This is a genomic window from Janthinobacterium sp. EB271-G4-3-2 (assembly GCF_020858035.1).
Classification (GTDB): domain Bacteria; phylum Pseudomonadota; class Gammaproteobacteria; order Burkholderiales; family Burkholderiaceae_D; genus Janthinobacterium; species Janthinobacterium aestuarii.
Map to the genome: position 1 here is coordinate 1 of NZ_JACYMG010000001.1, position 57,671 is coordinate 57,671.

The window sequence follows — 57,671 nt, forward strand, 5'->3', positions numbered from 1 at the left end:
TGGAACGATGCGGCCACCGCCTCGGTCAATGCGTCGAACAACGGCGGCCCGATCTACAACAACAATACCAGCGGCACCTCGTACGGCTTCCAAGTCGAAACCTGGTTCTAAACACCGAACCAAACGGTTTTGTTCAGTGTTGACGTTTGTAAGTGCAGATCAACCTGGCGCATCCTTCGCGGATGCGTTTTTGGCGCCGTCCCGTGATATAAATACGCAGTAAGCATGTCATGGATCACGGCGCCGTCTTTACACCAAGATGATGCCCGTTTGCAAGCGGGTCTGAGCACAAGAGCGCCGGCACAGGCGCAGATTTCACCTTTTTCGGCCCCCGTATGCCGAAGCCCCCTAAAAGCTTGATCAAAAAAGGAATGTGGAGATGAAACTGAAATTCAAGATTACCCAACTGGCCGCATTGACCACCCTGGCATTCGCCGGCAGCGCCTTTGCGACCGACGTGGAAGTGTTGCACTACTGGACTTCCGGCGGCGAAGCGAAGTCCGTGGGCCAGTTGCAGCAAATCGTGAAGGAAAGCGGCTTCGGCTGGAAAGACTTCGCCGTGGCTGGCGGCGCTGGCGAAAATGCCGCGACCGCACTGAAAACCCGCGTCATTTCCGGCAATCCGCCGACGGCCGCCCAGATCAAGGGCCCATCGATCCAGGAATGGGGCGCTGAAGGCGTGCTGGCCAATATCGATGATGCCGCCATTCCAGGCAAATGGGATGCCGTGCTGCCGAAAGTCGTCGCCGACATCATGAAATACAAGGGCCACTACGTTGCCGCTCCCGTCAACGTCCACCGCGTCAACTGGATGTGGGTCAATCCGGAAGTGCTGAAAAAAGCCGGCGTGGCCACCACCCCGACGACCTGGGATGCGTTCTTCGACGCGGCCGAGAAAATCAAGAAGTCGGGCGGCATCGCGATCGCCCACGGCGGCCAGCCTTGGCAGGACGCCACCGTGTTTGAATCCGTCGCGCTGGGCGTGGGCGGCACGGAGTTCTACAAGAAAGCCATCCTCAAGCTGGATCAGAAGGAATTGACCGGCCCGACGATGCTCAAGGTGTTCGACACTCTGGGCAAGGTGAAGACCTACATCGACAAGGATGCGGCAGGCCGCGACTGGAACCTGGCGACCGCCATGGTCATCAACAACAAGGCCGGCTTCCAGTTCATGGGCGACTGGGCCAAGGGCGAGTTCACGGCCGCCGGCAAGGTGCCGGGCAAGGACTACCTGTGCGTGGCAGCGCCTGGCACGGACAAGGCCTACACCTTCAACATCGATTCGTTTGCCATGTTCACGCAAAAGGATGCGAATGCGAAGAAAGGGCAGATCGCGCTGGCCAACGCCATCATGAATCCGAAGTTCCAGTCGATCTTCAACCTGAACAAGGGTTCCATCCCCGTGCGTTCCGGCGTTTCCAAGGACAAGTTTGACGCTTGCGCCCTGAAATCGATGGAAGACATGGACGCCACCAACAAGTCCGGCGGCCTGGTGCCGTCGTTTGCCCACGGCATGGCGCTGCCATCGGCCACGCAAGGCGCCGTGACCGACGTCATCGCCAAGTTCATGAATACCAACATGAGCTCGAAAGACGCGGTTGCCGCCCTGGCCAAAGCGGCAAAAGTGAAGTAATCACGACGGCGCCGGCACTCCCGCCGGCGCCCGCTGCATCGCATGCATCGCAGGCGTCCGCCCTGGCTTCGGCCAGGCCGGCGCCACACGCAGTTTTTACTTCTACGGCTGTCCTATGTCCATACGCAAGCAATTCGACCGGTGGATACCGCAGATGGTGCTGGGCCCCACGCTCATCGCCAGCCTGGTATTCGTCTATGGTTTTATCTTTTTGACCGGTTGGCTGTCGCTGACCGAATCGCGGCTGATGCCGAACTACGAGTTCGCCGGCCTGGTGCAATACGTCGAGCTGTTCGACAACGAGCGCTGGTGGACCTCGCTCAAGAACCTCGGCATCTTCGGTGTCCTGTTCATCGGTTGCAGCATCGCCATCGGCCTGTTCCTGGCTATCCTGCTGGACCAGAAAATCCGCGCCGAAGGCGCGCTGCGCGCCATCTACCTGTATCCGATGGCGCTGTCCTTCATCGTCACCGGCACGGCGTGGAAATGGATGCTCAATCCGAGCCTGGGCCTGGAAAAGGTCATGCACGACTGGGGCTGGACGTCGTTCACCTTCGACTGGCTGGTGAACTCCGACATGGCCATCTACACGGTGGTGATCGCCGGCGTATGGCAGTCGTCGGGTTTTGTCATGGCCCTGTTCCTGGCCGGCCTGCGCGGCATCGACGATGAAATCATCAAGGCGGCGCAAGTCGATGGCGCATCCTTGCCGACGATCTACTGGCGCATCGTGATTCCCGCCATGCGTCCCGTGTTCTTCAGCGTGCTGCTGATCCTCGCGCATATCGCCATCAAGAGCTTCGACCTGGTCATCGCACTGACGGCTGGCGGACCTGGCAACTCGTCGTCCGTGCCGGCCATCTTCATGTACCAGTTTTCCTTCACCCGCGGCCAGCTGGGCCTGGGCTCGGCATCGGCAATGATGATGCTGGCCACCATCGTGGCCGTGCTGGTGCCGCTGATGTATCTGGAAACGCGCAGCGCAAAGGCGATGAGATGACACACACTCCTACACGTAACAACAAACTCACCCTGGGACGGGTGGTGTTATACCTGCTGCTGATCCTGTTCGCGGTGTACTACATCGTGCCCCTGTACGTGACCCTGTCGACGTCGTTCAAGTCGCTCGACGAGATCCGCAGCGGCAACCTGCTGGCCTTGCCGCACGTATGGCAGTTCGATTCCTGGTCCAAGGCCTGGTCTTCGGCCTGCACGGGCGTCACCTGCGACGGCATGCAGCCGTTCTTCTGGAACTCGATCAAGATGGTGATTCCCGCCGTGCTGATCTCGACCTTCCTGGGCGCCTTCAACGGCTATGTGTTCGCGCACTGGCGCTTCCGCGGCTCGGAAATCCTGTTTGCCGCCTTGCTGGTGGGCTGCTTCATTCCGTTCCAGGTCGTGATCCTGCCGATGGCGCGCTTGCTGGGCGAATTCGGCCTGGCCAATACCACCACGGGCCTCGTCTTCGTGCACGTGGTGTATGGCACGGCGTTCACGACCCTGTTCTTCCGTAACTACTACATCGGCGTGCCGGAAGAACTGATCAAGGCGGCCCGCATCGACGGCGCCGGCTTCTTCCTGATCTTCCGCAAGATCGTGCTGCCGATTTCGGGTCCGATTTTCGTCGTCTGCATCATCTGGCAATTCACGCAGATCTGGAACGACTTCCTGTTCGGTATCGTCTTCGCCAGCGGCGATTCGCAGCCGATCACGGTGGGCTTGAACAACCTGGTCAACACGTCCACGGGCGTGAAGGAATACAACGTCAACATGGCCGCCGCGGTGATTGCCGCGCTGCCGACCCTGCTGGTCTATCTGGTCGCAGGCCGTTATTTTGTGCGCGGTCTGACCGCAGGCGCAGTCAAAGGTTAAGGAAAGAATATGTCCAGTTTATCGATACGCAGCATCCGCAAGGTGTACACGAATGGCGTCGAAGTCCTCAAGGGCATCGACATCGAGATCAAGGACGGCCAGTTCCTGATCCTCGTCGGCGGCTCCGGCTCCGGCAAGTCGACCTTGCTCAATATGGTGGCCGGCCTGGAAAGCGTCACCTCGGGCGAAATCCTCATCGACGGCAAGGTCGTCAACGACCTGCCGCCGAAGGACCGCGACATCGCCATGGTGTTCCAGTCGTACGCGCTGTATCCGTCGATGACGGTGCGCGAAAACATCGCGTTCGGCTTGAACGTGAAAAAAGTGCCGAAGGCGGAGCAGGAAGAAATCGTCGCCCGCGTCGCCGAAACCCTGCAGATCACGCATTTGCTGGATCGCCGTCCGGCGCAGCTGTCTGGCGGCCAGCGCCAGCGCGTGGCCATGGGCCGCGCCATTTCGCGCAAGCCGTCGCTGTTCCTGTTCGACGAACCGCTGTCGAACCTGGACGCCAAGCTGCGCGTGGAAATGCGCGCCGAGATCAAGCTGCTGCACCAGCGCCTGAAGGCCACCATCGTCTACGTCACGCATGACCAGATCGAGGCGATGACCATGGGCGACCTGATCGCCGTCATGAAGGATGGGGTGGTGCAGCAACTGGGCACGCCGCAGGAAATCTACGACAACCCGGCCAACCTGTTCGTGGCCGGTTTCATCGGCTCGCCATCGATGAACTTCATTACCGTCAAGCCTGTCATCGAGGGGAGCGAGGTGTTTGTCGCCATCGAGAACGCGGGCAAGAGCTTGCGCCTGGCCTTGCCGTTCGCCGCCGACAAGCTGCGCAGCTATGCGGGCCGCGACGTGATCCTGGGCGTGCGTCCGGAACAGATCACGGACATGAGCAGCGCGCACGGCGACGTGGGCCAGGAACTCGGTTGCCTGATCGACCTGGTCGAGCCGACCGGCCCCGACACCTTGCTGACGACGCGTTTGAACGGCGCGGCCGTGACTTGCCGCACGCATCCGCGCGAAGCCGTGCTGCCGGGACAGACCATGCAGCTGTCGTTCAACCTGTCGAAAGCGGCCCTGTTCGATCCGGCCAACGGCGAACGCATCGCCTAAGCGTTGTATCCAGAAACGGCCCGCTTGTCGCATGACAGGCGGGCCGTTGTCGTTTACGCAGCCGCTTATTGCGCCAGCGATTTTTTATAGGCGATGGCGTGGCGCAGCTTGCCCTTGTCGTCGATCAGCTCATCGAACGCTTCCCGGTTGACTTCCCGCAGGGCGCCCAGTTCGCGCGCGCTCTTGCCGCCGCTGACGATATCGTCCGGTTGCAGCGCCACCATCGCCTGCGCGGCCAGCAGGACCGCATTCGCATACGCGGCGGGATCGCGCAGGTCGACCCGTACCAGGTCCAGCGCCGGCATGCCGCGCAGCCAGTCGGCCCAGTAAAACTCGAGAAATTCCGTGGCGTGCTCCGGCGGCTCGTAGCCGATCCCGCGCGTAAAGTAGACGAGCGAGCGGTATGGGTCGTCGCCCAGGGACTGCAGGCCGATGGCGGACGGCAGCTGCCGCGGCGTGATGGCCTGATTGCGGCCATTTTTCAGCCGCACCTTGTTTTCCTCGCGCATGCGCGTCCAGAACGCCGCTTCGCCCAGCGCGCTGAAATTGTCGCTGACCTTGACCCAGACTTTCATTTGCCGATTGCGCCCGCCGTCGGCCTCCCAAAATGTGGAAAACGTGTGGTGGCCATCGGTCAGGTACACGATGCCGCGCGGGCCGATGACGACGGTCTTCATGTCGCCCGGACGGCTGCCCACGGCCGCCTTGCAGCGGTAGCCGGCCGGTGGCGCGGCCAGGGTGGCGCCAGGCACATTGGCCGTGTTGGGCAAGACGTCGCCCTGGCCATTGGCTTCGCACAGGTCGGCGAATCTCTTCGGCTTGGCGATGTCGGCGAGGTGCTTTTCCTCGGCCGCATAGCGTCCCAGCTTGTAATACACCTGGTCGTAGCCGATGGCCGGCTGGGTCGGATGCAGTTCATCGAGGCGTACCTGCAGGATGCGCGGATGGGCGGCGCTGCCCACGACGGTCGCCATCAGCGCCTGCTGGCGCGCGCTCAGGACCGGTGCCGGCGCGACGGCGGCGTCGCGGGCCCAGGCCATGCTGGTGAAAACGAGGGCCAGCGCGGCGGCGGCCCGGGGGAATGCGGCGTGCATGCGGCCTCCGAAGTGAGCGGTATGGCGTGCAGCATAGCGCGGCACGCGATTTCGCGCAGTCCGATAGGCGCGTGCACTGCGCCATATCAAGACAGCTTCCTAAAACCACGTCTCCACTTGCAGGCCGAACGAGGTACCGCTGGTGGCGTTGCCATACACGGGGCCCGATTCATTGGCCTTGTTGACGGCGGCCGTGGCGGCGTCGTTCCATTTGCCGTAGGTGACAAAGGCGCGCAGCTCGGGACGCGACCAGTAACCCTTGCCCGCCGTCAGGGTGGGCGCGAAGGTCAGCTTGGTCAGGCGCTGCGCGGCGCCGCCCGTGGGCGAGGTCACGCGGTCCGTGCCCAGTTCGAACTGCAGCTTGAAGTTGTCGTTGACGGCATATACGGGGCGCACGCCCAGGGTGGTCCAGGTCGAGCTGCCGCCCGTGGCGTCGGATTTGTCGCGCTGCACGATGGCGATCATTTCCGCGCTCCATTCCGGCGTCGGCTGTATCCACAGCGAATTGAAGATGCGCAAGCGCGTGACGTCGCTGCCGTTGCGGATCGAGCCCGTCGTGCCCATGCGGTTGCAGCACTGGCCGCCGGCGCCCGTGCCCGGCCCGACGCCGTACTGGATGCCGAAGGTGTTGGCGCCGCCCCACACTTTATCCTGCTTGTGCAGCACGGTGGCTTGCCAGCCGCTGTGCGAGGTGCTGTCCTTCTTGTCGGGCGTGATCAGGGTGGTCAGCACTTCCAGCGTGCCATCCTGATTGATGGGGATGCCCTGGTAGACGAGGTTTTGCCGGATGGCCGAGTTGCCGGGCTTGTCGTTATCCTTGAAGAAACCATAGCTGATGCGGCCCGGTCCCAGCTTGTACTGGTCGATGCCGCCGCCAGTGCCGTTCATATTGATGTATTGCAAGTCCAGCATGTGGATGTCGGGACGCATGTAGTAGCGCTTGCCGATCCAGGCCGTGCCGCCGTTGAGGATTTCGATGTTTTTCGCTTCCACGTACATCTTCGACATGCTCAGGTCCGAATCGCTGACGGCGGAGCTGGGCGTATAGGCGGCCACCATGATATGGCCGACGAAGCTGACGCCGTTGGCCGACTTGGCCATTTCCTTCTGGTATTCGAATTCGCCATAGGTGTCGCATTCGTTGCCGAGCCGGTAGCGCATGGTGTTGCCGCCCAGGCCGTAGCAGCTTTGCGGGCCGCGGCTGTCCGTACTCGAGCCGAGGCCGGCGCGGAAGTAGCCGTGGTATTCGCCTTCGGCATCGCTGGCGTGGGCGGCGCCGCAGGCCAGCAGCATGGCGCAGGCCAGGGCCAGCGAGGTCTTCATCGGGTGTTGCATACAATCTCCTTGTCGTTATCAAAATGCGTGCTTGGGCACGTCGTACCGGATCGCTGCCGATCCAATCGGGGAGCTGTCTGGGCGGAAAGGCTCAGGCGGCCAATATCTGTTTCGATGAAATCAGGTTGCCGGGCTGGCGCCGCGTGCGCGCCACGCCTTGCGCATCGAACAAATGGAAGGCGCTGCTGGCGGCCGAGACTGTGAAAAGCTGGCCCAGCGGCACGCGGTTGTTGCCGTCGCCGCGTATCACCAGTTCCTGGCCGTTGTCCAGCGCCAGGTAGATAAAATTGGCTTCGCCCAGGTGTTCCACCAGGCTGACGACGCCCTGGAAGCGGGCGCTGCCGTCGCCGTTTTCCAGGATGTGTTCGGCCCGCAGGCCCACCGTGACGGCGTCGTCCGGCAGCAGGTCGGCCGGATCGACGAGGGCCGTGATTTCCTGGCCGCTGGCCAGGGCCACGCGCACGCCATCGTCCTGCGCGGCGACGACCTTGCCCTCGAAGAAATTCATCATCGGCGCGCCGATGAAGCCGGCCACGAAGCGGTTCGCCGGCTGCTGGTACAGTTCCAAAGGCGTGCCCGCCTGCTGGATATGGCCGCCATGCATGACGACGATCTTGTCGCCCAGGGTCATCGCCTCGACCTGGTCGTGCGTGACGTAGACGATGGTGGCGTTCAACTGGCGGTGCAGTTTGGCAATTTCCAGGCGCGTCTGCACGCGCAGGGCCGCGTCGAGGTTCGACAGCGGCTCGTCGAACAGGAACAGCTGCGGTTCGCGCACGATGGCGCGGCCGATGGCCACCCTCTGGCGCTGGCCGCCCGACAGTTCGCGCGGCAGGCGTTCCAGCAGGTGGTCGATCTTCAGGATGGCGGCCGCGTGGCGCACGCGCTGGGCGATGGCTTCCTTGCTGGCGCCGGCGATCTTCAGGCCGAACGCCATGTTGCGGTACACGCTCATGTGCGGATACAGCGCATAGCTCTGGAAGACCATGGCGATGCCCCGTTCGGCCGGCGGCAAGTCGTTGACAACCTTGCCGCCGATGGACAAGGTGCCTTGCGAAATGCTTTCCAGGCCGCACAGCATGCGCAGCAAGGTCGATTTGCCGCAGCCGGAAGGGCCCACCAGCACGACGAATTCACCGTCGCGGATGTCGAGGTCGATGCCGGCCAGCACATTGTGGCGGCCGTCGTAGGATTTGGTCAGTTGTTGCAGGCTTACATGGGCCATGGCGCACCTATTATTTGACCGCGCCGGACGTCAGGCCGCGGATCAGTTGACGAGAGAAAATGACGTACATGACGAGCACGGGAATGACGGCCAGCGATAGCGCCGCCAGTACCGAGTTCCAGTCCGTCACGTATTGCCCGATGAATTGCTGCACGCCCAAGGTGACGGTCTTGGTGCGGTCCGATGGCGCCAGAATCAGCGGGAACCACAGGTCGTTCCAGGCGGGAATCATGGTGAATACGGCCACCGTGGCGATGGCGGGGCGGATCAGGGGCAGGATCACCTGGAAGAAGATGGCGAATTCGCCCACGCCGTCGCAGCGCGCCGCATCCTTCAATTCGCGCGGCACCTGGCGCACGAATTCGGACAGAATCATCACGGCCAGCGGCAGGCCCTGCGCCGTGTACACGAGCACCAGCGCCGTCAAGGTGTTGATCAGGTCGAGCCGCACCACCAGTTCCAGGATGGAGACCGTGCCCAGGCGGATGGGGATCATGATGCCCAGCGCCAGGTACAGGGTCAGCAGGCGGTTGCCCGTAAACGTGTATTCGGACAAGGCCCAGGCCGCCATGGCGCCGAACAGCACGATCAGCAGCAGCGACAGCAGGGTGACGAACAGGCTGTTGCCGAAGTACAGCAGGAAGTCGGAATTGGCCAGCACCTTGTGAAAGCCCACGAGCGAAAAGGTGGAGGGCGTGGGCAAGGCCAGCGGATTGTCGAAGATGGCGGCCCGCGTCTTGACTGAGTTGATCAGGATCAAGACGATGGGAAACAGGGCGATGATGGTGTAGCCGGCCAGGATCGCATGCACGGCGGCGCGGCCCAGGGGGCGGATGGAAACATTGCGCATGGCGGCCCTTACAGTTCGTAGCGTGTCAGCTTGCGCTGCACGAAAAAGAAATACACGCCCACGCCCACGAGGATCACGAGGAACATCATGGTGGCCACGGCAGCGCCCATGGTGGGGCTGCCCAGCTGGGCCTGGTAACCGAAGAAGGTGCGGTAAAAGAAGGTGCCGAGGATGTCGGTGGCGTAGTTCGGTCCCGCCAGCGCGCCTTTCACGGAATACACGAGGTCGAAGGCATTGAAGTTGGCGACAAAGGTGAGGATGGTCACCAGCCCCAGGGTGGGCCAGATCAGCGGCAGCTTGATTTGCCAGAAGATGCGCATGGCGCCGGCGCCTTCCGCGTGGGCCGCCTCGATGATTTCCTCGGGCACGGCCAGCAGGGCCGCATAGATCAGCATCATGGGGATGCCGATGTATTGCCAAACGGAAATGAGGGCGATGGTCAGCAGGGCCGTCGATTCCTGGCCCAGCCACGGCGCGAAGTAACTGCCGATGCCCACGCCATCCATCAGCGACTGGCCCACACCCCACAGCGGCGACAAGATCAGCTGCCAGATGAAGCCGATGATGACGACGGACAGCAGGGTGGGCAGGAAGATCAGGGTGCGGTAGCTGCGCTCGCCCTTCAAACCCTTGAGGCTGAAGAGGGTGGCCAGCAGCAGGCCGATGGGATTTTGCAGCAGCATGTGGATGAGGAAAAACTTGCAGTTGTTCCACATCGCATTCCAGAAACTTTGCGACCATTGCGGGTCGAACAGGATGGTGGCGTAGTTGGCCAGGCCGGCAAAATGGTGCTGGCCGCTCTCATCGGTCGTGTACAGGCCCAGGCGCAGGGTATCGGCCAGGGGCAGGGCGCTGAACAGCGAGTAAATGACCAGCGCCGGGGCCAGGAACACGAGCACGTGCCATGGGAAAGTTTTTTTCACGGCGAAACTCCAGACGAAGAAAAGCACCGGCGGCGAGGCCGCCGGCAAAACCGTGCCACCGGCTGCCGCATCGCACTGCTCAGGCCGGTTGCTCGGGGAGGGTAGACGTGGTGATTACTGTTGCGGCTTGTACCACTTGGCAAAGCCGGACTGGATCTGGCGCGCCGCGTCTTTCGGCGCCAGCTTGCCGTTCAGGACCTGGGCATTGACGTTCCACAGCTCGTTTTCCATGCTCGGCTCGCCACGGTTGAGGATTTGCGCGTTCAGGCGGATGGTCGAGGCGCAACTGGCGCGCCAGCCGTTCATTTGCTTGGCCAGCGGGTCCTTGATGGAGATCAGGTGGTTCGACAGCGAAAAGAAGCCCGTCACCTTGTTGGTGTAGATGTCGGCGAATTCCTGCGAACCGAGCCAGGCGAGGAATTTGTAGGCGTCTTCCTTGTTCTTCGACTTCTTGTTGACGCTCATGCCGATGTCCGTGTGGTCCGAGATATAGCACTTGTCGCCGGCCTTGCGCACGGGCGGGTTGAAGGCGCCCAGTTCCAGTTCCGGGTCTTGCTTGAAGTAGGCGATGTCCCAGGAGCCGGATGGGTAGATGGCGGCCTTGCCCAGCGCAAACTGGTTCTGGCTGTCGCCATAGGTTTGCGCGCTGGCGCCCTTGGACAGGTAGCCGCCCAGGCGGGCCTCATATTCCCAGGCGGCGACGAATTGCGGATCGGTAAATTTGGCCTTGCCGGCGATCAGCGCCTTGCGGCCCTCTTCACCCTTCCAGTAATTGGCGCCGATGCTGGTAAACACCACCTGGTTCGCTTCCCACTGGTCGGCCGTGCCCAGGGCCAAGGGCGCATATTTGCCGCTCTTTCTGACCGTTTCCAGCACCTTGAAGAATTCCTCTTCCGTGGCGGGCGGCTGCAGTTTCAGTTCGCGGAAGATTTTCTTGTTGTACAGGAAGCCATGCATGACGGACGCGATCGGCATGCAGAAGGTGTCTTTGCCATCGTCCGTCTGCCACGCCACCTTGGCCGAGGCGGGGAAGTTGTCCATGCCGGCCTTGCCGTCGAGCTTTTCCAGCTGGCCCCGCTTGTACAGGGCCAGCGAGACGTCGAACGGGCGGCAGGCCAGCAAGTCGCCGGCCGTGCCGCCGCTCAGGCGCGCGTTCAGGGTGGAATCGTATTCGGTCGGGGCCGTGGGCGAGAACTTGATCTCGATGCCCGGATGTTTTTTCTGGAAGGCGGGAATGAGCACCGTTTCCCACAGGGTCTTGTCATCCACGCGCCAGCTTTCGATGGTGAGCGTGCCCGCCTGTGCGGTGCCGCTGACCAGCAGCAGGGCCAGCAATGTATTGCGCGCGGCCACGCCGCCTTTTGCATGCAGTTGCATGTCGTCTCCTTGTTGGTGTTGGTCTTGTTTGGCTGCCTGTTACGCTGCAGTTGGCGGACAGTAGCATCGGGGGAAATGTGACGCCAGCGTCCGGCATTGCACCGGCGACTCTCGCCTATCCTGTTGATTTAAAAGCATAAATTCATACTTCGCACATCTGCCTGCTTACCTTTCCTTACCGATGTCCGCTGCCGTGGCGCACCGCGCGGGGCGTCGGGCGCATGGGGCTCCTTGTGCGGTGCGCAAGGTAGCGCAACAAAAGCTCACGTTTCTTTACAAATCAGGGGACTAAATTACCAACCTGCTGTTTTGTAGTTGGGCTATAGTTTGTCGCGACAAGAACAAGGGGACAGGATTGAAGACGCCGCCGCACAGCACCGCCGACCGCCACGCCGGGGCCGCCCGCCGTCGCGGCGTGGCGGCGCTGGCGCTGCTTGCCTTCATGTGCAGCGGCGTGCCCGCGCGGGCCGAAGCGCTGCAGGTGCTGCACTGGTGGACCTCCGCCGGCGAACGCCGCGCCGCCGACGTGCTGGTGGCGCGCCTGGCGCAGGAAGGCGTCGAATGGCGTGACGCGGCCATCGCGGGCGGCGCCGGGGTCGGCGCGGGCAAGGTCTTGAAGAGCCGCGTGCTGGCCGGCAAATCGCCGGAAGTCATGCAGCTGATCGGCTATACCTTGGGCGAGTGGAGCGACCTGGGCTTGCTGCTGCAACTCGACAGCGTCGCCGCCAGCAACAACTGGCGCGCAACCATGTATCCCACCGTGTGGGGCTTGTTGCAAAACCGCGGCCATACGATGGGCGTGCCGGCCGGCATCCACCGCATCAATACCCTGTTTTACAACCGCAAGATCTTCCAGCGCCTGGGCCTGGCCGTGCCGCGCAGCTGGAGCGACTTCGAGCGCGTGGCCGGCAAGCTGCGCCAGGCCGGCATCACGCCGCTGGCGCAAAGCAGCGAAGCGTGGCAGGTGGCGACCTTGTTTGAAACGCTGGTGCTGGCTGAATCGGGGCCCGCGTATTACCGCGCCCTGTTTGTCGACAAGAAAGCCGAGGCGTATGCGGATCCGCGCCTGCGGCACGCCTTGCAGCGCTTGAGGTCGCTGAAACAATGGATGGGCACGCCGCTGCGCGAACAGGGCTGGCCCGAGATGGCGCGCCAGGTGGGCGATGGCGAGGCGGCCATGTATATCATGGGCGACTGGGTCAAGGGCGAGCTGAACGCCTGGGGCCGCGCCACGGACGAGGTATTCGGCTGCGCCGCCGCGCCCGACACGGGCGACTACCACCTGTACAGCATCGATACCCTGGCCATGTTCGCGTCCGACTACACGCACCAGGGCGCGCAGGAAAAGCTGGCGCAGGTGGTCGCTTCGCCGCCCGTGCAGCTCGAGTACAGCCAGGTGAAGGGGTCGATTCCCGCCTTGCGCCAGGCCGACCTGTCTCGCCTGGACAGCTGCGCGCGCGCCTCGGCGCAGGCATTCGCGCGCGGCGCCGCGTTCCAGGCGCCCAGCCTCGTGCACCGCATGGCCACCGATGAAACCAGCAAGGATGCCATCATCGCCGAAGTGCACCGCTATTTCCTGAACGAGACGATCAGCGCGGCCGACGCCCAGCGCCGCATCGGCAGCATGTTGCAGGCGCTGAATAAAAAAGGACGAGACCATGTCACGCAAAATCCTCGTCGTTGACGACGATCAAAAGACCCGCATGCTGTTGAAGGCCTACCTGGAAAAGAACCAGTACGAGGTGGGCCTGGCGCATGATGGCGCCACCTTCCTGGCCGAATTCCACCGCCACGTCGACAGCCTGTCGCTGGTGATCCTCGACGTGATGCTGCCGGACACGGATGGCTTTGCCCTGTGCAAGGTGGTGCGCGCCCGCTCGAACGTGCCCATCATCATGCTGACGGCCAGCTCCGACGAGACGGACCGGGTGGTGGGGCTGGAACTGGGTGCCGACGACTACATCGCCAAGCCCTACAGCCCGCGCGAATTGCTGGCGCGCATCAAAGCCATCCACCGCCGCACGGGCATCGACGCGGCCGCGCCGCCCCGCTATTACCGCTTCGTCGGCTTCACCCTGGACACGCTGGAGCGCACGGTGACGGATGCCGATGGCGAAGCGCTGCAGCTGACGGGCCTCGATTTCCAGCTGCTGCGCTACTTTGTCGAGCATCCGGGCGATATCCTCGACCGCAGCGTGCTGTGCGAACAGACGCGGGGGCGCGACGCGGGGCCGCTCGACCGCTCGCTCGATGTGCAGGTGAGCCGGCTGCGGCTGCGCCTGAAGGACGATGGCAAGCAGCCCATGCTGATCAAGACGGTGCGCGGCGCCGGTTATGTGTTCTCGGCCGACGTGAGCAGTGGGCATGCCTGAGCGGGGCGTGCGCCGTCTGCTCGAGCGTCTGCTGCCGCCATCGCTGCTGGGCCGCCTGTCCGTGGTGATGGTGGCCGGCGTGCTGGCCACGCAACTGGTGGGCAACCTGATCTGGGCCACGCAGTTGCGCCGCGATTCGGCCGTGGAGGCGCGCATGGCGTCGCAGCACCTGGCCCGCAGCGCCGCCAGCACCATCCGTTTCTTCCTCAGCCTGCCGGCCAACTACCGCCCCATCCTGATCCAGCAATTTCGCGAGATGGGCGGCACCCGCTTCTTTGTCAACGTCAACCAGAGGCCGCTGGCCATCCGCGAAATCGCCCCGCACGCGCTGGCCGATACGGTGGTGGCCACGGTGGGCGCGGCGCTGAAGAGCGACTTGCCGCAGCTGGCCGGCTACCGCGTGGGCTTCGCCTGGCCGAGCGACCTGGTGGTGGCCGACAGCGGCGCGCACATCGGCGACTTGCCGGAAAACTGGGTCCAGCACATCTTGCTGCTGAAACCGAATCCCGCGCCCGTCCTCGTGATCCAGGCCGAGCTGGAGCCGGGCAACTGGCTGTACCTGGCGGCACTGATGCCCAACCCGTATTTCTTGCAAAGCAGTAATCCGTGGACACTCGACCGGGTATTGCTGCAAGCGTTGTCGCTGGCGGCCGTGCTGCTGCTGTCGATTCTCGTCGTACGCTGGACAACACGGCCGCTGGCGGCCCTGTCGGACGCGGCCGAAGCGTTTGGCCGTGGCGAGACGCCGCCGCCCCTGCCGCAGACGGGCAGCCGCGAGTTCGTGCAGACGGCGCGCGCCTTCAGCGGCATGCGCGAACGCATCCAGCGTTATCTGGAAGACCGCGAACGGCTGTTCGTCTCGATTTCGCATGATTTGCGCACGCCCATCACGCGCCTGAAATTGCGCACGGAATTGCTCGACGACGATGTGCAGCGCAACGAATTCCACGATGACCTCGATGAGCTGGACATGATGGTCAAGGGTGCGCTGCAATGCGTGAAGGATAGCGATATCCATGAAAACGCCACCGAGGTGCGCCTGGACCCCTTGCTGCGGCGCATGGTGCGCGGGACACAGCTGGCCGGCCATGTCGTGCATTACGTGGAGACGGACCTGAGCGTGAAGGCCAAGCCCCTGGCCCTGAAGCGCGCCATCGGCAACTTGCTCGACAATGCCCTGTTTTACGGCAAGACGGCCCACCTGTCGGCGTGCCGCGAGGGCGCCGACGTGGTCATCCGCATCCGCGATGACGGCCCCGGCGTGGCCGAAGAGGCGTTCGCCAGCCTGTTCCAGCCCTATGTGCGCCTGGAGCATGGCCGCGAGCAAAACGCGCATGGCATGGGATTGGGGCTCGGTATCGCGCGCAGCATCGTCCAGGCCCACGGCGGCGAGCTGACCCTGGCCAACCACCGCGACGGCGGCCTGGAAGCGACCATCCGCCTGCCGGCCCAGTAAGCGACGTCAGCTTTACCCGGCCAGCAGTGCGCTGGGCACGCGCGGCGAGGACATCAGGTCGCGGAAGGCGGCCCAGTGCTCGGCGCGCGTGGCGCCCTGGCGCTCGACATAGGCTTTCGCCATGTCCTGGCCCAGGTTGTAATTGATGACGTACGCGCCCATGGCGTCGTAGAACTGCAGGCGCTGCGCGGATTTCTCGGCCGGGTACAGGCGCACGTTGACCAGCCATTCCAGCGCTTCTTCGCGGCTCAGGCTGCCTTCGAGGTAGTGGCGCGCGATGTCGTTGTCGGCATAGCCGAGTTTGGCCAGCAGCGCGTTGAGTTGCGCATAGCGGGGCGCCAGCGCCGGGTCGAGGCCGGCCAGCGGGTACAGCACCTGTTGTTCGAAAGCCAGCCGTTCTTCATCCGTAAAACTCAGTTCGATGCCGTAATTGGCCGTGCCTTCGGCGATCAACGATTGCGGCGAATACAGCGGATAGATGCAGTATTCCATCCAGCCCTTGCCGCGCACCAGGTCGCGCTCGAGCAGCACGTTGTAGACGTGGTGGCCCGGATAGGCTTCGTGGCAGCCGAGATCGACGGCGCGGTCGATGTACACGGGCAAGTCCGTATTGATCTGGATCACGCTCTGGTAGTTACCCTTGTACCAGTTGTAGCCGCTCCATGGCTTGTCGGTGACAAATTCCAATATGAAATCTTCGCCTTCGGGCAGGGCGATGTAGCGCAAAGTGCGCTCGCGTCCCGCGCGGATGGCCGCATCCATGACGGCGTGCAGCTTGCCGGCGGGAATGATGAGCTGTGCGCGCAAGGCGTTGACCCTGTCGCTGACCGTGCCGTCGCCAGGCAGCAGGGCGTCGATCTGCGCCACCAGTGCTGCATAGTATGCGCGGCTGTGATGGGGCGAGACGGCGTCGTACAGGCGCGCGCTTTCCGTATCGAAATCGAGGCGCGATCCCTGCAGCATCTCCGCGCGCGCCATGACGGCTTGCAGCTGCTTGCGCAGGTTGGCGGCGCGCAGGCAGGGGGCGTCGGCCAGCAGGGCCAGCGCCTTGTCCGTCGCGGCCTTGATGTCGCTCAAACTCAGTTGCTGGTCTAGCGCCTCCTGTTGCCATGCGGGCGGGCCGTAATAGGCGTCCACATACGAGGCATCGTGCTGGCCCATGGCCAGGACCAGCTTGACGTAGTGTTCGGCCACGCCGGCGAGAGTAGGGGAGTTGCTGTCGTTGTTTGTCATGGCGGCAGGGTTTTTCGCGGTTGGGCAGCGCTTATTGTATAGCGCAATCGGATGCGCGTGAGGCGTGTACGCGCCACATCATTTCTCTACAGTAACCGGGGAAACGCATCTTGATATACATCAGTGATTCCGGCATTCGGCACCTGCGTCACGCGGTTTCGCCGCAAGATGACGTGGTCTTCTTTTTTCGCATACACGTGATTTTCCCCTTGATTTTTCTTCGTTTATGGACGAATATGATGTACGAGATCCGGCACTATCTGACGTCATCGGGCAGGGATTTGTATACGGAATGGCTGAAGCGCCAGCGCGACAATACGGCCAGAGTGGCCATCGTACGACGCGTGCTGCGCATGATTCCCGGTAATTTTGGCGACCATAAATTTTGCCACGACGGCGTGTGGGAATTGCGCATCGATGTGGGCGCCGGTTATCGTATTTACTATGCCATCGACGAGGGCCAGATTATTTTATTGCTGTGTGGTGGCGACAAGCGCACGCAGTCGAAAGATATCGAATACGCCTGTGCCTGCTGGCACGACTGGAAGGAGAGAGGACATGAAAGAGGACGTGAAAGAGGTCATGAGCAAACCACCAAGAGACCGCTCGCATGACGAAGCGATGGCTGAACTGTACCGCGACGATCCCGCCTTCGCACTTGAACTGATCAACAATATCCTCGTCGATGGCGACCACGGCGAACTCCTGAGCGTGCTGCGCCAGCTGACGCGCGCCTTTGGCGGCGTGCCCGCCGTGGCGCAGGCGGCCAAGCTCAATCCTACCCAGCTGTACCGCACCCTGTCGCCCGATGGCAATCCATCCCTGAGCACCTTGACGGCCATCCTCGATGCCATGGGCTTGCGGCTGGCCGTCGAACCCAAGCAGCCATTTCCCGCACCGGCTGCCTGAGTCCCTGCCTTGGGTTTAAAACTCCACGGGCCGTGCCTCGCGCATCGCTTGCGTCATGGCCAGGCCGATGCGCGTCGCTGCCGTCGCGTCGTGCAAGGTCAATGACAGGGTGCGCCGGCCCAGCGCCGCGTCCGTGAACTCCTGCGCCTCGATCAAAAAGGCGTCGGCGAAGCGGGCATAGAAGTCCGGCGTGCATTCATTGCGCACGCCGTGCGCATCCGAAATTTCCACCCGGTTCAGGCGCGGATTGCTGCCGACGGCCAGGCGGCCGCCCGTGCCGAACACTTCCGTCAGGGTTTCATGGCCATGCGCCATGGTGCGCGAGGCCATGAAGCTGGCCATGCTGCCATCGCTGAACTCGACTGTCGCCAGGCCATTGTCGACGTCGCCGAACGCCTGCAAGCCCGTGTGGATGGCGTTGGTGCCGCTCGCATACACGCGCTTGGGTGCGGGGTTGCCCAGCAGCCAGCGCGCCAGGTCGATATCGTGCACGCTGCAATCGAGGAAGATGCCGCCGCTGGTGGGGGCGAAGCGCATGAAGGCGCCGCTGGGGTCGTTCTGGTCGCAGGTTTGCGAACGCACCAGATACGGCTTGCCGATGAGTCCCTGGGCGATCTTTTGCTGCGCGTCATGGTAGCTGGCGTCGAAACGCCGCACGAAGCCGATCATGATGGTCAGCTGCGGGTGGCGCGCCGCTTCCGCTTCCACCTTCAGGCAGTCGGCCAGGTCCAGCGACAGCGGTTTTTCGCAAAACACGTGCTTGCCGGCGCGCAGGGCGGCGATGATCTGGTCCGCGTGCAGCGAGGTGGGCGTGACGAGGAAGACGGCGTCCAGGCCCGGGTGGGCCAGCAGGGCCTCGTAATCGGCATAGCCGGTAGTGATGCCGAGCTGGCTGGCGGCCCAGTCCAGTTCGGCTGGCACGGGACTGCAGGCGGCCACGACTTCGGCATTCGGCACGCGCTGCGCCAGGTTGATGGCGTGGCGCTGGCCCAGCCGGCCCAGGCCGACGATGCCGACTTTTAATGTTGGGGATGACATGGTGTCTCCAGATATTTTTATTATTGGTTTATAAAGTGACCACGCGCTGTTCACGCCACGACAGCGTCGCCGCTTCGGCCAGTTCCAGCGCCTTCAAGCCATCGTGGACGGTCGTGCGCAGCGGCGTGCCGTGGGTGAGGGCGTCAAAGAAGTGCGCCATTTCCTGCGCGTAGGCCACGCGGTAGCGTTCCAGGAAAAAATCTTCCGGCTTGTCGATGCTGACGTTCACCGAACCATAGGCCGTCACTTCCGTCGGCTTGTGGTTGCCCGCCTGCAGCATGCCGGCGCTGCCCAGCACTTCGAAGCGCTGGTCGTAGCCGTAGGCGGCGCGGCGCGAGGCATTGATCTGGCACAAGCGTCCCTTGGCCGTGCGGATGGTGACGACGGCCGTGTCCAGGTCGCCCGCTTCGCCGATGGCCGGGTCGACGAGGCAACTGCCCGTGGCGTGCACGCTGACGGCTTCATCGTCGAGTATCCAGCGGAAGATGTCGAAATCGTGGATCAGCATATCCTTGAAGATGCCGCCCGAGACCTTGATGTAGCTGACCGGTGGCGGACCCGGGTCGCGGCTGGTGACGACCAGCAATTCCGGCGTGCCGATCTCGCCCGCTTCAATGCGTGTCTTGACGGCATTGAAAGTGGGATCGTAGCGGCGCTGGAAACCCAGCATGCACAGTACCTTGGCTTCCTTGACGGCGGCGGCGCAGGCGCGCGCCCGGTCGATGGTCAGGTCGACGGGTTTTTCGCAAAAGATGGCCTTGCCGGCGGCGGCCGAGCGCAGGATCAGGTCCGCGTGCGTGTCCGTGCTCGAGGCGATGACGACGGCCTTGATGGCCGGGTCTGCCAATGCCGCCTCGACAGTCGCGCTGCTGCCGCCATGCAGGCCGGCCAGCGCGGCGGCCGCTTCCTGGTTGACGTCGACCACGTACTTGAACTGCACGCCGGGTTGGGCAGCCAGGTTGGCCGCGTGGATTTTGCCGATGCGTCCGGCGCCGAACAACGCTACTTCAATCATCATGTTCTCCTGGGGTGTGGATTTCTTCGATGTCGAGCTCTAATTTGTAGGCCAGCGCGATGAACAGCGCCTGGCACAGGCAGATGGTGCTGGTCAGCGAGCGGAAGGCGAAGGCGCTGCCCTCGGTGACGGTGAGCAGCGCGTCGGCGGCCCGCGCGAGCGGGGCCAGCTTGCTGTCGGTAATCACGAGGACCTTGGCGCCCTTGTCTTGCGCCGCCTTGATGCACTGCTGGGTTTCCTTGCCGTAAGGCGAGAAACTGATGGCGATCGCCACATCGCGTTCGCGCACGCTGCGCATCTGTTCGCGGTGCATGCCGCCCAGTCCGCTAATCAGGTGCACGCGCTTGTCCGTGTGTTCGAGCGCATAGGCGATGTAGGAGGCGATCGGGAAGGATCGGCGCACGCCGATCACGTAGATATTTTCCGCTTTCAGCAGCAGGTTGACGGCCGCTTCCAGCTGCGCGTCGTCGAGTCCGGCCGCCAGGTCGTCGAGACCGGCGCGGCTGGCGCCGACGAATTCGCGCGTCAGGTCGCCCGCGCTCAGGGCCGCGTCGCGTGTGGAAATGAGCTTGCGGATGCGCTGCTGGTAGTCGGGCGTGGCGCCGGCCTGGTCCGTATAAGCCTGGCGGAACACGTCTTGCATTTCGGAAAAGCCCGTGTAGCCGAAGCGCTGCGCGAAACGCACGATGGCGGACGGCTGCACGTCGCAGGCGGCGGCGATGTCGCTGATGCGCTCAAGCATCAGGCTGGCCCGGTGCTTTTCAATGTACTGCGCGATGACTTTCAACTGGCGCGACAGGTTGTCGTACTCGGCGGCAATGTGCTGCATCAGTTGTTCGATGGGGGCGGTGGCTGCCATGATTTTTTCCTTGGTGTACTTGCTGGGCCGCTGTCTCCGTGCGGCTGGTTCTGGCGAGAATTATAGGAGGGAATCTCGAAAATAGAAATGAATTTCTATTTATATTTATTTTGAAAATTTTATTGCATTTGTCTTTTTTGTGGCCTAAGCTGTGCGCAGTGCATCGGTTCGTGTGCCGCAAGGCCAGGCCGGTGACACCCTTCATAAAAGCTCGCAACTATAAAAATTAATCCGTCTAGGAGACATTCATGCATAGCAATAAAAGCAAGGGTTTGATGAAGTGCCTGGCCATCGCCAGCCTGGGCCTGAGCCTGGGTTTGAGCACGGGCGCCAGCCATGCTGCCGGCGAGAAATTCGTCATGGTCAGCCACGCGCCGGACTCCGATTCCTGGTGGAACACCATCAAGAACGCCATCAAGCAAGCCGGTGAAGACTTCAACGTGTCCGTCGACTACCGCAATCCGCCGAATGGCGACCTGGCCGACATGGCGCGCCTGATCGAGCAGTCGGCCGCGCGCAACTATGATGGCTTGATCGCCGACATCGCCGACTTCAGCGTGCTGCAAAAACCGCTGGGCACGGTAGTGGCCAAGAAAATCATGCTCGTGACCATCAATTCGGGCACCATCGCGCAAAGCGAACAGTTGAAAGCCATCATGCACGTGGGCCAGCCCGAGTATGACGCGGGCCTGGGCGCCGGCAAGCGGGCCAAGGAAGCGGGCATCAAATCGTTCGTGTGCGTGAATCACTATGCGATGAATGCGTCGTCGTTCGAACGCTGCCGCGGTTTTGCCGATGCGCTCGGCGTCGACTTCAAATCGTCCACGCTCGACACCAATGGCGTCGACCCTGGCGTGATCGAAAGCAAGGTCAGCGCCTATCTGCGCAGCAATCCGAAGACCCAGGCCGTGCTGGCGCTGGGACCGGATTCGGCGCCGGCCGCCATGCGCGCCGTCGAGAAGCTGGGCCTGAAAGGCAAGATGTACTTCGCCAGCTTCGACTTGTCGGAAGAAATCGCCAAGGGCATCAAGGATGGCAGCATCCAGTTCGCCATCGATCAGCAGCCCTACCTGCAAGGCTACATTCCGGTCGCCGTGATGGCCATCATGAAACAGCAAAAGATCACTGACCTGGCCAAGGTCAAGGAAATCCTGATCGCCAATCCGAAATACCAGGCGCGCCTGGCGGAATACGGCCTGACCCCGATCTACGGCCCACGCCACATCAGCTCCGGCCCTGGTTTCGTGACCAAGGAAAACATTTCCAAGGTCGAAAAATACGCCGGCCAATACCGCTAATCCACACAGTCGCCCCCGGGTTTGCCCAGCGCCGCACCGCCTCTTGCGGGCGGCGCATGGGAAGAACACGCCTGGCGCCAGCGATGCTGGCAGGAAAGTAATTGGAATTGGTAACAAGTATCACTGAAAGGACATCGTATGACTGCGCTCAAAACCAGCCTGGCCAGCCCCGGCATGAATCCTCCTCCGCCTCCCGGCGCCTCCCGCAAGCCAGTTGCCGCCGCCGACGAGCGCGTGGGCACGACCAGCTGGGTCAAACGGTTTTTTGGCCGCCCCGAGTTCGCCTCGATTTCCGGCGCGGTGCTCGTGTTTGCCTTCTTCGTCATCACGGCCGGCGACTCCGGCATGTTCAACCTCGATGGCGTCGTCAACTGGATGCAAGTGGCGTCCTACCTGGGCATCATCGCCATCGGCGCCTGCCTGCTGATGATCGCCGGTGAATTCGACCTGTCGATCGGTTCCATGATCGGCTTTGCCGGCATGATGATCGCCATCCCGACCATCTATTTCCACTGGCCGCTGTGGGCCGCCATCCTGTTCGCCTTCGCCGGTTCCATGGCGCTGGGCTGGCTCAACGGCTACATCGTCATCAAGACGCGCTTGCCATCGTTCATCGTTACCCTGGCATTCCTGTTCATCCTGCGCGGCCTGACCCTGGCCCTGTCGATCATGTTCGCCAACCGCACCATCGTCAGCGGCGTGGGCGACCTGGCGGCGCAGGACTGGCTGGCCAGCCTGCTGTTCCACGGCAATGTGGCCACCGGCCTGTTCCAATGGATGGGCGCGCATGGCTGGATCGCCGTGCTCGACGACGGCTCGCCGCTGGTCAAGGGCATTCCGAAAGTCATCGCCTGGTGGCTGGTGTTGGCCGCCGGCGCCGCGTTCGTGTTGTCGCGTACCCGCTTCGGCAACTGGATGTTCGCCGTGGGCGGCGACGCCAACGCGGCCAAGAACGTGGGCGTGCCGGTGCGCAAAGTGAAAATTTCGCTGTTCGTCTTCACGGCCTTCTGCGCCTGCTTGTTTGCGACTTTGCAAGTATGCGACGTGGGTTCAGCCGCCGCCGACCGCGGCATGCAAAAGGAATTCGAAGCCATCATCGCGGCCGTCATCGGCGGCGCCTTGCTGACGGGCGGCTACGGTTCCGTCGTCGGCGCCTGCTTCGGCGCGCTGATCTTCGGCGTGGTACAGATCGGCATCACTTATACCAACATCAATTCGGACTGGTTCCGCGTGTTCCTCGGCGTCATGCTGCTGATCGCGGTGCTGTTCAATAACTTTGTACGCTCACGCGTCACGGAAGCGAGATAAATCATGAGCGAGCATATTCTTGCCCTGGAAAATGTCAGCAAGCGTTTCGGCTCCGTGCTGGCCCTGCAAAACATCACCATGCGCCTAAAGGAAGGCGAAGTGCACTGTTTGCTGGGCGATAACGGCGCCGGCAAGTCGACGTTGATCAAGACCCTGGCCGGCGTGCACAAGCCCACCGATGGCCAATACCTGGTCGATGGCAAGCCCGTCGTCTTCAATTCGCCCAGCGAAGCGCTGGACATGGGCGTGGCCACCGTCTACCAGGATCTGGCGCTGGTGCCGTTGCTGTCCGTGGCGCGCAATTTCTTCATGGGCCGCGAGCCGATGAAAAAGCTGCTGGGCCTGGTGCCCGTGATGGATATCGACTATGCGGCCGAGACGGCGCGCGACAAGCTGGCCGAGATGGGCATCATGGTGCGCGACCCGCACCAGGCCATCGGCACCATGTCGGGCGGCGAAAAGCAGTGCCTGGCCATTGCCCGCGCCATCCACTTCGGCGCCCGCGTGCTGATCCTCGACGAGCCGACGGCGGCCCTGGGCGTGAAGCAATCGTTCAATGTGCTGAAACTGATTTACAAGGCGCGCGAGCGGGGCATTTCCGTGATCTTTATTACGCATAATGTGCACCATGCGTATCCGGTCGGCGACTCGTTCACGTTGTTGAATCGGGGCAAGTCGCTGGGCACCTTCACCAAGGATACGGTGAGCAAGGATGCCTTGCTGGACATGATGGCGGGCGGTGCGGAAATGCAAACGCTGATGAGTGAACTCGACGGTGTCACGATTTAAGGATAGCCATGAATAATTCCACACAATTTGCCCAGGGCCGCGCGCTGGACGTGATCTGCCTGGGCCGCCTGGCGGTGGACCTGTACGCGCAGCAGATCGGCAGCCCCCTGGAAGACGCGACCAGTTTCGCCAAGTACCTGGGCGGCTCGTCGGCGAATATCGCCTTCGGCACGGCCCGCTTGGGCTTGAAGTCGGCCATGCTGTCGAAAGTGGGCGACGACCACATGGGTCGTTTCCTCACCGACACCCTGTCGAAAGAGGGCTGCGACGTCAGCCACGTGGGCATCGACCGCGACCGCCTCACGGCTTTAGTCATGCTGGGCATCAAGGACAAGAACACGTTTCCCCTGATTTTCTACCGTGAAAATTGCGCCGACATGGCCATCGACGCATCGTCGGTGGATGCGGCTTTCATTGCCTCGAGCAAGGCGCTGTTGATCACCGGCACGCATTTCTCCACGGCTGCCATGCACGCCGTCAGCACGCAGGCGCTGCAGCTGGCCCGTGCCAACAACGTGCGCACCGTGCTCGACATCGATTACCGGCCCGTGCTGTGGGGCCTGTCGGGCAAGGCCGATGGCGAAACGCGTTTCGTTTCGAACGAAGGGGTGACCAAGCATCTGCAAAGCATCCTGCCGCAGTTCGACCTGATCGTCGGCACGGAAGAGGAATTCATGATCGCCGGCGGCGGCGCCGACATCATGGCGTCCTTGCGCGCCGTGCGGGCCGCCACCCTGGCCACCCTGGTCGTCAAGCGCGGGCCGCTGGGCAGCGCCGTCATCGACAATGTGGTGCCGCACAGCCTCGACGATGCATATAATTACCGCGGCGTGCGCGTGGAAGTACTCAATGTGCTGGGCGCGGGCGACGCGTTTCTCTCCGGCTTTTTGAAAGGCTGGCTGCGCGGCGAGGATTACGAGGCGTGCTGCCGCTACGCGAACGGCTGCGGCGCCCTCGTCGTGTCGCGCCATGGCTGCGCGCCGGCCATGCCGTCGCCCGTCGAGCTCGACTATTTCCTCGCCAATGCGGCCAAGCTCACGCAGCCGGACCAGGACGCGACCTTGTCCCGCTTGCACCGCACGACGGTGGCGCGCAAGCAATGGGATGAGTTGTGCGTATTTGCCTTTGACCACCGCACGCAATTCTTTGAACTGGCGCAACAGACAGGTGCGCCCGAGTCCGCCATTGCGGCCCTGAAGCAATTGATGGTGCAAGCCGTGGCGCAGACGGAAACGGCCTTGCAGCTGGCCGGCAAGACGGGCGTGCTGATCGACGGCCGCTATGGCGTCGACGCCCTCAACGATGCGACGGGGCGCGGCTGGTGGATAGGCCGTCCCGTGGAATTGCCGGGATCGAACCCGCTGCAATTCGACTGGGGCCGTTCCATCGGTTCGCACCTGCTGAGCTGGCCCAAGGAACACGTGATCAAGTGCCTGGTGCAGCTGCACCCGGACGACGCCGTGGAAAACCGGCTGGAACAGGAAGCGCAAATCAAGGCCCTGTACGACGCGGCGCAAGTGAGCGGTCACGAACTGTTGCTGGAAGTCATACCGTCGGAAGCCTTGCCGCACGGTGACGACACGGTCTTGCGCGCCGTCAAACGTCTGTACAACCTCGGTATTTATCCCGAATGGTGGAAGCTGGAAAGCATGTCGGCCCAGCAATGGCAAGCCATCGATGCCCTCGTGCACGAGCGCGACCCGTATTGCCGTGGCGTCGTATTACTTGGCTTGAACGCACCGATCGCCGCCCTGGCCGACAGTTTCCAGCAAGCCAGCGCCAGCACGACATGCCGCGGCTTCATGGTGGGCCGCACCATCTTCCAGGAACCGAGCCGCCGCTGGCTGGCGGGCGAACTCGACGATGCCGGCCTGATCGCCGCCGTGCGCGCCAACTTCGAACAGCTCATTGCCCTGTGGCAGCGTACACGCAACCGTCTGGAGCGTGCGGCATGAGTACGATTCGTTTAACCATGGCCCAGGCGCTGGTACGCTATCTGGCCGCCTTACGGGTGGAGGGGGGCGAACCTTTATTTGGCGGCGCCTTCGCCATCTTTGGCCACGGCAACGTGGCGGGACTGGGCGAAGCGCTGTACCAGTACCGCGACAGCTTCCCGACTTACCGCGCGCATAACGAACAGGCGATGGCGCACTCGGCCATCGCCTATGCCAAAGCGCATATGCGCCGGCGCATGATGGCCGTGACCAGTTCCATCGGCCCGGGCGCGACCAACTTGCTGACGGCCGCCGCGCTGGCGCACGTGAACCGCCTGCCCGTGCTCTTGCTGCCCGGCGACGTCTTCGTCTCGCGCGCGCCCGACCCGGTGCTGCAGCAACTGGAAGACGGCACGGATGGCAGCGTGTCGGTCAACGATGCGTTCAAGCCTTTATCGCGCTATTTCGACCGCATCGTCTATCCGGAACAGCTACTGACGGCCTTGCCGCGCGCCATTGCCGCCTTGACGGACCCGGCCGCTTGCGGTCCCGTCACCTTGTCCCTGCCGCAAGACGTGCAGACGATGGCGCATGACTATCCCGTGGATTTCTTTGAACCGAGAGTCGTGCGTTTCCGCGCCGTGCCGCCTGTTGAACAGGAACTGGAAGAGGCGGCAGCGTTGTTGAAGCACGCGAAGCAGCCGCTGATACTGGCCGGTGGCGGCGTGCTGTATGGCCAGGCCAGCGCCGCCTTGCGGGCGTTTGCCGAGCGCCATGGCATACCCGTGGCGGAAACCCAGGCGGGCAAAAGTGCCTTGCCGTGGGACCATCCGCTGCAGCTGGGCGCCATCGGCGTGACGGGCTCGCCTGCGGCCAACAGTCTGGCGGCGGACGCGGACGTGGTGCTGGCCGTCGGCACGCGCCTGCAGGATTTCACGACCGGTTCCAACTCCCTGTTTGCGCAGGCGCAACTGGTCAGCCTGAACGTCAACAGTTTTGATGCGCTGAAACGCCGCGGCCTGGGCCTGCAGGCGGACGCGACACTCGGCTTGCAAGGCCTGTCGCGGCTGCTGGGCAGCTGGAATAGCGCGGGCCAGTGGATGGACCGGGCGCAGCAGGCAGGGGACGCGTGGCGCGAGACGGTCAAAAGCATCACGGGCCGGCGCGACGTGGCCGGCTTGCCGTACGACGGCGAAGTCATCGGCGCCGTGCAACGTTCTTCAGCGGACTCGACCACCAACGATATCGTCGTCTGCGCGGCGGGCACCTTGCCGACCGAGTTGCATAAACTGTGGCGCACGTCGGCGCCGGGCGGCTACCACATGGAGTACGGCTACTCGTGCATGGGTTACGAGATCGCCGGCGGCCTCGGCGTCAAGATGGCCAAACCGGAATCGGAAGTCATCGTCATGGTGGGCGACGGCAGCTATCTGATGATGAATTCGGAAATCGCCACGTCCGTCATGCTGGACAAAAAACTCATCATCGTCGTGCTCGACAACCGGGGCTATGGCTGCATCAACCGCCTGCAGCAGGCCTGCGGCAACCCTTCGTTCAACAATATGTTGCCCGACAGCGCACCGCACATCGACTTTGCCCTGCATGCGCAATCGCTGGGCGCGCTGTCCGAGCACGTGGCCTCGATTGCCGAGCTGGAGCAAGCCATGCTGCGCGCCCGCGCCGCACCGCGTACCTATCTGATTTGCATCGACACGGACGACACGCGCACGACCGAAGACGGCGGTTGCTGGTGGGAAGTGGCCGTGCCCGAGGTCTCCACGCAGCCAGCCGTGCAAGCTGCGCGCGCCCGTTATGAACTTGACCGCCAAGGACAACAACAATGAACGCACCGACATGGAATGTGAAGATCGGCATCAATCCGATCTCGTGGATGAACGACGATTTGCCGAGCCTGGGTGGCGAAACCCCGCTGGAAACGGCCCTCAAGGAAGGCGCCGAGATTGGCTATGTGGGTTTTGAGCTGGGCAACAAGTTTCCGAAAGATGCCCCGTCCCTGAACGCCGTGCTGGGAAAATACAATCTGGCGTGTGTCTCGGGCTGGTATTCGGGCCGGCTGGCGCAGCGGTCTGTGGAAGAAGAGATTGCCTCCGTCGGTCCGCATTTGCGCTTGCTTGCCGACAGCGGCGCCACCGTCATGGTGTACGGCGAAGTGGCCGACGCCATCCAGGGCGAAGCCCGGCCGCTGTACAAACGCCCGCGCTTCCAGACGCAGCAGCAGTGGCAGAACTACGCCGACAAATTGACGGCCTTTGCCGCCCATCTGCTCGCGCACGGCGTGCGCCTGGCCTACCACCACCACATGGGTGCCTACGTGGAAACGCCGGCCGATGTGGACCAGTTGATGGCTTTGACGGGAGCCGAGGTCGGCTTGCTGTTCGACACGGGCCACATCACGTTTGCCGGCGGCGATGCGCTGGCGGTGTTAAATAAGCACATCGATCGCATCTGCCACGTGCATTGCAAGGACGTGCGCCCCAACGTGGTGAAACTGGCGCGCAATGGCCACTGGAGTTTCTTGCAGGCCGTGATCAATGGCGCCTTCAGCGTACCGGGCGACGGCAGCATCGACTTTCCGGCCATCCTCACCCGCTTGTATCTGCACGGCTATGAAGGCTGGCTGGTGGTGGAGGCGGAGCAGGATCCGGCCGTGGCCCCCAGCTACGAATACGCGAAGATGGGCCATGACTACCTGGCCAAGCTCGTCGCGGCCATTCCGCGCCTGGGCCGGGAGGCGGCATGAGCCCGCTGCTGGTGAAAGCGGACAAGGCCGGCGGCAAGATCGTTGAAGTCACGCCCGCGTCCGCTGGCTGGACGCATGTCGGTTTCGCCGCGCACCGGCTTCAGGCGGGCGAGTCCTTGCAGCTGGACACGGGCAAGCGCGAGCTGTGCATCGTCGTGCTGACGGGCACGGTCACCGTACAGGCCGGCGGTCAAGTCTGGGAAGCTATTGGCGAACGTGCCAGCGTGTTTGAGGACCGTTCGCCGTACGCCGTGTATGTCCCGCTGGATACAACGGTCGGCATCACGGCAGTGAACAACGCGGAAGTGGCGCTGTGCAGCGCGCCGGCCGCGACCCACCGTCCGGCACGCCTGATCGAGCCATCGAGCATGACGCGCTCCGTGCGCGGCAAGGGCGCCAATACCCGCTATGTGTGCGACATCCTGCCGCAGACGGCCGAGGCCGATGGCTTGCTGGTGGTCGAGGTGGTCACGCCGTCCGGCCATTCCTCGAGCTATCCGCCGCACAAGCACGACAGCGACAACGTGCCGCTGGAAAGCTCGCTCGAAGAAACCTATTACCACCGCCTCAATCCCGAGCAGGGCTTTGCCTACCAGCGGGTCTACACGGACGACCGCTCCATCGATGAAGCCATGGCCGTGGAAAACCACGACGTGGTAATGGTGCCCAGGGGCTACCACCCCGTGACCGTGCCGTATGGCTACGACGGCTATTACCTGAACGTGATGGCGGGCCCCAAGCGGGTCTGGCATTTCAAGAACGACCCGGCCCATGACTGGCTGATGACGAAATAACCTAGGATAAGATAATGACAACCCCGATGATTGGCCACTTTATTGGTGGCAACCCGATGGCTTCGCGCTCAGAGCGCACGAGCGATGTGTTCAATCCCGCCACCGGCGCCGTGACGGCCAAGGTGGCGCTGGCCACGCCTTCCGAACTGAACGCGGCCGTGGCCGCCGCCCATGCGGCGTTTCCCGCCTGGTCGCAAACCTCGCCGCTGCGCCGCGCCCGGGTCATGTTCAAGTTCAAGGAATTGCTGGAAGAGCACTCGGATCAATTGGCCGCGCTGATCACGGCGGAGCACGGCAAAGTCTTCACGGATGCCAAAGGGGAAGTCACGCGCGGCATCGAAGTGGTGGAGTTTGCCTGCGGCATCCCGCAAATGATGAAGGGAGAATACTCGGAACAGGTGGCCGGCGGCATCGATGCCTGGTCGATTCGCCAGGCGCTCGGTGTGTGCGTCGGCATCACGCCATTCAACTTCCCCGTTATGGTGCCCATGTGGATGTTCCCGATGGCCATTGCCTGCGGCAATACGTTTGTCTTGAAACCGTCCGAGCGCGATCCGTCGGCCAGCCTGCTGCTGGCGCAATTGCTGACGGACGCGGGCTTGCCCGATGGCGTCTTCAATGTGGTGCAGGGTGACAAGGAAGCCGTGGACGGCTTGCTGCACCACCCGGACGTGCGTGCCGTCAGTTTCGTCGGTTCCACGCCGATTGCCGAATACATCTATGCGACCGGCTGTGCGCAGGGCAAGCGCGTGCAAGCGCTCGGTGGCGCCAAGAATCACATGGTCGTCATGCCCGACGCGGACATTGCCCAGACGGTCGACGCGCTGATGGGCGCCGCGTTTGGCTCGGCCGGCGAGCGCTGCATGGCCATATCCGTCGTCGTGGCGGTGGGCCATGTGGCGGACCAGCTGGTGGAAGCCTTGGTGCCGCGCATTGCCGCCCTGAAAATCACGCAAGGCATGGATTTGTCGGCCGAGATGGGGCCGGTCGTCACGCAAGTGCACAAGGACAAGATCGCCGGCTACATCGCCAAGGGTGTGGAAGAGGGCGCCAAGCTGGTGGCCGACGGGCGCGGTTTCGTGCTGCCCGGCCATGAGCACGGCTTTTTCCTCGGCGGCAGCCTGTTCGACCACGTCACGCCGGACATGACGATCTATAAAGAAGAAATCTTCGGCCCCGTGCTATGCATCGTGCGCGTACCCGATTTCGCCACCGCACTGGACTTGGTCAATGCCCACGAATATGGCAACGGCACGGCCATCTACACGCGCGACGGCAATACCGCGCGCGAATACACGCACAGGGTGCAGGTGGGCATGGTTGGCGTGAACGTGCCGATCCCCGTGCCGATGGCGTTCCACAGTTTCGGCGGCTGGAAGCGCAGCCTGTTTGGCGACCACCACGCGCATGGCCCCGAATCCGTACGCTTCTACACGAAACAGAAGGCCGTCACGCAGCGCTGGCCCGCATCGACGGCTGCCGGCGCCGAGTTTGCGATGCCGACCCTGAAGTAAAGTACCGTGTAAACCCGGCTGGTTCGCTTCTTGCTTACTGCAATGGTTGTGTTTAGCCATTGCAGATCGCTCCCATGACGTCCAGCCGTACCCAGCCTTTGCGCATCGTTGTCGTCAACACTATTGTCGAGCACGGCGTGCACGAGAATGCGGCCTTGGCTGCCCAGGTGCAGCGCGGCAATGCCTTGCGCATCGGCTTGCTGGAATCGGGCTTCGACATCGTCGCCTCGCTGCCAGCCGACCTCTACCTTCCCGAGCGCATCGCGCAACTGCAGCCTGATCTCATTATCATCGATGCCGAATCGGACGCGCGCGACGTGCTCGAGCACATCGTCATCGCCACGCGCGACGAGCGCCGCCCCATCGTGCTGTTTACCGAAGACGGCGCCACGGCCAGCATCGATGCGGCCATGGCGGCCGGCGTGTCCGCGTATATCGTGGCCGGCCTGCATGCCGAGCGCATCTTGCCCGTGCTGAACGTGGCCCTCGCGCGCTTTCGCCAGGAAGAAAAACTGCGCGCCGAATTGCTCGACACGCGGCACAAGCTGCTTGAGCGCAAGGTGATCGAACGGGCCAAGGGCCTGTTGATGACGCATCACGGTTTGACGGAAGAGCAGGCTTACCAGCGCTTGCGCAGCATGGCCATGAACAAGAAACTCAGACTGGCGGAAATTGCCCAGCGCATCCTCGACGTGGAGGACTTGCTGGGATGAAACGCGCATTTCCTGACACATGCTGGTGCAGTGCACCATTCCAGTGCATTTCTGGCTGCCTGGGACGGGCCATGCACAGGCACGGTCCTTGCTGCTGGATGGCTATGGCCCTGCCCATGTCGGCGCGGCAAAACAGTACTTATCAGCAAGGAATGGTATGACACAGCAAGCGGGCACGAGTGCCCACGCGATGCGCTCCATGCATCCGGAAAAACAGACGATACGCATCGGCTACCTGCCGCTGACCGATTGCGCCTCGCTGGTGATGGCGTCAAAACTGGGTCTCGATGAAAAATACGGCATCAAGATCGAACTGAGCCGGGAGATGTCGTGGGCCGGCGTGCGCGACAAATTGAACAGCGGCGAACTCGACGCTGCCCACGTGTTGTATGGTCTCGTGTATGGCGTGCAGATGGGCATTGGCGGGCAACAGCACGACATGGCCGTGCTGATGAACCTCAATCACAGCGGCCAGGCCGTGACCTTGTCGGCGGCGCTGGCGCGCGAGGGCGCTCACGATGGACCATCGCTGGCGCGGCACATGCGCGCTGCGGCGCGGCCATTTGCGTTTGCGCATACTTTCCCGACCGGCAACCACGCGATGCTGCTGCAATACTGGCTGGCCGCGCATGGCATCGATCCGCTGCGCGACGCGCGCGTGATGACGGTGCCGCCGTCGCAGATGGTGGCCGCCTTGCGCGCGGGCCAAATGGATGGCTTTTGCGCCGGCGAACCGTGGGGCTACAAGGCCATCGTCGATGGCGTGGGCGTGACGGCCACCACCAGCGGCGACATCTGGCCCGACCATCCGGGCAAGGTGCTGGGCACCAGCGCCGCGTTTGCGCAGCGGTATCCGAACAGCTGCCGCGCCCTGATCGCCGCCGTGCTCGAGGCGGGGCGCTGGATCGACGCCAGCGACACCAACCGGCTGGCCATGGCGGCCACCCTGGCCGAGCCCGCTTACCTGCATACGCCGCAGGAAACCCTGGCGCCGCGCATCCTCGGCCATTACCAGGATGGTCTGGGCAAGACCTGGGACGAGGCGCACGGCTTGAAGTTTTACGCCGATGGCGCCGTTAATTTCCCGTATTTGTCCGATGGCATGTGGTTCATGACCCAGCACCGGCGCTGGGGCTTGCTGCGCGACGAACCCGATTATCTGGCGGTGGCGCGCCAGGTCAACCGCATCGACCTGTACCGCCAGGCGGCGGAAATGACGGCTACGCCCGTACCAAAATCCCCCATGCGCAGCTCGACCCTGTGCGACGGCGTCGTGTGGGACGGCAGTGCGCCGGAAGCGTACGCGGCATCGTTTGCCATCGGCCATTTTTTCTGATTGGAGAGTGCATCATGGCGCAATGTGGTAGCGTGACCCTGGTCGGCGCCGGTCCCGGCGACCCGGACCTCCTGACCCTCAAGGCGGTGAAAGCCATCGCACGGGCCGACGTGGTGCTGATTGACGACCTCGTCAATCCGGCCATCCTCGCGCATGCGGCACACGGCGCGCGCGTGGTCGAGGTGGGCAAGCGGGGCGGCTGCGCGTCTACGCCGCAAGCGTTCATCGAGCGCCTGATGCTGTCCGAGGCGCGCGCCGGCCTGCACGTGGTGCGCCTGAAAGGGGGCGACCCGTATTTGTTCGGGCGTGGCGGCGAAGAGCGCGCCTACCTGCGCAGCCACGGCGTGGCCGTCGAGGTGATACCGGGCATCAGCAGCGGCCTGGCCGCGCCATCGTCCATCGGTGTGCCGCTCACGCACCGCGGCTGGAGCCAGGGTGCCATCTTCGTCACGGGCCACGGCAAGGATGCCGCGTCCGAGCCGAACTGGTCGGCCCTGGCGCAGAGCAAGCTCACCCTCGTCATCTACATGGGCGTGGCCCGTGTGGCGGCCATCCAGGCCGGCTTGCTGGCCGGCGGCATGGCGCCCGGCACGCCCGTGGCCGTGGTGCAATCGGCCAGCCTGGCCGCCCAGCGCCAGTTGCTGAGTACCTTGCAGCGCTTGCCGGACGACCTGCTGGCCAGCGGCCTGGGCAGTCCCAGCATCATCGTCGTCGGCGACGTGGTGCGCTGCGCCGATGCCTGGGACGACCATGGCGCAAGTACATTGCAGGCTGGGGCGCTGCGGGAGGCTTAAACACCCGGTGTTTTCCAATGCAAGCACCGTGCGCGCTTTTTTTCTTCCACAAGCGCGTCGGGCATGAGCTTTGATAGTATCCTCGTACTTGCTGGGCGGCTGCAGCGCCGCCCATTCGAGGAAACCGGAATAAGCGATCGACAATGCACACTTTGAGCAAGGGCGGGGCGGGATCAGGTATCAGGATATGGGCGGGCGGCCTGTTGCTGGCCCTGGCGGTGGGCGGCGCCCTGTATGCGGGCGCGGCGCGCACGGTCAATGACGATGCCGAACAGCGTTTCGACAATCTCACGCATAGTGCCCAGCACAGCCTGATCACGCGCGTAAAAAGCTATTCCGACCTGCTGCGCGGCCTTGAAGCCCTGTTTCGCACCAGCGAGCATCTGACGCGCCGCCAGTTCCACGATTACGTGGCCGGCCTCGATATCGTGCGCCAGTTCCCGGCCATCGAATCGGTCAACTACGCGGCGGCCGTCCCGTCGGCACAGCGCGCCGCCTTCATCGAAGCCGTGCGCAAAGACACCAGCCTGGCGCCGCGCGGCTATCCCGGCTTCACCATCCGGCCCGCGGGGGAGCGGCCGGAATACACGGTGCTCACCTACCTGGAACCCGATTCCCTGCTGTCCGAACGCATGGGCGTCGACATCGGCGCCAACCCGCTGGTGGCGCAGTCGCTGGCGCAGGCGCGCGACAGCGGCAAGGTCGGCGCGTCGGGGCAGGTGATCATGATCAAGGGGCCGCCCGCGCATGTGGGCCTGGGCATGCGCCTGCCCGTGTACCGCAATGGCATGCCGCAGGGCAGCGTAGCCGAGCGCCGCGCCGCCTACCAGGGTTCCGTCGGCATCGGCTTTGGCGTGGCGCAGCTGGTGCACAGCGCGCTCGAACGCAGCGCCCTGGAACCGCTGCACCTGACCCTGTACAGCGCGGCCGGCCCTTTGCCGGCCAGCGGGGCCCTGTCCATCACGCCGCAGGACCGCCTGCTGTTCAACGATGACGGTGACCTGGCGGCGGCGCCGCCGCAACCGGGCAGCGATGCCGACTATTTCGACCAGGTGCTGCCCGTCGCTTACCAGGGCGGCCTGTGGAAAGCCCATTTCCGCGTGCGCAAGGCGGAGCTGTACAGCCCCTTCGACCGCTATTTTCCATGGCTGGCGCTGGCCGTCGGCGTGGCCGGCACCCTGCTCATTTACGGCTACATTTTTACCCTGTACCGTTCGCGCCGCAACGCCGTGGCGCAGCGCACCCTGCTCGATACGGTGCTCGACAGCGTCGACGCCTACGTCTACATGAAGGATGCCGACCTGCGCTACCGCTACGTGAATGCGCGCACGGCCACCATCCTGGGTCGTCCGGCGGAGCAGCTGATCGGCCGCCAGGATGGCGAGTTGATGCTCGGCGATGCGGCCGCCGCCGCGCAGCGCACGGAGCGCCAGGTCTTCGACAGCGGCGCCAAGTTCGTCGGCGAGGAACGCTTCGTCGATGCGCAGGGCCAGGTGCATCACCTGTGGAGCGTGAAGGTGCCGCTGGGCTTGCCCGGTCCCGTCACGGGCCTGATCGGCCTGTCCACCGACGTGACGGAACTGCATCGCCTGAAAGAGCAGGCCGACGCGGCCAGCCAGGCCAAGAGCGACTTCCTGTCGAACATGAGCCATGAAATCCGCACGCCGATGAACAGCATCATCGGCATGGCGCACCTGGCGCTGAAATCGGTGGCCGACGCGCGCCAGCGCGACTACCTGCAAAAAATCTATCATTCGGGCCAGCATTTGCTGGGCCTGATCAACGACATCCTCGACTTTTCCAAGATTGAGGCGGGCAAGCTGGAACTCGAGGTGCTGGACTTCCGCCTCGACACCCTGCTGGCGAACATCGCCAGCCAGCTGGGCGACGCGGCCGCCGTCAAGGGCCTGGCGCTGCAGTTCGATATCGCGCCGGAGTTGCCGCAGCGCTGGCGCGGCGACCCGCTGCGCCTGGAGCAGGTCTTGCTGAACCTGACCAGCAACGCCATCAAGTTTTCCGACAACGGCAGCATCTTCGTGCGCGTGCGCCAGTCCGAGGAGCGCGGCAGCCACGCCATGCTGCGCTTCGAGGTGCAGGACCGCGGCATCGGCATGAAGCAGGAAGAGGTGGCGCAGCTGTTCCGTTCCTTCCACCAGGCCGACCCGTCGACCACGCGCAAGTATGGCGGCAGCGGCCTGGGGCTGGTGATCAGCAAGCAGCTGGTGGAGCTCATGGGCGGCAAGGTGGGCGTGTACAGCCAGCCGGGCCTGGGCAGCACCTTCTGGTTTACGGCGCGCCTGGAGAAAAGCGCGCAGGCGTCCGACGAGCGCATCGCCGAAGTCGAGCCGGAAGTATTGGGCGTGATACGCGGCGCATCCATCCTGCTGGTCGAAGACAACGTCTTCAGCCAGCAGGTGGGTTGCGAATTGCTGGAAGACGCCGGCGCCACGGTCTGCGTCGCCGGCAATGGCCGCGAAGCGTTGGAATTGCTGGCCCGCCAGCGCTACGACTGCGTGCTGATGGACGTGCAGATGCCGGAGATGGATGGCTTCGAGACGACGCGCCGCATCCGCGCCGACCCGAAACTCACAGGCCTGCTGGTGATCGCCATGACGGCCAACGCGGGCAGCGAAGACCGCGCCCGCTGCCTGGCGTCGGGCATGGATGAATTCGTGACCAAGCCGATCGCCCCGAATCTGCTGTTTCACCTGCTGGCGAAATGGTTCCGTCTGCGCGGCGGTATCGGCAACATCGGCCGCATGCGCGCAAGCGACTGGCAGGCGGCGGCGCCGGCAGCGCCGTCATCGGCAGCCGCGCCGGAATTGCGCGACACGGCCATCCTCGACCTGGCCACCCTGGCCCTCACTTTCAGCAATGACGCCGTGAAGATGCGCAAATACACCCAGCTGTTTCTCGACACGGCGCGCGACGGCATCGCCGAAATGGAGCAGGCCATGGCGCTGGAAGACCTGGGGCGCCTGGCCGACCTGGGCCACCGCAGCAAATCGTCGGCGCTGGCCGTGGGCGCCCATGCCTTTGCGGGCCTGTGCACGTCGATCGAAGGCTTGCGCGTCGGCGGCGACGGGCAGCAGGCGCGCGTCTTGCTGACAGCCCTGAGGCCGGCGCTGGCGCAGGTGGCGGAACAAATTTCCATGGAATTTGCCGCCAGCGACACCCTCTGACGCAAGCAGCGGCGATAATAGGCGTTTGACGCCTCCGGCCACCGGGCCGGAGGCGCGGCAACCCATCGGATCAGCATGCATACACCCGTCACGCCCGGCCTCCTCATCCTGCACGGCAACCAGCTGGAACAGCTGCGCGCCGCTGTCTTCCAGTGGCTGCGCCAGCATCCGCTGGCGCCGCTGGAAACGGACATCTTCCTGGTGCAGTCGAACGGCGTGGCCGAATGGCTGAAGATCGCCCTGGCCGAGGAAATGGGCGTGTGCGCCGCCACGCGCATCGCGCTGCCGGCGCGCCTGCTGTGGGAAAGCTACCGGGGCATGCTGGGACGCGACAGAGTCCCGCGCGTGTCGCCGTTCGACAAGTCCCCGTTGACGTGGCGTTTGATGCGCCTGTTGCCGTCGTTGCTGGCCGACCCCGTGTTCGCACCGCTGCGCTATTTCCTGGCCGATGGCGATTGCGAACGCCGGCTGCAGCTGGCCGAGCGCCTGGCCGACCTGTTCGACCAGTACCAGGTCTACCGCGCCGACTGGCTGGTCGATTGGGCGGCGGGGCGCGACCAGTTGCGCACGGCGCGCGGTGAATCCATCGCCTTGAAGGACGACCAGCGCTGGCAGGCGCAGTTGTGGCGCGCCGTGGCGGCCGACGTCGAGGAGTTCGAACGCGATACGGGCCGCGCCGACATCCACGACGCCTTTCTGGCGGCGATCGCGGCCGACGCCGCGCCGGTAGGCAAGCTGCCGCGCAGGGTCGTGCTGTTTGGCGTGTCGGCCTTGCCGTACCAGACCTTGCAGGCGCTGGCCGCGCTGGCGCGCCACACGCAGGTGGTGCTGGCCGTACCCAACCCGTGCCAGTTCTACTGGGGCGACATCATCGATGGGCGTGACTTGCTGCGCGCGGAAAACAAGCGCCAGCGCCAGCGCAACGGCACCGACCTGGCCGGGATTCCGCTGGAAGAACTGCATGCGCACAGCCACCCGCTGCTGGCCAGCTGGGGCAGGCAAGGGCGCGATTTCATCCGCATGCTCGACGAATTCGACGAACACGCGCAAGCCGAGGGGCGCGACGACAGCCTGCGCATCGACCTGTTTGGCGAGGAAACGGGCGAGACCCTGCTGCAGCAGGTGCAGGTGGCCATCCGCGAACTGCGCCCGCTGGCCGAGCATGAGCAAACGCCGCCCGATGCCGGCGACCGCTCGATCGAATTTCACGTGGCGCACAGCGTGCAGCGCGAAGTGGAAGTGCTGCACGACCAGCTGCTGGCCATGTTCGCGCACAGCGCCGAGACGCTCTTGCGTCCGCGCGACGTGGTGGTGATGGTGCCCGACATTGACACGTTTACGGCCGCCATCCACGCCGTCTTCGGCCAGTACCGGCGCAACGACGAGCGTTTCATCCCGTTCGAGATCGGCGACGTGAAGGACCGCAGCGTGAACCCGCTGCTCGTGGCGCTCGAGTGGCTGCTGCAGCTGCCGCAGCAGCGCTGCCGCCAGAGCGAGGTGCGCGATCTGCTCGACGTGCCGGCGCTGGCCGCCCGCTTCGGCCTGCAGCCGGACGACCTGGTCACCCTGGGCGCATGGATCGAAGGGGCGGGCGTGCGCTGGGGCCTGGACCAGCATCACCGCAGCGGCCTGGGGCTGGGCGCGGCCGGCGAGCAGAATGCGTGGATCTTCGGCGTGCGGCGCATGCTGCTCGGCTATGCCAGCGGCAGTGGCGCCAGCTTCGGCGGCATCGAGCCGTATGCGGAAGTGGGCGGCCTCGACGCGGCGCTGGCGGGCTCGCTGGCGCAGCTGGTCGAGGCGCTGCTGCACTGGCGCACCGTGCTGGCCGGCACGCGCACGCCAGCCGAGTGGGGCGTGCAGGCGCGCGCGCTGCTGGCCGCCTTCTTTGACGCCGACGACGAGGGCGACCGCCTGACCCTGGCGCAGCTGGAAGGCGCCTTGCAGGGCTGGCTGGAAACCTGCGAGCATGCTGGCTTTGTCGAGCCGGTGCCGCTGTCCGTGCTGCGCGTGGCGTGGCTGGGCGCGCTGGACGAGCCGACCCTGAACCATCAATTCGTCTCCGGCGGCGTGACGTTTTGCACCCTGATGCCGATGCGTGCGGTGCCGTTCCGCGTCGTATGCCTGCTGGGCATGAACGATGGCGATTTTCCGCGCCGCGCGCAAAAGGCCGATTTCGATTTGCTGGCGCTGCCCGGCATGGCGCGCCCGGGCGACCGCTCGCGCCGCGACGATGACCGCTACCTGATGCTCGAAGCCTTGCTGGCCGCGCGCGATAAACTGTACGTGAGCTGGGTGGGGCGCAATGTGCGCGACAATTCCGAGCAGCCGCCGTCCGTGCTCGTGTCGCAGCTGCGCGATTACCTGGCCGCCGGCTGGTCGCTGGACCGGCACCTGGTCTCGCTGACCACCGAGCACGCGCTGCAGCCGTTCAGCCGCCGCTATTTCGAGGCCGATGGCTTGCTGACCTACGCGCGCGAATGGCGCGTCGCGCATGCCGATGCGGAGACGCAGGTGCAGTCCGGGGAACTGGCGCTGGGTCCTTACGAGCTCGATCCCGGCACGCGCTTGAAGCTGGGCGAGCTGGCCAGCTTCTTGCGCCAGCCCGTCAAGTACTTTTTCCGCCGCCGCTTGAGCGTGCACTTCGCCGATGCGGCCATGCTGGGCGAGGATGAAGAACCGTTCGGCCTGAATGCGCTCGAACGCTATCTGCTGGAAGACACCATGCTGGACGACGGCGGCGCCGTGGAAGCCTTGGACGACGTGCGCGCCAGGCTGGAAGCGTGCGCGGAAAAGCTGGCGCGCGAAGGCGTGCTGCCCATCGGCCTGATCGGCCGGCAAGTGCAGGCGCAGCTGGTCGAGGCGCTGGTGCCCGTGCGCAGCGCATGGCTGTCCTTGCGTGCCTCGTTCCCGTACGCGGCCGACAAGCGCGCCATCAACTTGCCGTTTGGCGAAGTGCAGATCGACGACTGGCTCGACAAATTGTGCAGCAACGGGCAGGAAACGGCCTGGCTGATGCAGATTTCCTCGAAAGTGACGGACAAGAGCGGCCTGGCGCGCGGCGACAAGCTGATGCTGATGTGGCTGCGCCAGCTGGCTGCCGCGGCCCTCGGTTTTCCCGTCACCGGTTACCTGGTGGCGCGTGACGCGATCGTCAGCATGGCGCCGCTCGATCCGGCCACGTCGCGCGACGCGCTGGCCACTTTGCTGGCGCTGTGGCGCGAAGGCATGAACCATCCGCTGCCGACGGCGTGCAAGACGGGCCTGGCGCTGGTGCGGCAGGGCGACCCGCGCGCCGTCTACGATGGCGGTTTTGACATGACTGGCGAGCGCGCGGAACTGTGTTTGGCCCGCCTGTGGCCCGAGTTTTCCGCGCTGGCCGCTGAGGAAGCGTGGGAAGACTGCACGCGCGAGCTGTATGGTCCGCTGGCCGACTGGCTGCAGGAACACATCACGATCGACCCGATCAGCGCGCCCGATGATGGCGCGGGAGAAGAACAATGACGAGCCATCTGCTCAACCCCCTGGTGTTTCCGCTGCACGGCTCGCGCCTGATCGAAGCGTCGGCCGGCACCGGCAAGACCTGGACCATCGCCGCCCTGTACGTACGGCTTGTGCTAGGGCATGGCGGCGACGACAGCTGCTTTACGCGCCCGCTGCTGCCGGCCGACATCCTCGTGATGACGTTTACCCGTGCCGCCACGCGCGAATTGTCGAACCGTGTGCGCGAGCGCCTGATCGAGGCGGCCGCTTATTTTCGCCACGAATCCGGCGGCAGCGACCCGTTTCTCGATGCCTTGCTCGAATCCTACCCTGACGAGAGCGAACGGCAAAAGGCCGCGCACAGGCTGATGCTGGCCGCCGAGACGATGGATGAAGCGGCCATTTTCACCATCGACGCCTGGTGCCAGCGCATGCTGCGCGAGCATGCGTTCGACAGCGGCAGCCTGTTCGACGAGGAACTGGTCAGCGACGAGCAAGCCCTGTTCGAGGATGCGGCCCACGATTACTGGCGCCAGCAAGTCTATCCCTTGCCGCCGCTGGCGCTCGACGCGCTGCTGGCCTGCTGGCCCGACATCGGCGCCCTGAAGAAGGGCGCGCGCGAGCTGGCGCGCCGCGCGGACATCATGCGCATGGCGGACGAAGAGCCGTTGTCGGCGCTGATCGCGCGCGAACAGCGGGCGCTGGCCGCGCAGCTGGCCACCCTGAAGGCGGGCTGGGTCGAGCGCGTGGACCAGATGGCGATGTGGATCAATGACCACCGCGCCGCCAATCCCAAGTGTTTTAATGGCGTCAAGATGAAGCCGGAAAACCTGGCGAAGTGGTTCGACGGCTTGCGTAAATGGGCGCACGATCCGCTGTTGCTGCTGCCTGCCATCACGGCCAAGGCGTGGGAACGCCTGACGCCGTTCGGTATCGAGGATGCGTTTGCCAAGAGTTTCACGGCCCAGGTGCCCGAATGCTTCGAGCATACGGAGGCGCTGGGGATCGCCCTGGCGGGTATCACGCCGCTGGCGCACAAGCTGCACCTGCATGCGGCGGCGGCCATCGCGCGGCGCATGGATCAGTTAAAACGCCAGTCGCGCCAGTTCGGCTTTGCCGACATGCTGCAGCGCCTGCACGACGCGCTGGCCGGCGAAAATGGCGCGGCCCTGCGCCAGCGCATCATCGACCAGTATCCGCTGGCCATGGTCGATGAATTCCAGGATACGGCGCCGGCCCAGTACCAGATTTTCAACCTGCTGTACCGGATTGCCGACAACGATCCCGCCCTGGGCCTGTTCCTGATCGGCGACCCGAAGCAGTCGATCTACGGTTTTCGCGGCGCCGACATCCAGAGCTACCTGGCGGCGCGGCGCGCCACCACCGGACGCCACTACCAGCTGGGCACCAACTACCGTTCGACGGCCCCGCTGGTGGCGGCCGTCAACCAGCTGTTCCTGCACGCGGAGCGCGACGAGGTGCCGGCCGGCGCCTTCCGCTACCGTAAATTGGGCGAGAATCCGCTGCCGTTCGAGGCCGTCGACGCCAAGGGCCGCGCCGAACACCTGGTGAACGCCGGCGGCCCGCTGCCGGCCCTGCTGGCCGCCTGCGCCAGCGATGAAGCGCTGCGCGGCGACAGCTACCGCGAGTATTTCGCGCAGCACTGCGCCGAACATATCGTCGCCATGCTGGGCGATGCGCAAGCCGGTTTCGCTGGCCCCGACGGTTTTACGCGCCTGCAGCCGGCCGACGTGGCTATCCTCGTGCGCGACCGCAAGGAAGCGGCGGCCATCCGCCGCGCGCTGGCGCGCCGCCGTGTCGCCAGCGTCTACCTGTCCGACAAGGATTCCGTCATCGACAGCGAGGAAGCGCAAGACGTGCTGCGCTGGCTGGCGGCGCTGGCCAACCCGCTCGACGGGGGGCTGGCGCGCGCCGCGTTTGCCACGCGCACCATCGGCCTGTCGCTGGGCGAGCTGGCGCGCCTGTCGAGCGATGAACTGGAATGGGAACGCAGGATCGAGCAGCTGAAGGCCCTGCACCTGATCTGGCAGCGCCAGGGTGTGCTGGCCATGCTGCGCCGCTTCATCCATGAATTGCAGCTGCCGGCCATGCTGCTGCAGCAGACGGGCGGCGAGCGGCGGTTGACGAATCTGCTGCACCTGGCCGAACTGCTGCAATCGGCCAGCCGCCAGCTCGATGGCGAGCAGGCGCTGATACGCTGGCTGGCCGAGCAGATCGCCGGCGAAGGCGAAAACGGCGACGAGCGCGTGCTGCGCCTGGAAAGCGATGCGGAGCTGGTGAAGGTCATCACCGTGCACAAATCCAAGGGGCTCGAATACCCGCTCGTGTATCTGCCGTTCGCCGTCACGGCGCGCAAGGTGGATAAGCGCAACCGCAGCTTCTTCGAGTATGCGGGCGAGGATGGCGAACGCCGCCTCGACCTGTCCTTGTCCGACGAGGCCATGGCGTTTGTGGAAGAGGCGCGCATTGAGGAAGACTTGCGCCTGCTGTACGTGGCCCTGACGCGGGCGCGCCACTTCCTGTGGCTGGGCGTGGCCGCCCAGGCCGCGCGCAAGGCGGGCGAGAACACCTTGCACGAATCGGCGCTCGGCTACCTGCTGACGGGCGGCGACAAGCTGCCGTTCGACCAGCTGCAGCTGCGCTGGCAGCAGGTGGCGGGCAGCTGCGACGCCATCTATGTCAGCACCTTGGGGCAGCCCGACGCCTGCACGGTGCTGGACCGGGTGGAGCGGCGGCCCGAGTTGCGGCCCGCGCCCGTGTTCGCGGGCGAATTCGAGCGCGACTGGTCGGTGGGCAGCTTTACGTCGCTGACGCGCCAGATCGGCGCCGTGGCGGCAGCGCACGTGCCGCAGCGGGCGCTGGAAGAAACCTTGCTGGAAGATGGCACGGCTGTCGCCGTGGCCTCGCCGATGCACATGGGCGACGCGCCATGGCACCGTTTTCCGCGCGGTTCCGTGCCCGGCAATTTCCTGCACGAGCAGCTCGAGTGGATGGGCGGCGAAGGTTTTGACAGCGTCCATGATGACAACTTCAACACCCGCCTGGCCGCGCGCTGCGAGCGGGCCGGCTGGGGCCACCGCCAGGACGACGCCATCGCCTGGCTCAGGGAAATCGCCCTCACGCCGCTGCCGCTGCTCGATGCCTCGCTGTCCCAGCTGGACAGCACCCTGTCCGAGATGGAGTTCTGGTTCCCCAGCGAGCATTTGTCCACGGCGGCGCTCGACCAGCTGTGCACGCGCTTGCTGCTCGACGGCGCACCGCGTCCCGTGCTGCCGCGGCGCCAGCTGCACGGCATGCTGAAGGGTTTTGCCGACCTGGTCATCGAACAGGATGGCCGCTACTGGGTGCTCGACTACAAGTCGAATGCGCTGGGCGCCAACGACGCGGCCTACCACACGCAGGCGCTGGCGGCCGGCATGGCGCAGCACCGCTACGATATCCAGGGCGCCATCTACATGCTGGCCCTGCACCGGTTGCTGAAAAGCCGTTTGGGCGACGCCTACGACCCGGCCGAACACCTGGGCGGCGCCATTTTCCTGTTCCTGCGCGGCATAGCGAATGCGGACACGCATGGCTGCTACTGGCTGGCGCCGCAGCTGGAACTGCTGGACGGCCTCGATCAACTGTTAGAAGAAACGGAACACCATGCAGCATAGTGAGCAGATGGATGCCTTGTTCAGCCATATCGACGGCGTTGCCGAGGCGGGGCACCTGCGCCGCCTGAGCGCCGCCTTTGCCCGCTTCATCGGCACGCTGGACGAGGGCGCGCCGAATGCGTCCGCCGTGGCCGTGGCCTGCGTCGTGCTGTCCGAGCTGGAAGGGCGGGGGCACAGCTGCCTGATGCTGGCAGACCTGGCCAGCGAACCGTCGCAGTTGCTGGGCTGGAGCGAGGAGCTGTGGCATGCGGTGCTGGCCGTTTCCGGTCCGTTGCCGGACAGCGTCGAGGGCTGGCGCGCGCTGCTGGCCGGCGCGCCGCAGGTGTGGACGGTGGGCGAGGCCGACGTGCGCCAGCCGCTGGTGCTCGATGGCGACCGTTTGTACTTGCGCCGCTACTGGCGCGATGAAAGCCTGGTGGGCGAAAAAATCGCCGCGCGCGCGCAGGATTTGACCAATCCGCCGCTGGCGCAGGTGCGGCTATGGCTCGACATCCTGTTCGACCAGCCCACGCAGGACGGTGGCCCGGACTGGCAAAAAGTGGCGTGCGCCATCGCCCTGCGCGGCAAGGTGGCCATCATCACGGGCGGCCCGGGGACGGGCAAGACCTACACGGTAGCCAGTTTGCTCACTTTGCTGTTTGCCGTCTCGCCGCAGCCGGAGCAGCTGCGCATCGCGCTGGCCGCGCCGACCGGCAAGGCGGCCGCCCGGCTGAAGCAGTCGATCGACAAGGCTCTGGAGGGGCTGGCGGCCAAGGCGGGCGATGCGCTGCCCCTGCTGGAACTGGCGCGGCGGATGGGCGCGGCGCGCACCCTGCATAGCTTGCTGGGCGCGCGGCCCGATACGCGCGCCTTTGCCCATCACGCGGGCAATCCGCTCGACGTCGACGTGCTGATCGTCGATGAAGCGTCGATGGTGCACCTGGAGATGATGGCGTCCGTGCTCGACGCCTTGCCACCCGCGGCGATATTGATCCTGCTTGGCGACAAGGATCAATTGGCATCCGTGGAAGCGGGCGCCGTGCTGGGCGACTTGTGCCACGATGCGCAGGCGGGTGGCTACACGCCGGCTACCATCGCGTATGCGCAGGCGGCCAGCGGCGTGGCCATTCCGCCCGACTTCGCGGGGGCCGCTGGCGCGTTGGCGCAGCAGACGGTGATGCTGCGCCACAGCCACCGTTTCAGCGGTCCGATCGGCGAGCTGGCCTTGGCCGTGAATGGCGGCAGGCCCGATCTTGCCAAAGCGTGCTTCGCCGGCGACAGCGGCGGCCAGCTGGCGTGGAGCGTGAGCGCGCAGCCGGACGAGGTGCTGCGCCTTGCCTTGCGCGGGCGGGCCGATGCGCCGGGCGGCTACCAGCCTTACCTGGCGCTGGTCAATGCCGGCGAAGCGGCGTACGCGCAGCATGACGACTGGGTGCGCGCCGTGCTGCACGCTTTCGAGTCGTTCCGCATCCTGTGCGCCGTGCGCGAAGGCGAGTGGGGCGTGGCGGGCTTGAACACGGCCATCGAGCTGCGGCTGGAAAAGGAAGGGCTGATACGCCGCAGCGAATGGTATGTGGGCCGTCCCGTGATGGTCACGCGTAACGATTACGGCACGGGCGTGTTCAATGGCGACATCGGACTGACCCTGCGCGATCCGGCGCGGCCGGGATCATTGCGCGTGTACTTCCTGGAAGGCGAGAACGTGCGCAGCGTGCTGGCCACGCGCTTGCGCCACGTGGAGACGGCGTTCGCCATGACCGTGCATAAATCGCAGGGTTCGGAATTCCGGCACACGGTGCTGGTGCTGCCGCAGGAAGGCGGCGCCATGCTGGCGCGCGAACTGGTCTATACGGGCATCACGCGCGCGCGCGACTTCTTCACCCTCGTCTCGCCCACGCAGGCCGTGCTGTTCGACGCGATTCTGCGCCGCACGCAGCGGGCCAGCGGCTTGAGGGGGCTGATCGGCAGATAGGGTTCGACAGATTTCCGTGCAGAAATATATGTGTTGTATTCCGAATATTGATGATAATTGTTCCGATTTTTGTGTGAGAATGCCTTCATAGAGAAATAGTGCAAAAGCACTGTTTCTCGTCACTAAAATCGAAACGAGGAGTCCATCATGTTGTCTTCCCTTCGCACGCGGCTGGTGCTCATTTGCGTGGCCATCGTCGTACTGTCCATGCTGGCCTTGTCGGTCGCCAATTACGTCACCACGCGCAGCAGCATGCTGGCGTCGTCGGACCAGCAGATGCAGCAGCTGTTGCAAAGCCAGTCGGCCGTGCTGGCGCAATGGGTCGATGGCAAGAAAAAGGTCATGGCGTCCGTCGTCATGTCGGCCGAGACGTCCGATCCGCTGCGCGCCTTCCAGATCGCAGAAAAGGCTGGCGATTTTGCGGAAGTGTTCATCGGCTACGCGGACAAGCGCTCCGTGTTTACCCATCCGGGCCGCCCGGCCGATTTCGATCCCACGGCGCGCGCCTGGTATACGGACACGGTCAAGGCGGGCGTGCCGATGCTCACGCCGCCGTACGTGGACGCGGCCAGCCACAAACTCGTGGTGTCGTTCACGGCGCCCGTCGGGCCGAAAGAGGCATTGCTGGGCGTGGCGGGCGCGGACGTGCTGCTCGATACGGTGATTGCCAACGTGGTGGCGATCAAGCCGACGCCGCACAGCTTTGCCTTCCTCGTCGACCAGAGCGGCACCATCATCGCCCACGCGAACAAGGACCTGAGCCTGCAGCCGGTGGCGAAACTCGATGCCGCGCTGTCGGCCGCGCAGGTCAACCGGCTGGAAAGCGCGCGCACGAGCGAGGCCGTGCGCCTCAATGAGCGCGACGGCAAGCTGTACGTCACGCGCGTGGCGGGCACCGACTGGCTGCTGGCCGTGGTGCTCGACCAGCAGGAAGCCATGCAGGCGTTGCAGACGATGCTGACGACGGCCACCGTCACGGCCGCGCTGCTGACGGGGCTGGCCGCGCTGCTGCTGTCGCTGCTGGTGTTCAAGATGCTCAAGCGCCTGGAACTGGTGCGCGACGCGCTCGACGACATCGCCTCGGGCGAGGGCGATCTGACGCGCCGCCTCGACGCTTCCGGCGTGGATGAACTGGCGCAGATCGCCGGCGCCTTCAACCGCTTCATCGACAAGATCGCCGCCGTGCTCGTGAAAATCCGCACGGCCAGCGAATCGGTCAAGGTATCGTCATCGGAAATCGCCGCCGGCAACCAGGACCTGTCGTCGCGCACGGAACAGCAGGCGAGCTCGCTGGAAGAGACGGCCGCCTCGATGGAGGAGCTGACCAGCACGGTGAAACAGAACGCGGACAATGCGCGCCAGGCGAACCAGATGGCGCAATCGGCGTCCGGCGTGGCCAGCAAGGGCGGCCAAGTGGTGGCGCAGGTGGTCGATACCATGGCGTCGATCAACGATTCGTCGAAGAAGATCGTCGACATCATCAGCGTCATCGACGGCATCGCCTTCCAGACGAATATCCTTGCGCTCAATGCGGCCGTGGAAGCGGCGCGCGCGGGCGAGCAGGGACGGGGCTTTGCCGTGGTGGCGACGGAAGTGCGCAGCCTGGCGCAGCGTTCCGCGGGCGCGGCGAAGGAAATCAAGCTGCTGATCGACGATTCGGTGAGCAAGGTCGATTCGGGCGCGCGCCTCGTCGACGAGGCTGGCGCGACGATGCAGGAGATCGTCGACAGCGTGCGCCGCGTCACCGACATCATGGGCGAGATCACGGCCGCCAGCGTCGAGCAGAGTTCCGGCATCGAACAGGTGAACCAGGCGATTGCGCAAATGGACCAGGTGACGCAGCAGAACGCGGCCCTGGTGGAAGAGGCGGCCGCCGCGGCGGAAAGTCTGCAAGACCAGGCCAGTACCCTGGCGCAGGTGGTGGGCGTGTTCAAGCTCGATGAAGGGCAGGCGCCGGCGCCTGTCAAACCGGTGGTGCGCACCGCCATCGCGCCGCGCATCGCCAGCCGCCCGGCAACGACGGCCGCCGTCAAGCCCGAACGCAGCGAAGAGTGGGAGACTTTCTAAGTAGCGTTCAAGCGCGCCGGGGCGCCAGGGTCGGCGCCATCTGTTTCGCCACCTCGAAAAAAGCGTTGGTGGCCGGCGTATTCTGGCGCCGGTCGCGCACGGCCAGGCCCACCTTGCGGCTGACGGGGGGATTCAAGGGCAGGGCGACCAGCTCCGGATACTGCTCGCGCAGCCGCTGGGGCAGGGCCAGTTCGGCGACGATGGACAGGCCGTCACCGCGGCTGACCATGTCGAGGATGGTGATGACCTGGCTGATGCGGTACGGTACCTGCGGCTGCAGGCCCGCGTTGGCGAACAGCGGCTCGATCAGGCAGGCGCAGCCCGCCTCGGACATGATGAACGGCCCTTCGCACAATTGGGCCAGGGTGATGGCCGTTTCGCTGGACAGCGGGTGGCTGCGCGGCACCAGCGCCATCATCTGGTCTTCCACCAGCGGCGCCGTATCGAAACGTTCGTCGGGCAGCACGACGAAGCCCACGTCGACCCGGCGCTCGCGTATCCACTGCACCACTTCATGGTCGGCGCCTTCGTCGATGCGCAAGTCGATGCCCGGATAGCGCAGGCGGAATTGCGCCGTGATGGCTGGCAGCAGATTCAAGGACGACGTCGGGCCGAAGGAGCCGATGCGCAGGCTGCCCTGGCGCTGGCCCAGCACGTCGGCCGCTTCCTGGCGCATGGCTTCGGACAAGCCCAGGATTTCGCGCGCGCGCACGAGCAGCTGGCTGCCCACGTCCGTCAGCTCGGCCGAGGCCTGGTGGCGCACGATGAGGTCCACGCCCATCTCCTTTTCCAGCGCTTTTAATGCATGCGAGACGGCCGACTGGCTGATACCCAGCTGCGCGGCGGCGGCGGAAAAGCCGCGCAGTTCGGCCACCAAAGTAAAAATTTCCAGTTGCGTGAAGGTCATGACGTGGTTTCTTTGTGCTATGAGTATTTACTCATTATTTCATGAGTTGATATTAGTATTAATATATAAGTATACCGCACGTGCGGCGCCGCCGCGCAAGCGACATCATAGGACTTTCCATGCGTACTTCCGCCATATCTTCAGCCGCCTTGCCTGCCGTGCAATCGCCGCTCGTCTACCTGAAACTGATTTTCGTCGCCCTGTTCTGGGGCGGTACCTTTATCGCGGGGCGCGTGCTGGCGCAGCAGATGCCGCCCATGACGGCGGCCAGCGGACGTTTCGGCGTGGCCGTACTGCTGCTCGTCGTGCTGGCGTGGAAGCTGGAAGGGGGCTTGCCGCGCCTGGACCGCAAGCAATTGATGACGACGGCGGCGCTGGGCCTGACGGGCATTTTTCTGTACAACCTGTGCTTCCTGGCCGCGCTGTCGCGCATGCCGGCGGGGCGCACGGCTTTATTTGTCGCGCTGAACCCCATCGTCACGGCGCTGGCCTCGGCCATGCTGTTCCGCGAACGGCTCGGATCGTTCAAGTGGCTGGGCATCATGCTGGCGTTTTGCGGCACGGCCATCGTCATCACGCGCGGGGATCTGGCCGGCGTGCTGCACGGCACGGGCGGCGGCATCGGCATGGGTGAAGTGTTCATGTTCTGCGGCATCTCCAGCTGGGCCGCCTATACCCTGATCGGCCGCGTGGCGCTGAAGGGCTTGAGCCCGATCGCCGCCACCACGTATGCCTCGATGTGGGGCTTGGCTTTCCTGCTGGTGGGGGCGGCCGTGGAATTTCCCACGGTGCCGTGGCACAGCTTCGGCTGGCAAGTGTGGGCCGCCATCGGCTACCTGGGCGTGTTCGGCACGGTGATCGGCTTTGTCTGGTATTACGAGGGCGTCAAGGCGCTGGGACCGTCGCGCACGGCTGTCTTCAACAACCTTGTGCCCGTGTTCGGCATCGTGCTGGCGGCGGTGCTGCTGGGCGAGCCGGTGCTCGCCTCGATGCTGGTGGGCGGCGCGGTGACGATTGCCGGCGTGGTGATGACCAACCGGCAAGCGAAATAATTACTTTGCGCGGCGGCGCTTCGATGGCTTCGCCGGCGCCTTCTTGTGCCGGCTGACCGAGGCGCGCATCACCTTCGGCTCTTCGATGCCGTTCTCGGCCGCCAGCATGCGGCGGATGTTGACGGCGTCCATGGCGCGCACGGAATTGGCGCGCGCGTTGAGCAGGATCATGGTGGCGAACTTGCCGGCCGACTTGATGCGCATGATCAGGCAGCGGCCCGCTTCATTCGTGTAGCCCGTTTTCGACAGGCCGATGTCCCAGCCCTTGGCGCCCACGAGGCGGTTCGTGTTGTGGTATTCCACGTCGCGGCCCTTGATCTGGATGACGTCCTTCGAATCCGTGGTGATGCGGCTGATTTCCGGGTAGCGCGAGGCGGCCACGGCCATCTTGACGAGGTCGGCCGCCGTCGACTGGTTGTTCGGCGACAAGCCCGTCGGTTCTTCGATCACGGTCTGGCGCATGCCCAGGGCCTTGATCTTGGCATTGACGGCCACGGCAAACGCCGTCGGGCCGCCGGGGAAGGTGCGCGCCAGCGAGGCGGCGGCGCGGTTGTCGGACGACATCAGCGCCAGTTGCAGCACGTCGTGGCGGCTCAGGCTGGCGCCCACGGGCACGCGCGAGGTGCTGTGCTTCAGGGTATCGACGTCCTCGCGGTCGATGCTGATCTCTTCTTCCATGTTCGCCTTGGAGTCGAGCACGACCATGGCTGTCATGAGTTTGGTCAGCGAGGCGATGGGTACCACCACGTTGGAATTTTTTTCAAGCAAGACTTTGCCTGTACCGTCTTCGACCACCAGTATCGACTGGGAACCGAAGGGCACGGCGATGGCCGCTGTCGAAAGCGTCATCAGCACCGCGGCGAACATTTTTTTGAGCATGGGATTGTATGTGGAAAAGCAGTTTTGGGGCGCCATCGTGGGCGCTGCGCGCAAATCCGGAACGGGGCCGCGCGGGGACGCGGCGTGTATCTCGGAGGCAATATTTGCCAAGCTTAGACAATACCATTAAAGATCAAGCGATGTCTACGGTACAGGCCCGCAACAGGCGGCGTTGCGGCCAATTTGGCAAATAAAAACGGCTATTCTTGCCGTAGTGAAAATTGTTACGCAATTATTGATTTCATCTTGGAAACTTCGTATGATTTGAGCAATATTGATGGCGAGGGCCAGGCGGGCGCCGCGCGCTTCGTCGTTGATGCCTGCCGCTTCGTGCTTCGTCGCCCCGCGCTATGCCCCGCAACAGGGGCGCCGTAGACTGCGTTCATGCCTGAATCACAGACCACGGAGAACGCATCGTGTTAAAAAAATATACGGATTGGTACCGCAGCGTCGATGAGGAATCGCTGCTGGTGCTGAAACGCCCCGAGATGGCGGAGCAGGTGCAGGGACGGATGCGCCGCTACATCGCCATGAAGCTGGTCAAGTTGACGCCGATCGAGCGCCAGCAGTTGCACGATTTCTTGCTCAAGTACCGCGGCGCCGGTTTTTACATCGCCGCGTGCAAGCTGATGCTGTTGTTCAGCGCCATCGGCGTCGCACTGCACTTGCTGCTGCCGGCCAAGTTCGAATTGCTCAAGGCCCTCGTCTTCAGCAACGGCCTGGGGTTTGCGCTGGTGTGGGGCCTGGTGGGCGTCTGGTTCAATTACCGCAGTTCCGTGCGCAACAAGCTCAAGAAACTCTTGCTGATCGTGTCGACCTGCGTGGCCGGGGTGGCCGTTGGCGTGCTGCTGGCCGGCTTGAGCGATACCGGTTCCATGGACATGGCTTTCGAGCGTTTGCTGCGCGTGGGCGGCACGGCCTTGCTCGTGGCTTGCCTGTTTTACATGGTGCCGCTGGCGATCGTGACCACCTGGCGCAACCGCCAGTACGAAGCGCTGACCCTGCAGCTGCAGCAGGATGCCGAGCGCGATCGTCTGGCGCGCGAACTGAGCGAATCGCAGCTGCGCCTGCTGCGCGCGCAGATCGAGCCGCATTTCCTGTTCAACACCCTGGGCGCCGTGCAGCAACTGGCCGAGCAGGGAGCGCAAGGCGCCGGCAAGGCCGCCGCATTGACGGCCGATCTGATCGCCTTCTTGCGCGCCAGCCTGGCGGAGATGCGCAGCGAGCAAGTGCCCTTGCAAAGCGAGTTCGACATGGTGGCCGCGTATTTGCGCGTGATGCAGGCGCGCATGGGTTCGCGCTTGCGCTATGCGCTGGACTTGCCGGCCGAGTTTGCGCACGCGACGATTCCCAGCATGATCTTGCTGACCTTGGCGGAAAACGCCATCAAGCACGGTATTGAACCATCGTTGCGCGGCGGCGAGATCCGCCTGTCGGCGCTGCGGGTGGGCGGCATGCTGCGCCTGCGCGTGCAGGATACGGGCATGGGTTTGCCTGCCGGCGGCGCCGACAGCGCACAGGGCGGCGGACTGGGCCTGGAAAACGTGCGCAGCCGGCTGTTGCTGTCCGATCCGTCCGCCAGCCTGACCCTGCGCGATGGCGAAGAGGGCGGCGTGATCGCCGAAATATTGCTGCCCATCAAAATTGAAACGAGCCTGAAAGAAGCTGCCGCATGAATACCACCATCCTGATCGCCGAAGACGAACCGCTGATGCGCGAACGCCTGCAAAGGCTGCTGGCGCAAGCCTGGCCCGAAGCGCACGTCGTGCTGGTGGCGGAAAACGGCAACGATGCCTGGGACGGTTTCCTTGAGCATGAGCCGGACGTGGTCTTTCTCGACATCCGCATGCCAGGCCTGTCGGGCCTGGAAGTGGCCGAGCGCATCGGCAAGCGCGCCCACGTGGTGTTCGTCACGGCCTACGACCAGTACGCCGTCGATGCGTTCGACGCAGGCGCCGTCGATTACCTGCTCAAACCCGTGCAGGCCGAGCGCTTGCAGCGGGCGCTGGCCCGGCTGCGCGACAAGCTCGGCGCGCAGCCGGCCGACATGGCCAATCTATTGCAGTCGCTGCGCGCCGCCTTGCCGGCGCCGCCGCGCGACAAGTTGAAATGGATCAAGGCCAGCGTGGGCAAGCAGATCCGCCTGATCGACATCGACGACGTGCTGTTCTTCCAGGCCGACACCAAGTACACGCGCGTCGTGCTGGCCGGTTCGGAAGCGCTGGTGCGTACGCCCTTGAAGGATTTGCTGGGCGGCCTCGACCCGGAGCAGTTCTGGCAAATCCACCGCGGCACCATGGTCAACGTGAAAGCCATCGAGGCGGCCGAACGCATCGACGCCGAGCGCATGCAGGTGCTGGTGCGCGGCAGCACGGAAAAGCTGCCCGTCAGCCGCACGTTTACATATCTGTTCCGCGATTAGCTGGCAAGGCAAACGCCGCGCGCTTACTGGATCTTGGCGATCGACACTTCCGTCGATTTGACCAAGGCGATGACTTCGCTGCCCACCTTCAAGTCCAGGTCCTTGATCGAACGCGAGGTGATCACCGACGTGACGATGCCGTGCGGCGTTTCCACATCCACTTCGGAGACTACGGGGCCAAAGATGATTTCCTTGATCTTGCCGCGAAACTGGTTGCGTACATTCACTTCCGAGATAGCCATGATATTTCCTTTGTGCCCGTAATACGCCAAGCGGCGCGACAAGGCCAGAGTACGGCGCGCGCACGCTTTTGACCACGAATCGATGCGCATATCGATATGCGGAAAGGTTTCGTGGAAAGTGCCTCAGAAGGCAGCCGGAAGGTGCGCTATCGCGTTATTGAGGACCAGGTCGCATCGCTCCATCATGTCTTTATATTTTTCGGGCACATCCTTGTTGCGACTGAAACGGTTGAGCATATTGATGCACATGTCAGTCAAATGATTTTTCTGCAAGATCTGGTCGACGATATGTTGCGTGGCCCTGGAGATATGCCCGGCTGCTTCTGGAGAAAGTTGATTGCCGCTCTTGTCTGCCACGGTCACAAACCCGGCCCCCAACTTGCTCGCTTCGACTTGCCGCTCCAATGACGCTACCTTGTCCTGGGCGGATACCACAGCCGCTCGCGCGACAACGACATCGGCCAGCGCGGAACTGTTCTTGCCGTCCTTTGTCTGATCTTCCTGAAGCGCCGCCTTGTCATGCTGATCGCCGGTACTTTTGCCTGGTTCAGTTGCGGTGTCGCTCAAGTGCCTGAGCGTTGTCTTTTTGTCGTTGAGATCAAGTTTTGCCTGCTCGAGTTTGCTTTGCAATTGCTGGGTGGCCTCCGTATCTGTCACCGGCATATTGCTTATCTTGCGCGGAGTCATCGTGCCGGTCAATTGTTCGATGGCCAATACACCCAGTGTGAGATCTTGCGAGCGAGCCATCAGCATCATGACATCGCCGTCGGACAGCCAATTGTTTTGTGCAAACGCACAGATACGGAACAGATGTTCGCGCATCAAGGTGATCGATTGCGAATGCAGGCCGACACTTTGCGAATTGGCCTGCAACGCATTCGATACCGAAGCTGCGTTGTTGGCGGAGCTGACGGATGCGCCCAGCGATGAAATATAGGCTTGCAATGCGTCAGGGGTGGGCTCGGCACAAATGACACCCTTGGCATCGGCATATGCGAGGCGTTGCGGCGCATCCAGATGTATCGCAGTGGCCTGCTTGGGCAGTGCCGTAGCACGATCGATGGTGTTGAAATTGGCGCAGGCCGAGAGCGACAGTATTAGGGCGCTGCTCACGGCCAGGCGCCAGGAGGTATGGGTGAGGCGGGCCGGCACAGTCTTGTCGGAAACGTTGGTAGGCATGGTGGGCATGATGTGGCTCCTTGAACGTTGATGCTTGCATTGATCGGCTGGCGACGCCGCCGCAGGCCGCCGCCATTGACAACATCGTGCCTGCCTTGGTGCGCGTGCACATCCTCCATATGAAGGATGTGGCGCTATTGGGAGGGGGCGTGAATACAGACGGCGCCGATCCGGTTATCGCCGCCTTTTACCGGGCGGCATTGGAGCCACCGCAGTGGAGCGTGGCCATGCGCGCGTTCGCCGGGCTGGCGGGCGGCGACGTGGCTTGCTGTTTCCTGAAGGCGGAAACGGGCGCGGTGCCCTCGCGCTGCTATGTGACAGGGCTGGACCCGTCGGCCTGGGAGGATGGCTACCGGCGCTACTATCACGCGCTCGATCCTGGCTATGCGGTGCTCACGCGCGCGCCGCCCGGGCGCATGCATCTGATGCAGGATTATTTCAGCGAGCAGGCCGTGGCGCGCAGCGAGTATTTCCAGGATTTCTATTTGCGCGCGGGCGTGCGCTATTCGTGCAGCGGCGTCGTGCGCGACAACGGCGCGCTCACCATCTTGTCCGCGCACCGCGCCACGGGGCAGGGTCCGTATGATGCGAATACGCGCGTCCAGCTGCAGCGCGTGCTCGATCATCTGCCGAATGTGTTTTGCCTGCGCGATACGGCCCAGCAAGCCCAGGCGCATGGCGCGCTGGGCTGGGAGGCGCTTGATGCCTTGCCGCGCGCCATCTTGCTGGTCGATGCCTGCCTGCGGCTGGTTTTCATGAATCTTGCGGCGCAGCGCTTGCTGGCCGCCACGTCGCCGCTCGCCTCCGTGATCACCTTGCATGGCGGAAACGTGGCTGTGCGCATGAGTCAGTTGCAGCAGCAACTGGCGCAGCGTGTGCGGCAGGCCTGTGCCGGACTGGCGTGCCACCGTCCCGCGCCCTTGTATGCGAGTGATGAAGACGGCCGGCCCGCACTGGAAATTGGCATCCTGCCGCTGCCCGTGCGCATCGGCCCGGCAGACGGGGAGGGCGCCAGTCTGGCCATGCTGTCCTTGCGGCCACTGTTCAGGGCAGGGCGGCGGCATTGGCCCGGCGCGGCCGAGCGGCCATGTGGCTTGACGGGCGCGGAATGGTCGCTGGCGCTGGCCTTGGCCGACGGCATGGAACCGGTCGAGTATGCGCAGCGCCAGGGTGTGCGCATCAGTACCGTGCGCAGCCAGATACAGGCCATCCTGGCCAAGACGGGCACGCACCGCAGCAGCGAGATCGCCAGCCTGTTCAGCGCGCTTGAGTGGCACGCTGGCGCACCGCCATAAAAAAACCGGGACATGTCCCGGTTTTTGCTGATACGGCAGAGATTACTTCTGATAAATCTTGTCGAACTCGCCGCCATCGTCAAAGTGTTTCTTTTGCGCTTGTTTCCAGCCGCCAAAGACGTCATCGATGGTAAACAGGGTGATCGGTTTGAAGCTGGCCGCATATTTCTTCGCGACTACGGCCGAACGGGGGCGCAGATAGTGCTTGGCGACCAGTTCCTGGCCTGGTTCCGAGTACAGGTATTGCAGGTAGGCCGTGGCTTCCTTGCGGATGCCGCGGCGGTCGACGACCTTGTCGACGACGGCCACCGGCGACTCGGCCAGGATGGAGATGCTTGGATACACCACTTCGAAGTTGTCGCCGAATTCGGCGCGCACCAGCTGCACTTCATTTTCAAACGTCACCAGCACGTCGCCGATTTCACGCTGCGTGAAGGTGGTCGTGGCGCCGCGGCCGCCGCCGTCCAGCACGGGTACGTTCTTGAACAGCTTGGTAACGAGTTCGCGCGCCTGCGCTTCGCTGCCGCCTTTTTTCACGGCATAGCCCCAGGCCGCCAGGTAGGTGTAGCGGCCATTGCCCGAGGTTTTCGGGTTCGGCACGATGACCTTGATGCCGGGCTTGGCCAGATCGTCCCAATCCTTGATGCGTTTCGGGTTGCCTTTGCGCACCAAGTACACCATGGTCGAGTAAAACGGCGCCGCATTGTTCGGGAATTTCTTGGCCCAGTCGGCCACCACGAGGCCGCGGTCAACGAGGATATCGATGTCATTGGCCTGGTTCATGGTCACGACGGACGCTTCCAGGCCATCGGCGACGGAGCGCGCCTGCTTGCTCGAGCCGCCGTGCGACTGCTTGATGGTGATGGTTTCGCCCGTTTTGGCTTTCCAGTCAGCAATAAATGCGGGATTCACATCCTTGAACAGTTCGCGCATCACGTCGTACGAGGCGTTCAGCAAGACCACGGGTTCGGCGGCGCCAGCTGCCATCGGCAGGCTCAGGGCGGCGGCGGAAGCGGCCAGGGCGCTAGCCAGGAACCAGCGGCGGGAGCGTTGGGTGAGCGTCGCTGCGGTGGTCGATACGGCGTTGGAATGGGGCATGTTGAACTCTTGTTGTGAGAATAGATAGACATAGTCTAAAATTCCGGCCGGAAAAGAAACGAATTTTTCGTAATATGCTTAGATTTGATTCCCGTTTACGCTAAAAAACAGATATCGATTTTTGGAAACATTCGTGGGCAAGGCGCGCATCAGCACTTAGTCTGCAGGCATGGCGCCAGAGGCAAAACCGGTCTGTGGCGTGCGGCAAAAAACCCGATTGCGCCGCTTGGTGTATAGTCGAATCGCACGATACAGGGGTGAAACCGTCTGCATCGGCAACTGGAATATTTTGTGAGCGTACATGAGTCTTGAAATTCGTATTGCAACATCGACCGACGCTTTCGAGGCGTGCAACGTATTACGACGCTCCATCGTCGAATGCTGCAGCCTCGATCATCGGGACGATCCGGCCATCCTGGAAGCCTGGCTGGGCAATAAAACACCGCAGATGGTGGCGTGCTGGTTTGCGTCGCCCACCAATTTTTCGCTGGTCGCAGTCGAGGCGGGCGCCGTGGTCGGCGTCGGCTTGCTGACGCGCGCCGGCAAGCTGGCCCTGTGCTACCTGCTGCCCGAGGCACAAGGCCGCGGCGCGGGCAAGGCGCTGGTGGAGCAGCTGGAAGCGCAGGCGCGCGAGTGGGGCATCAAGGCCCTGCAGCTGCACAGCACGGCCAGCAGCCAGGCCTTTTTCG

The 57,671-nt window shown here is 64.0% G+C and carries 45 protein-coding genes (1 of these 45 running past the window's edge); 30 read left to right on the forward strand and 15 right to left on the reverse strand.

Annotated elements, in window-relative coordinates:
- The first annotated feature begins 379 nt into the window (after window positions 1-379).
- The 4 genes from IGS55_RS00005 (at window position 380) to IGS55_RS00020 (ending at window position 4,624) form a co-directional block, all read left to right on the forward strand.
- Window positions 380-1,633, forward strand: a complete 1,254-nt coding sequence (locus IGS55_RS00005; RefSeq protein ID WP_034757604.1) for an ABC transporter substrate-binding protein — start codon at window positions 380-382, stop codon at window positions 1,631-1,633.
- 115 nt (window positions 1,634-1,748) lie between these two features.
- Window positions 1,749-2,633 (forward strand): carbohydrate ABC transporter permease, encoded by an 885-nt coding sequence (locus IGS55_RS00010; RefSeq protein WP_010397323.1) that lies wholly within the window; start codon window positions 1,749-1,751, stop codon window positions 2,631-2,633.
- Window positions 2,630-3,505, forward strand: coding sequence for a carbohydrate ABC transporter permease (locus IGS55_RS00015; protein ID WP_034757607.1), 876 nt, complete (start codon window positions 2,630-2,632; stop codon window positions 3,503-3,505). Before IGS55_RS00010 ends, IGS55_RS00015 begins: the two co-directional genes overlap by 4 nt.
- A gap of 9 nt (window positions 3,506-3,514) precedes the next feature.
- Window positions 3,515-4,624, forward strand: coding sequence for an ABC transporter ATP-binding protein (locus tag IGS55_RS00020; protein ID WP_230518729.1), 1,110 nt, complete (start codon window positions 3,515-3,517; stop codon window positions 4,622-4,624).
- A 65-nt stretch (window positions 4,625-4,689) separates the two neighbouring features.
- On the opposite strand, the gene IGS55_RS00025 is transcribed toward IGS55_RS00020, so the two are convergent.
- From IGS55_RS00025 to IGS55_RS00050, 6 genes are all read right to left on the reverse strand, one after another.
- Window positions 4,690-5,718, reverse strand: a complete 1,029-nt coding sequence (locus IGS55_RS00025) for a ParB/Srx family N-terminal domain-containing protein (RefSeq protein ID WP_230518728.1) — start codon at window positions 5,716-5,718, stop codon at window positions 4,690-4,692.
- 99 nt (window positions 5,719-5,817) lie between these two features.
- Entirely contained in the window at window positions 5,818-7,053 is a 1,236-nt protein-coding gene (locus tag IGS55_RS00030; protein WP_230518727.1) for a maltoporin, read from the reverse strand.
- A gap of 91 nt (window positions 7,054-7,144) precedes the next feature.
- Window positions 7,145-8,278, reverse strand: coding sequence for an ABC transporter ATP-binding protein (locus IGS55_RS00035; RefSeq protein WP_230518726.1), 1,134 nt, complete (start codon window positions 8,276-8,278; stop codon window positions 7,145-7,147).
- Between the two features lie 10 nt (window positions 8,279-8,288).
- The gene (locus IGS55_RS00040; protein WP_230518725.1) at window positions 8,289-9,128 is read right to left on the reverse strand and encodes a carbohydrate ABC transporter permease; all 840 of its coding nucleotides are present in this window, start codon (window positions 9,126-9,128) and stop codon (window positions 8,289-8,291) included.
- 8 nt (window positions 9,129-9,136) lie between these two features.
- The gene (locus tag IGS55_RS00045) at window positions 9,137-10,051 is read right to left on the reverse strand and encodes a carbohydrate ABC transporter permease (protein WP_230518724.1); all 915 of its coding nucleotides are present in this window, start codon (window positions 10,049-10,051) and stop codon (window positions 9,137-9,139) included.
- A 114-nt stretch (window positions 10,052-10,165) separates the two neighbouring features.
- Entirely contained in the window at window positions 10,166-11,428 is a 1,263-nt protein-coding gene (locus IGS55_RS00050) for an ABC transporter substrate-binding protein (RefSeq protein ID WP_230518723.1), read from the reverse strand.
- Window positions 11,429-11,783: 355 nt separating this feature from the next.
- Between IGS55_RS00050 and IGS55_RS00055 the strand changes: the two genes are divergently transcribed.
- From IGS55_RS00055 to IGS55_RS00065, 3 genes are read left to right on the forward strand one after another with little or no spacing between them, the layout of a single operon-like run.
- Entirely contained in the window at window positions 11,784-13,112 is a 1,329-nt protein-coding gene (locus IGS55_RS00055; protein ID WP_230518722.1) for an ABC transporter substrate-binding protein, read from the forward strand.
- Window positions 13,087-13,800 (forward strand): response regulator, encoded by a 714-nt coding sequence (locus tag IGS55_RS00060; protein ID WP_034757625.1) that lies wholly within the window; start codon window positions 13,087-13,089, stop codon window positions 13,798-13,800. The genes IGS55_RS00055 and IGS55_RS00060 overlap by 26 nt, the downstream gene beginning before the upstream one ends.
- On the forward strand, window positions 13,793-15,256 hold the full coding sequence (locus IGS55_RS00065) for an ATP-binding protein (RefSeq protein WP_230518721.1): 1,464 nt from the start codon (window positions 13,793-13,795) through the stop codon (window positions 15,254-15,256). The genes IGS55_RS00060 and IGS55_RS00065 overlap by 8 nt, the downstream gene beginning before the upstream one ends.
- A gap of 12 nt (window positions 15,257-15,268) precedes the next feature.
- On the opposite strand, the gene IGS55_RS00070 is transcribed toward IGS55_RS00065, so the two are convergent.
- Entirely contained in the window at window positions 15,269-16,489 is a 1,221-nt protein-coding gene (locus IGS55_RS00070; protein ID WP_230518720.1) for a hypothetical protein, read from the reverse strand.
- Between the two features lie 110 nt (window positions 16,490-16,599).
- Here IGS55_RS00070 and IGS55_RS00075 point away from each other — a divergent pair, with 110 nt between their 5' ends.
- A complete protein-coding gene (locus tag IGS55_RS00075; RefSeq protein WP_442908126.1) occupies window positions 16,600-17,103 on the forward strand; it encodes a type II toxin-antitoxin system RelE/ParE family toxin in 504 nt (167 codons plus the stop codon).
- Window positions 17,072-17,398, forward strand: a complete 327-nt coding sequence (locus tag IGS55_RS00080) for a helix-turn-helix domain-containing transcriptional regulator (RefSeq protein ID WP_230518719.1) — start codon at window positions 17,072-17,074, stop codon at window positions 17,396-17,398. The genes IGS55_RS00075 and IGS55_RS00080 overlap by 32 nt, the downstream gene beginning before the upstream one ends.
- 15 nt (window positions 17,399-17,413) lie before the next feature.
- On the opposite strand, the gene IGS55_RS00085 is transcribed toward IGS55_RS00080, so the two are convergent.
- From IGS55_RS00085 to IGS55_RS00095, 3 genes are read right to left on the reverse strand one after another with little or no spacing between them, the layout of a single operon-like run.
- Complete coding sequence (locus IGS55_RS00085; protein WP_230518718.1) at window positions 17,414-18,436, reverse strand: Gfo/Idh/MocA family oxidoreductase; 1,023 nt, start codon at window positions 18,434-18,436, stop codon at window positions 17,414-17,416.
- A gap of 28 nt (window positions 18,437-18,464) precedes the next feature.
- Window positions 18,465-19,451 carry an inositol 2-dehydrogenase gene (iolG, locus tag IGS55_RS00090; RefSeq protein WP_230518736.1) on the reverse strand — a complete coding sequence of 329 codons (987 nt, stop codon included), beginning with the start codon at window positions 19,449-19,451 and terminating at the stop codon, window positions 18,465-18,467.
- Entirely contained in the window at window positions 19,444-20,310 is an 867-nt protein-coding gene (locus IGS55_RS00095; RefSeq protein WP_034757651.1) for a MurR/RpiR family transcriptional regulator, read from the reverse strand. Before IGS55_RS00095 ends, iolG begins: the two co-directional genes overlap by 8 nt.
- Before the next feature lie 248 nt (window positions 20,311-20,558).
- Here IGS55_RS00095 and IGS55_RS00100 point away from each other — a divergent pair, with 248 nt between their 5' ends.
- The 16 genes from IGS55_RS00100 (at window position 20,559) to IGS55_RS00175 (ending at window position 47,908) form a co-directional block, all read left to right on the forward strand.
- Window positions 20,559-21,608: a sugar ABC transporter substrate-binding protein gene (locus IGS55_RS00100; protein ID WP_034757655.1), complete on the forward strand. Its 1,050-nt coding sequence runs from the start codon at window positions 20,559-20,561 to the stop codon at window positions 21,606-21,608.
- 174 nt (window positions 21,609-21,782) lie between these two features.
- Complete coding sequence (locus tag IGS55_RS00105; protein WP_230518735.1) at window positions 21,783-22,916, forward strand: ABC transporter permease; 1,134 nt, start codon at window positions 21,783-21,785, stop codon at window positions 22,914-22,916.
- Window positions 22,917-22,919: 3 nt separating this feature from the next.
- Window positions 22,920-23,705 (forward strand): ATP-binding cassette domain-containing protein, encoded by a 786-nt coding sequence (locus tag IGS55_RS00110; protein ID WP_034757661.1) that lies wholly within the window; start codon window positions 22,920-22,922, stop codon window positions 23,703-23,705.
- Between the two features lie 8 nt (window positions 23,706-23,713).
- Window positions 23,714-25,660, forward strand: a complete 1,947-nt coding sequence (locus tag IGS55_RS00115; protein WP_230518717.1) for a bifunctional 5-dehydro-2-deoxygluconokinase/5-dehydro-2-deoxyphosphogluconate aldolase — start codon at window positions 23,714-23,716, stop codon at window positions 25,658-25,660.
- Window positions 25,657-27,483 carry a 3D-(3,5/4)-trihydroxycyclohexane-1,2-dione acylhydrolase (decyclizing) gene (gene iolD / locus IGS55_RS00120; protein WP_230518716.1) on the forward strand — a complete coding sequence of 609 codons (1,827 nt, stop codon included), beginning with the start codon at window positions 25,657-25,659 and terminating at the stop codon, window positions 27,481-27,483. Before IGS55_RS00115 ends, iolD begins: the two co-directional genes overlap by 4 nt.
- On the forward strand, window positions 27,480-28,400 hold the full coding sequence (gene iolE, locus IGS55_RS00125) for a myo-inosose-2 dehydratase (protein WP_230518715.1): 921 nt from the start codon (window positions 27,480-27,482) through the stop codon (window positions 28,398-28,400). Before iolD ends, iolE begins: the two co-directional genes overlap by 4 nt.
- Window positions 28,397-29,194: a 5-deoxy-glucuronate isomerase gene (gene iolB, locus IGS55_RS00130; protein ID WP_230518714.1), complete on the forward strand. Its 798-nt coding sequence runs from the start codon at window positions 28,397-28,399 to the stop codon at window positions 29,192-29,194. Before iolE ends, iolB begins: the two co-directional genes overlap by 4 nt.
- Window positions 29,195-29,208: 14 nt before the next feature.
- Complete coding sequence (locus tag IGS55_RS00135; protein ID WP_329958159.1) at window positions 29,209-30,708, forward strand: CoA-acylating methylmalonate-semialdehyde dehydrogenase; 1,500 nt, start codon at window positions 29,209-29,211, stop codon at window positions 30,706-30,708.
- Between the two features lie 74 nt (window positions 30,709-30,782).
- On the forward strand, window positions 30,783-31,421 hold the full coding sequence (locus tag IGS55_RS00140; protein ID WP_230518713.1) for an ANTAR domain-containing response regulator: 639 nt from the start codon (window positions 30,783-30,785) through the stop codon (window positions 31,419-31,421).
- Between the two features lie 157 nt (window positions 31,422-31,578).
- Window positions 31,579-32,757, forward strand: a complete 1,179-nt coding sequence (locus tag IGS55_RS00145; protein WP_230518712.1) for a CmpA/NrtA family ABC transporter substrate-binding protein — start codon at window positions 31,579-31,581, stop codon at window positions 32,755-32,757.
- Window positions 32,758-32,771: 14 nt separating this feature from the next.
- Window positions 32,772-33,551: a uroporphyrinogen-III C-methyltransferase gene (cobA, locus tag IGS55_RS00150; RefSeq protein ID WP_230518711.1), complete on the forward strand. Its 780-nt coding sequence runs from the start codon at window positions 32,772-32,774 to the stop codon at window positions 33,549-33,551.
- Window positions 33,552-33,694: 143 nt separating this feature from the next.
- Window positions 33,695-36,733 carry a CHASE domain-containing protein gene (locus IGS55_RS00155; protein WP_230518710.1) on the forward strand — a complete coding sequence of 1,013 codons (3,039 nt, stop codon included), beginning with the start codon at window positions 33,695-33,697 and terminating at the stop codon, window positions 36,731-36,733.
- A 75-nt stretch (window positions 36,734-36,808) separates the two neighbouring features.
- Window positions 36,809-40,234, forward strand: coding sequence for an exodeoxyribonuclease V subunit gamma (recC, locus tag IGS55_RS00160; protein ID WP_230518709.1), 3,426 nt, complete (start codon window positions 36,809-36,811; stop codon window positions 40,232-40,234).
- Window positions 40,231-43,890, forward strand: a complete 3,660-nt coding sequence (recB, locus tag IGS55_RS00165; protein WP_230518708.1) for an exodeoxyribonuclease V subunit beta — start codon at window positions 40,231-40,233, stop codon at window positions 43,888-43,890. Before recC ends, recB begins: the two co-directional genes overlap by 4 nt.
- The gene (gene recD / locus IGS55_RS00170; RefSeq protein WP_230518707.1) at window positions 43,880-45,841 is read left to right on the forward strand and encodes an exodeoxyribonuclease V subunit alpha; all 1,962 of its coding nucleotides are present in this window, start codon (window positions 43,880-43,882) and stop codon (window positions 45,839-45,841) included. Before recB ends, recD begins: the two co-directional genes overlap by 11 nt.
- Window positions 45,842-45,988: 147 nt before the next feature.
- Window positions 45,989-47,908, forward strand: a complete 1,920-nt coding sequence (locus IGS55_RS00175; protein ID WP_230518706.1) for a methyl-accepting chemotaxis protein — start codon at window positions 45,989-45,991, stop codon at window positions 47,906-47,908.
- 7 nt (window positions 47,909-47,915) lie between these two features.
- Here IGS55_RS00175 and IGS55_RS00180 read toward each other — a convergent pair whose 3' ends face one another.
- The gene (locus IGS55_RS00180; RefSeq protein WP_230518705.1) at window positions 47,916-48,815 is read right to left on the reverse strand and encodes a LysR family transcriptional regulator; all 900 of its coding nucleotides are present in this window, start codon (window positions 48,813-48,815) and stop codon (window positions 47,916-47,918) included.
- Between the two features lie 119 nt (window positions 48,816-48,934).
- Between IGS55_RS00180 and IGS55_RS00185 the strand changes: the two genes are divergently transcribed.
- A complete protein-coding gene (locus IGS55_RS00185) occupies window positions 48,935-49,867 on the forward strand; it encodes a DMT family transporter (RefSeq protein WP_230518704.1) in 933 nt (310 codons plus the stop codon).
- Here IGS55_RS00185 and IGS55_RS00190 read toward each other — a convergent pair whose 3' ends face one another.
- Complete coding sequence (locus tag IGS55_RS00190) at window positions 49,868-50,746, reverse strand: serine hydrolase (RefSeq protein WP_230518703.1); 879 nt, start codon at window positions 50,744-50,746, stop codon at window positions 49,868-49,870.
- Between the two features lie 416 nt (window positions 50,747-51,162).
- Here IGS55_RS00190 and IGS55_RS27930 point away from each other — a divergent pair, with 416 nt between their 5' ends.
- On the forward strand, window positions 51,163-52,422 hold the full coding sequence (locus tag IGS55_RS27930; protein ID WP_230518702.1) for a sensor histidine kinase: 1,260 nt from the start codon (window positions 51,163-51,165) through the stop codon (window positions 52,420-52,422).
- Complete coding sequence (locus IGS55_RS00200) at window positions 52,419-53,168, forward strand: LytR/AlgR family response regulator transcription factor (RefSeq protein WP_230518701.1); 750 nt, start codon at window positions 52,419-52,421, stop codon at window positions 53,166-53,168. Before IGS55_RS27930 ends, IGS55_RS00200 begins: the two co-directional genes overlap by 4 nt.
- A 23-nt stretch (window positions 53,169-53,191) precedes the next feature.
- On the opposite strand, the gene IGS55_RS00205 is transcribed toward IGS55_RS00200, so the two are convergent.
- Together IGS55_RS00205 and IGS55_RS00210 are read right to left on the reverse strand one after the other, a co-directional pair.
- Complete coding sequence (locus IGS55_RS00205; protein WP_034757699.1) at window positions 53,192-53,410, reverse strand: TOBE domain-containing protein; 219 nt, start codon at window positions 53,408-53,410, stop codon at window positions 53,192-53,194.
- Window positions 53,411-53,533: 123 nt separating this feature from the next.
- A complete protein-coding gene (locus IGS55_RS00210; protein WP_230518700.1) occupies window positions 53,534-54,598 on the reverse strand; it encodes a hypothetical protein in 1,065 nt (354 codons plus the stop codon).
- A gap of 140 nt (window positions 54,599-54,738) precedes the next feature.
- On the opposite strand from IGS55_RS00210, the gene IGS55_RS00215 reads away from it, so the two are divergent.
- Window positions 54,739-55,884 (forward strand): helix-turn-helix transcriptional regulator, encoded by a 1,146-nt coding sequence (locus tag IGS55_RS00215; RefSeq protein WP_230518699.1) that lies wholly within the window; start codon window positions 54,739-54,741, stop codon window positions 55,882-55,884.
- Window positions 55,885-55,926: 42 nt separating this feature from the next.
- On the opposite strand, the gene IGS55_RS00220 is transcribed toward IGS55_RS00215, so the two are convergent.
- Window positions 55,927-56,982 (reverse strand): sulfate ABC transporter substrate-binding protein, encoded by a 1,056-nt coding sequence (locus IGS55_RS00220; RefSeq protein ID WP_268992025.1) that lies wholly within the window; start codon window positions 56,980-56,982, stop codon window positions 55,927-55,929.
- A gap of 301 nt (window positions 56,983-57,283) precedes the next feature.
- Between IGS55_RS00220 and IGS55_RS00225 the strand changes: the two genes are divergently transcribed.
- A protein-coding gene (locus IGS55_RS00225) for a GNAT family N-acetyltransferase (protein ID WP_034757728.1) crosses the window boundary here: on the forward strand, window positions 57,284-57,671 show its 5' portion. The gene runs 143 nt beyond the window's last position; 388 of the gene's 531 nt are visible here — the first part of the coding sequence; the start codon lies at window positions 57,284-57,286; the stop codon falls past the right edge of the window.

Bases quoted from the DNA above. Each gene is read 5' to 3' on its own strand.
- IGS55_RS00065 (WP_230518721.1), top strand. From the start codon at position 13,793: ATGCCTGAGCGGGGCGTGCGCCGTCTGCTCGAGCGTCTGCTGCCGCCA.
- cobA (WP_230518711.1), top strand. From the start codon at position 32,772: ATGGCGCAATGTGGTAGCGTGACCCTGGTCGGCGCCGGTCCCGGCGAC.
- IGS55_RS00095 (WP_034757651.1), bottom strand. From the start codon at position 20,310: ATGGCAGCCACCGCCCCCATCGAACAACTGATGCAGCACATTGCCGCC.
- IGS55_RS00070 (WP_230518720.1), bottom strand. From the start codon at position 16,489: ATGACAAACAACGACAGCAACTCCCCTACTCTCGCCGGCGTGGCCGAA.
- IGS55_RS00050 (WP_230518723.1), bottom strand. From the start codon at position 11,428: ATGCAACTGCATGCAAAAGGCGGCGTGGCCGCGCGCAATACATTGCTG.
- IGS55_RS00025 (WP_230518728.1), bottom strand. From the start codon at position 5,718: ATGCACGCCGCATTCCCCCGGGCCGCCGCCGCGCTGGCCCTCGTTTTC.
- IGS55_RS00220 (WP_268992025.1), bottom strand. From the start codon at position 56,982: ATGCCCCATTCCAACGCCGTATCGACCACCGCAGCGACGCTCACCCAA.
- IGS55_RS00210 (WP_230518700.1), bottom strand. From the start codon at position 54,598: ATGCCCACCATGCCTACCAACGTTTCCGACAAGACTGTGCCGGCCCGC.
- IGS55_RS00145 (WP_230518712.1), top strand. From the start codon at position 31,579: ATGACACAGCAAGCGGGCACGAGTGCCCACGCGATGCGCTCCATGCAT.
- IGS55_RS00080 (WP_230518719.1), top strand. From the start codon at position 17,072: ATGAGCAAACCACCAAGAGACCGCTCGCATGACGAAGCGATGGCTGAA.
- iolD (WP_230518716.1), top strand. From the start codon at position 25,657: ATGAGTACGATTCGTTTAACCATGGCCCAGGCGCTGGTACGCTATCTG.
- IGS55_RS00040 (WP_230518725.1), bottom strand. From the start codon at position 9,128: ATGCGCAATGTTTCCATCCGCCCCCTGGGCCGCGCCGCCGTGCATGCG.
- IGS55_RS00010 (WP_010397323.1), top strand. From the start codon at position 1,749: ATGTCCATACGCAAGCAATTCGACCGGTGGATACCGCAGATGGTGCTG.
- IGS55_RS00205 (WP_034757699.1), bottom strand. From the start codon at position 53,410: ATGGCTATCTCGGAAGTGAATGTACGCAACCAGTTTCGCGGCAAGATC.
- IGS55_RS00115 (WP_230518717.1), top strand. From the start codon at position 23,714: ATGAATAATTCCACACAATTTGCCCAGGGCCGCGCGCTGGACGTGATC.
- IGS55_RS00020 (WP_230518729.1), top strand. From the start codon at position 3,515: ATGTCCAGTTTATCGATACGCAGCATCCGCAAGGTGTACACGAATGGC.
- IGS55_RS00175 (WP_230518706.1), top strand. From the start codon at position 45,989: ATGTTGTCTTCCCTTCGCACGCGGCTGGTGCTCATTTGCGTGGCCATC.
- IGS55_RS00155 (WP_230518710.1), top strand. From the start codon at position 33,695: ATGCACACTTTGAGCAAGGGCGGGGCGGGATCAGGTATCAGGATATGG.
- IGS55_RS00110 (WP_034757661.1), top strand. From the start codon at position 22,920: ATGAGCGAGCATATTCTTGCCCTGGAAAATGTCAGCAAGCGTTTCGGC.
- iolB (WP_230518714.1), top strand. From the start codon at position 28,397: ATGAGCCCGCTGCTGGTGAAAGCGGACAAGGCCGGCGGCAAGATCGTT.
- IGS55_RS00005 (WP_034757604.1), top strand. From the start codon at position 380: ATGAAACTGAAATTCAAGATTACCCAACTGGCCGCATTGACCACCCTG.
- IGS55_RS00030 (WP_230518727.1), bottom strand. From the start codon at position 7,053: ATGCAACACCCGATGAAGACCTCGCTGGCCCTGGCCTGCGCCATGCTG.
- IGS55_RS00085 (WP_230518718.1), bottom strand. From the start codon at position 18,436: ATGTCATCCCCAACATTAAAAGTCGGCATCGTCGGCCTGGGCCGGCTG.
- IGS55_RS00180 (WP_230518705.1), bottom strand. From the start codon at position 48,815: ATGACCTTCACGCAACTGGAAATTTTTACTTTGGTGGCCGAACTGCGC.
- IGS55_RS00100 (WP_034757655.1), top strand. From the start codon at position 20,559: ATGCATAGCAATAAAAGCAAGGGTTTGATGAAGTGCCTGGCCATCGCC.
- recC (WP_230518709.1), top strand. From the start codon at position 36,809: ATGCATACACCCGTCACGCCCGGCCTCCTCATCCTGCACGGCAACCAG.
- IGS55_RS00190 (WP_230518703.1), bottom strand. From the start codon at position 50,746: ATGCTCAAAAAAATGTTCGCCGCGGTGCTGATGACGCTTTCGACAGCG.
- IGS55_RS00140 (WP_230518713.1), top strand. From the start codon at position 30,783: ATGACGTCCAGCCGTACCCAGCCTTTGCGCATCGTTGTCGTCAACACT.
- IGS55_RS00035 (WP_230518726.1), bottom strand. From the start codon at position 8,278: ATGGCCCATGTAAGCCTGCAACAACTGACCAAATCCTACGACGGCCGC.
- iolE (WP_230518715.1), top strand. From the start codon at position 27,480: ATGAACGCACCGACATGGAATGTGAAGATCGGCATCAATCCGATCTCG.
- IGS55_RS00015 (WP_034757607.1), top strand. From the start codon at position 2,630: ATGACACACACTCCTACACGTAACAACAAACTCACCCTGGGACGGGTG.
- IGS55_RS00200 (WP_230518701.1), top strand. From the start codon at position 52,419: ATGAATACCACCATCCTGATCGCCGAAGACGAACCGCTGATGCGCGAA.
- recB (WP_230518708.1), top strand. From the start codon at position 40,231: ATGACGAGCCATCTGCTCAACCCCCTGGTGTTTCCGCTGCACGGCTCG.
- recD (WP_230518707.1), top strand. From the start codon at position 43,880: ATGCAGCATAGTGAGCAGATGGATGCCTTGTTCAGCCATATCGACGGC.
- IGS55_RS00185 (WP_230518704.1), top strand. From the start codon at position 48,935: ATGCGTACTTCCGCCATATCTTCAGCCGCCTTGCCTGCCGTGCAATCG.
- IGS55_RS00060 (WP_034757625.1), top strand. From the start codon at position 13,087: ATGTCACGCAAAATCCTCGTCGTTGACGACGATCAAAAGACCCGCATG.
- iolG (WP_230518736.1), bottom strand. From the start codon at position 19,451: ATGATTGAAGTAGCGTTGTTCGGCGCCGGACGCATCGGCAAAATCCAC.
- IGS55_RS00135 (WP_329958159.1), top strand. From the start codon at position 29,209: ATGACAACCCCGATGATTGGCCACTTTATTGGTGGCAACCCGATGGCT.
- IGS55_RS00105 (WP_230518735.1), top strand. From the start codon at position 21,783: ATGAATCCTCCTCCGCCTCCCGGCGCCTCCCGCAAGCCAGTTGCCGCC.